The sequence below is a fragment of the Pseudarthrobacter sp. alpha12b genome (assembly GCF_054130495.1).
In genome coordinates, this window is record NZ_CP196746.1 from 114,933 (window position 1) to 170,946 (window position 56,014).

Annotated in this window: 54 protein-coding genes and 2 pseudogenes (2 of these 56 only partly in view); 32 read left to right on the forward strand and 24 right to left on the reverse strand. The window is 66.2% G+C overall.

Annotated features, from left to right (window positions below):
* Window positions 1-133: the end of a hypothetical protein gene (locus tag ACTAQI_RS00490; protein WP_457948783.1), read on the forward strand. 518 nt of this gene lie to the left of the window's left edge; the window shows 133 of its 651 coding nt (coding positions 519-651); the start codon falls outside the window, past its left edge; it ends in the stop codon at window positions 131-133.
* A gap of 11 nt (window positions 134-144) precedes the next feature.
* On the opposite strand, the gene ACTAQI_RS00495 is transcribed toward ACTAQI_RS00490, so the two are convergent.
* The 4 genes and pseudogenes from ACTAQI_RS00495 to ACTAQI_RS00510 all read right to left on the reverse strand — a co-directional run bounded on the left by ACTAQI_RS00495 (window position 145) and on the right by ACTAQI_RS00510 (window position 2,216).
* Window positions 145-372: a hypothetical protein gene (locus tag ACTAQI_RS00495; RefSeq protein WP_457950956.1), complete on the reverse strand. Its 228-nt coding sequence runs from the start codon at window positions 370-372 to the stop codon at window positions 145-147.
* A complete protein-coding gene (locus ACTAQI_RS00500) occupies window positions 330-536 on the reverse strand; it encodes a hypothetical protein (protein ID WP_457951133.1) in 207 nt (68 codons plus the stop codon). Before ACTAQI_RS00500 ends, ACTAQI_RS00495 begins: the two co-directional genes overlap by 43 nt.
* A gap of 296 nt (window positions 537-832) precedes the next feature.
* On the reverse strand, window positions 833-1,351 hold the full coding sequence (locus tag ACTAQI_RS00505; RefSeq protein ID WP_457948784.1) for a GNAT family N-acetyltransferase: 519 nt from the start codon (window positions 1,349-1,351) through the stop codon (window positions 833-835).
* Window positions 1,348-2,216, reverse strand: a pseudogene (locus ACTAQI_RS00510) (ribokinase). The gene ACTAQI_RS00505 and the pseudogene ACTAQI_RS00510 overlap by 4 nt, the downstream one beginning before the upstream one ends.
* A 162-nt stretch (window positions 2,217-2,378) precedes the next feature.
* On the opposite strand from ACTAQI_RS00510, the pseudogene ACTAQI_RS00515 reads away from it, so the two are divergent.
* Window positions 2,379-2,827, forward strand: a pseudogene (locus ACTAQI_RS00515) (MFS transporter); the annotation flags it as partial.
* Between the two features lie 434 nt (window positions 2,828-3,261).
* Here ACTAQI_RS00515 and ACTAQI_RS00520 read toward each other — a convergent pair.
* Window positions 3,262-4,329, reverse strand: a complete 1,068-nt coding sequence (locus tag ACTAQI_RS00520; protein ID WP_457948786.1) for a LacI family DNA-binding transcriptional regulator — start codon at window positions 4,327-4,329, stop codon at window positions 3,262-3,264.
* A gap of 220 nt (window positions 4,330-4,549) precedes the next feature.
* On the opposite strand from ACTAQI_RS00520, the gene ACTAQI_RS00525 reads away from it, so the two are divergent.
* The 15 genes from ACTAQI_RS00525 to ACTAQI_RS00595 all read left to right on the forward strand — a co-directional run bounded on the left by ACTAQI_RS00525 (window position 4,550) and on the right by ACTAQI_RS00595 (window position 18,459).
* Entirely contained in the window at window positions 4,550-5,032 is a 483-nt protein-coding gene (locus ACTAQI_RS00525) for a hypothetical protein (RefSeq protein ID WP_457948787.1), read from the forward strand.
* A 51-nt stretch (window positions 5,033-5,083) separates the two neighbouring features.
* A complete protein-coding gene (locus tag ACTAQI_RS00530) occupies window positions 5,084-6,244 on the forward strand; it encodes a substrate-binding domain-containing protein (RefSeq protein ID WP_366367964.1) in 1,161 nt (386 codons plus the stop codon).
* Between the two features lie 54 nt (window positions 6,245-6,298).
* Window positions 6,299-7,807 carry a sugar ABC transporter ATP-binding protein gene (locus tag ACTAQI_RS00535; protein ID WP_457948788.1) on the forward strand — a complete coding sequence of 503 codons (1,509 nt, stop codon included), beginning with the start codon at window positions 6,299-6,301 and terminating at the stop codon, window positions 7,805-7,807.
* A 2-nt stretch (window positions 7,808-7,809) separates the two neighbouring features.
* Complete coding sequence (locus ACTAQI_RS00540; RefSeq protein ID WP_457948790.1) at window positions 7,810-8,796, forward strand: ABC transporter permease; 987 nt, start codon at window positions 7,810-7,812, stop codon at window positions 8,794-8,796.
* Between the two features lie 5 nt (window positions 8,797-8,801).
* A complete protein-coding gene (locus tag ACTAQI_RS00545) occupies window positions 8,802-9,956 on the forward strand; it encodes a Gfo/Idh/MocA family protein (RefSeq protein ID WP_457948792.1) in 1,155 nt (384 codons plus the stop codon).
* Entirely contained in the window at window positions 9,953-10,774 is an 822-nt protein-coding gene (locus tag ACTAQI_RS00550; protein WP_457948794.1) for a sugar phosphate isomerase/epimerase family protein, read from the forward strand. The genes ACTAQI_RS00545 and ACTAQI_RS00550 overlap by 4 nt, the downstream gene beginning before the upstream one ends.
* A gap of 64 nt (window positions 10,775-10,838) precedes the next feature.
* A complete protein-coding gene (locus tag ACTAQI_RS00555) occupies window positions 10,839-12,011 on the forward strand; it encodes a levoglucosan dehydrogenase (RefSeq protein WP_141943033.1) in 1,173 nt (390 codons plus the stop codon).
* A gap of 65 nt (window positions 12,012-12,076) precedes the next feature.
* Window positions 12,077-12,397: a putative quinol monooxygenase gene (locus ACTAQI_RS00560; RefSeq protein WP_457948795.1), complete on the forward strand. Its 321-nt coding sequence runs from the start codon at window positions 12,077-12,079 to the stop codon at window positions 12,395-12,397.
* Between the two features lie 94 nt (window positions 12,398-12,491).
* Complete coding sequence (locus ACTAQI_RS00565; RefSeq protein ID WP_457948796.1) at window positions 12,492-13,346, forward strand: SAM-dependent methyltransferase; 855 nt, start codon at window positions 12,492-12,494, stop codon at window positions 13,344-13,346.
* A 33-nt stretch (window positions 13,347-13,379) separates the two neighbouring features.
* Entirely contained in the window at window positions 13,380-14,117 is a 738-nt protein-coding gene (locus tag ACTAQI_RS00570; RefSeq protein WP_457948797.1) for a mycothiol-dependent nitroreductase Rv2466c family protein, read from the forward strand.
* A gap of 21 nt (window positions 14,118-14,138) precedes the next feature.
* On the forward strand, window positions 14,139-14,639 hold the full coding sequence (locus ACTAQI_RS00575) for an SRPBCC family protein (RefSeq protein ID WP_457948798.1): 501 nt from the start codon (window positions 14,139-14,141) through the stop codon (window positions 14,637-14,639).
* 128 nt (window positions 14,640-14,767) lie between these two features.
* Window positions 14,768-16,465, forward strand: a complete 1,698-nt coding sequence (locus tag ACTAQI_RS00580) for a carbon-nitrogen hydrolase family protein (RefSeq protein ID WP_457948800.1) — start codon at window positions 14,768-14,770, stop codon at window positions 16,463-16,465.
* Window positions 16,462-17,412 carry an alpha/beta fold hydrolase gene (locus tag ACTAQI_RS00585; RefSeq protein WP_457948801.1) on the forward strand — a complete coding sequence of 317 codons (951 nt, stop codon included), beginning with the start codon at window positions 16,462-16,464 and terminating at the stop codon, window positions 17,410-17,412. The genes ACTAQI_RS00580 and ACTAQI_RS00585 overlap by 4 nt, the downstream gene beginning before the upstream one ends.
* 8 nt (window positions 17,413-17,420) lie before the next feature.
* Window positions 17,421-17,891 (forward strand): SRPBCC family protein, encoded by a 471-nt coding sequence (locus ACTAQI_RS00590; protein WP_457948803.1) that lies wholly within the window; start codon window positions 17,421-17,423, stop codon window positions 17,889-17,891.
* A gap of 88 nt (window positions 17,892-17,979) precedes the next feature.
* Window positions 17,980-18,459: a nucleoside deaminase gene (locus ACTAQI_RS00595; protein WP_457948804.1), complete on the forward strand. Its 480-nt coding sequence runs from the start codon at window positions 17,980-17,982 to the stop codon at window positions 18,457-18,459.
* Window positions 18,460-18,480: 21 nt separating this feature from the next.
* Here the strand turns inward: ACTAQI_RS00595 and ACTAQI_RS00600 are convergent, their stop codons facing one another.
* The 8 genes from ACTAQI_RS00600 to ACTAQI_RS00635 form a co-directional block, all read right to left on the reverse strand.
* A complete protein-coding gene (locus tag ACTAQI_RS00600; RefSeq protein ID WP_457948806.1) occupies window positions 18,481-19,437 on the reverse strand; it encodes a hypothetical protein in 957 nt (318 codons plus the stop codon).
* Window positions 19,434-20,183 (reverse strand): cytochrome b N-terminal domain-containing protein, encoded by a 750-nt coding sequence (locus ACTAQI_RS00605; RefSeq protein WP_457948807.1) that lies wholly within the window; start codon window positions 20,181-20,183, stop codon window positions 19,434-19,436. The genes ACTAQI_RS00600 and ACTAQI_RS00605 overlap by 4 nt, the downstream gene beginning before the upstream one ends.
* Window positions 20,180-20,347 (reverse strand): hypothetical protein, encoded by a 168-nt coding sequence (locus ACTAQI_RS00610; protein ID WP_457948808.1) that lies wholly within the window; start codon window positions 20,345-20,347, stop codon window positions 20,180-20,182. Before ACTAQI_RS00610 ends, ACTAQI_RS00605 begins: the two co-directional genes overlap by 4 nt.
* Before the next feature lie 341 nt (window positions 20,348-20,688).
* Entirely contained in the window at window positions 20,689-20,991 is a 303-nt protein-coding gene (locus ACTAQI_RS00615; protein WP_457948810.1) for a YciI-like protein, read from the reverse strand.
* Between the two features lie 59 nt (window positions 20,992-21,050).
* Entirely contained in the window at window positions 21,051-21,824 is a 774-nt protein-coding gene (locus ACTAQI_RS00620; RefSeq protein ID WP_457948812.1) for a DeoR/GlpR family DNA-binding transcription regulator, read from the reverse strand.
* 136 nt (window positions 21,825-21,960) lie between these two features.
* Window positions 21,961-22,965, reverse strand: coding sequence for a 4-hydroxythreonine-4-phosphate dehydrogenase PdxA (pdxA, locus tag ACTAQI_RS00625; RefSeq protein WP_457948814.1), 1,005 nt, complete (start codon window positions 22,963-22,965; stop codon window positions 21,961-21,963).
* Window positions 22,965-24,167, reverse strand: a complete 1,203-nt coding sequence (locus ACTAQI_RS00630; RefSeq protein ID WP_457948815.1) for a four-carbon acid sugar kinase family protein — start codon at window positions 24,165-24,167, stop codon at window positions 22,965-22,967. The genes pdxA and ACTAQI_RS00630 overlap by 1 nt, the downstream gene beginning before the upstream one ends.
* A complete protein-coding gene (locus ACTAQI_RS00635; protein WP_457948817.1) occupies window positions 24,164-25,153 on the reverse strand; it encodes a 2-keto-3-deoxygluconate permease in 990 nt (329 codons plus the stop codon). The genes ACTAQI_RS00630 and ACTAQI_RS00635 overlap by 4 nt, the downstream gene beginning before the upstream one ends.
* Before the next feature lie 695 nt (window positions 25,154-25,848).
* Between ACTAQI_RS00635 and ACTAQI_RS00640 the strand changes: the two genes are divergently transcribed.
* On the forward strand, window positions 25,849-26,691 hold the full coding sequence (locus ACTAQI_RS00640; protein WP_457948818.1) for an esterase/lipase family protein: 843 nt from the start codon (window positions 25,849-25,851) through the stop codon (window positions 26,689-26,691).
* Window positions 26,692-26,790: 99 nt separating this feature from the next.
* On the opposite strand, the gene ACTAQI_RS00645 is transcribed toward ACTAQI_RS00640, so the two are convergent.
* Window positions 26,791-28,011 carry an MFS transporter gene (locus ACTAQI_RS00645; protein WP_457948820.1) on the reverse strand — a complete coding sequence of 407 codons (1,221 nt, stop codon included), beginning with the start codon at window positions 28,009-28,011 and terminating at the stop codon, window positions 26,791-26,793.
* 221 nt (window positions 28,012-28,232) lie between these two features.
* Here ACTAQI_RS00645 and ACTAQI_RS00650 point away from each other — a divergent pair, with 221 nt between their 5' ends.
* The 3 genes from ACTAQI_RS00650 (at window position 28,233) to ACTAQI_RS00660 (ending at window position 31,948) form a co-directional block, all read left to right on the forward strand.
* Window positions 28,233-29,516: a S8 family serine peptidase gene (locus ACTAQI_RS00650; protein ID WP_457948821.1), complete on the forward strand. Its 1,284-nt coding sequence runs from the start codon at window positions 28,233-28,235 to the stop codon at window positions 29,514-29,516.
* A gap of 73 nt (window positions 29,517-29,589) precedes the next feature.
* A complete protein-coding gene (locus ACTAQI_RS00655; RefSeq protein WP_457948823.1) occupies window positions 29,590-30,591 on the forward strand; it encodes a hypothetical protein in 1,002 nt (333 codons plus the stop codon).
* 97 nt (window positions 30,592-30,688) lie between these two features.
* Window positions 30,689-31,948: a S8 family serine peptidase gene (locus ACTAQI_RS00660; protein ID WP_457948825.1), complete on the forward strand. Its 1,260-nt coding sequence runs from the start codon at window positions 30,689-30,691 to the stop codon at window positions 31,946-31,948.
* A 12-nt stretch (window positions 31,949-31,960) separates the two neighbouring features.
* Here ACTAQI_RS00660 and ACTAQI_RS00665 read toward each other — a convergent pair whose 3' ends face one another.
* Complete coding sequence (locus tag ACTAQI_RS00665; protein WP_457948827.1) at window positions 31,961-34,198, reverse strand: PKD domain-containing protein; 2,238 nt, start codon at window positions 34,196-34,198, stop codon at window positions 31,961-31,963.
* Window positions 34,199-34,369: 171 nt separating this feature from the next.
* Complete coding sequence (locus tag ACTAQI_RS00670; RefSeq protein ID WP_457948828.1) at window positions 34,370-35,959, reverse strand: alkaline phosphatase D family protein; 1,590 nt, start codon at window positions 35,957-35,959, stop codon at window positions 34,370-34,372.
* Between the two features lie 190 nt (window positions 35,960-36,149).
* On the opposite strand from ACTAQI_RS00670, the gene ACTAQI_RS00675 reads away from it, so the two are divergent.
* Window positions 36,150-36,929 (forward strand): SDR family oxidoreductase, encoded by a 780-nt coding sequence (locus ACTAQI_RS00675; protein ID WP_457948830.1) that lies wholly within the window; start codon window positions 36,150-36,152, stop codon window positions 36,927-36,929.
* Between the two features lie 16 nt (window positions 36,930-36,945).
* On the opposite strand, the gene ACTAQI_RS00680 is transcribed toward ACTAQI_RS00675, so the two are convergent.
* Both ACTAQI_RS00680 and ACTAQI_RS00685 read right to left on the reverse strand, forming a co-directional pair.
* Window positions 36,946-38,937, reverse strand: a complete 1,992-nt coding sequence (locus ACTAQI_RS00680) for a S8 family serine peptidase (protein ID WP_457948832.1) — start codon at window positions 38,935-38,937, stop codon at window positions 36,946-36,948.
* 332 nt (window positions 38,938-39,269) lie between these two features.
* Complete coding sequence (locus ACTAQI_RS00685; RefSeq protein WP_457948833.1) at window positions 39,270-40,562, reverse strand: GAF domain-containing protein; 1,293 nt, start codon at window positions 40,560-40,562, stop codon at window positions 39,270-39,272.
* A 165-nt stretch (window positions 40,563-40,727) separates the two neighbouring features.
* Here ACTAQI_RS00685 and ACTAQI_RS00690 point away from each other — a divergent pair, with 165 nt between their 5' ends.
* The gene (locus ACTAQI_RS00690) at window positions 40,728-42,527 is read left to right on the forward strand and encodes an NAD(P)-binding domain-containing protein (RefSeq protein ID WP_457948835.1); all 1,800 of its coding nucleotides are present in this window, start codon (window positions 40,728-40,730) and stop codon (window positions 42,525-42,527) included.
* Between the two features lie 17 nt (window positions 42,528-42,544).
* Here the strand turns inward: ACTAQI_RS00690 and ACTAQI_RS00695 are convergent, their stop codons facing one another.
* Window positions 42,545-43,129, reverse strand: coding sequence for a TetR/AcrR family transcriptional regulator (locus ACTAQI_RS00695; RefSeq protein ID WP_457948837.1), 585 nt, complete (start codon window positions 43,127-43,129; stop codon window positions 42,545-42,547).
* Between the two features lie 72 nt (window positions 43,130-43,201).
* Here ACTAQI_RS00695 and ACTAQI_RS00700 point away from each other — a divergent pair, with 72 nt between their 5' ends.
* Complete coding sequence (locus tag ACTAQI_RS00700) at window positions 43,202-44,140, forward strand: hypothetical protein (RefSeq protein WP_457948838.1); 939 nt, start codon at window positions 43,202-43,204, stop codon at window positions 44,138-44,140.
* 99 nt (window positions 44,141-44,239) lie between these two features.
* Complete coding sequence (locus tag ACTAQI_RS00705; protein WP_457948839.1) at window positions 44,240-45,295, forward strand: 2,3-butanediol dehydrogenase; 1,056 nt, start codon at window positions 44,240-44,242, stop codon at window positions 45,293-45,295.
* A 56-nt stretch (window positions 45,296-45,351) separates the two neighbouring features.
* Here ACTAQI_RS00705 and ACTAQI_RS00710 read toward each other — a convergent pair whose 3' ends face one another.
* The 3 genes from ACTAQI_RS00710 to ACTAQI_RS00720 form a co-directional block, all read right to left on the reverse strand.
* Window positions 45,352-45,639 carry a hypothetical protein gene (locus tag ACTAQI_RS00710; RefSeq protein WP_457948840.1) on the reverse strand — a complete coding sequence of 96 codons (288 nt, stop codon included), beginning with the start codon at window positions 45,637-45,639 and terminating at the stop codon, window positions 45,352-45,354.
* Window positions 45,640-45,647: 8 nt separating this feature from the next.
* Window positions 45,648-46,769: a C2 family cysteine protease gene (locus ACTAQI_RS00715; protein WP_457948841.1), complete on the reverse strand. Its 1,122-nt coding sequence runs from the start codon at window positions 46,767-46,769 to the stop codon at window positions 45,648-45,650.
* Between the two features lie 84 nt (window positions 46,770-46,853).
* Window positions 46,854-47,393 (reverse strand): hypothetical protein, encoded by a 540-nt coding sequence (locus ACTAQI_RS00720; protein ID WP_457948843.1) that lies wholly within the window; start codon window positions 47,391-47,393, stop codon window positions 46,854-46,856.
* 269 nt (window positions 47,394-47,662) lie between these two features.
* Here ACTAQI_RS00720 and ACTAQI_RS00725 point away from each other — a divergent pair, with 269 nt between their 5' ends.
* From ACTAQI_RS00725 to ACTAQI_RS00750, 6 genes are all read left to right on the forward strand, one after another.
* Window positions 47,663-47,905, forward strand: coding sequence for a hypothetical protein (locus ACTAQI_RS00725; RefSeq protein ID WP_457948844.1), 243 nt, complete (start codon window positions 47,663-47,665; stop codon window positions 47,903-47,905).
* A gap of 13 nt (window positions 47,906-47,918) precedes the next feature.
* Window positions 47,919-48,314, forward strand: a complete 396-nt coding sequence (locus tag ACTAQI_RS00730; RefSeq protein ID WP_457948845.1) for a hypothetical protein — start codon at window positions 47,919-47,921, stop codon at window positions 48,312-48,314.
* Window positions 48,314-48,994 carry a CPBP family intramembrane glutamic endopeptidase gene (locus tag ACTAQI_RS00735; protein WP_457948846.1) on the forward strand — a complete coding sequence of 227 codons (681 nt, stop codon included), beginning with the start codon at window positions 48,314-48,316 and terminating at the stop codon, window positions 48,992-48,994. Before ACTAQI_RS00730 ends, ACTAQI_RS00735 begins: the two co-directional genes overlap by 1 nt.
* Complete coding sequence (locus ACTAQI_RS00740) at window positions 48,991-49,632, forward strand: class I SAM-dependent methyltransferase (RefSeq protein ID WP_457948847.1); 642 nt, start codon at window positions 48,991-48,993, stop codon at window positions 49,630-49,632. Before ACTAQI_RS00735 ends, ACTAQI_RS00740 begins: the two co-directional genes overlap by 4 nt.
* A gap of 70 nt (window positions 49,633-49,702) precedes the next feature.
* Complete coding sequence (mgtA, locus tag ACTAQI_RS00745; protein ID WP_457948848.1) at window positions 49,703-52,417, forward strand: magnesium-translocating P-type ATPase; 2,715 nt, start codon at window positions 49,703-49,705, stop codon at window positions 52,415-52,417.
* 128 nt (window positions 52,418-52,545) lie between these two features.
* The gene (locus ACTAQI_RS00750) at window positions 52,546-54,222 is read left to right on the forward strand and encodes a GAF domain-containing sensor histidine kinase (RefSeq protein ID WP_457948849.1); all 1,677 of its coding nucleotides are present in this window, start codon (window positions 52,546-52,548) and stop codon (window positions 54,220-54,222) included.
* On the opposite strand, the gene ACTAQI_RS00755 is transcribed toward ACTAQI_RS00750, so the two are convergent.
* Together ACTAQI_RS00755 and ACTAQI_RS00760 are read right to left on the reverse strand one after the other, a co-directional pair.
* Window positions 54,219-54,896: a response regulator gene (locus ACTAQI_RS00755; RefSeq protein ID WP_457948850.1), complete on the reverse strand. Its 678-nt coding sequence runs from the start codon at window positions 54,894-54,896 to the stop codon at window positions 54,219-54,221. The two genes, ACTAQI_RS00750 and ACTAQI_RS00755, sit on opposite strands and share 4 nt — an antisense overlap.
* 155 nt (window positions 54,897-55,051) lie before the next feature.
* The gene (locus ACTAQI_RS00760) at window positions 55,052-55,363 is read right to left on the reverse strand and encodes a hypothetical protein (RefSeq protein ID WP_457948851.1); all 312 of its coding nucleotides are present in this window, start codon (window positions 55,361-55,363) and stop codon (window positions 55,052-55,054) included.
* Window positions 55,364-55,662: 299 nt separating this feature from the next.
* On the opposite strand from ACTAQI_RS00760, the gene ACTAQI_RS00765 reads away from it, so the two are divergent.
* On the forward strand, window positions 55,663-56,014 hold the beginning of the coding sequence (locus tag ACTAQI_RS00765; protein WP_457948853.1) for a hypothetical protein. The gene runs 353 nt beyond the window's last position; 352 of the gene's 705 nt are visible here — the first part of the coding sequence; the start codon lies at window positions 55,663-55,665; its stop codon lies off the right edge, out of view.

Genomic DNA, 56,014 nt, shown 5'->3' on the forward strand with positions numbered 1-56,014 from the left:
ATGTCGTAACCAGCTAAATGACGCAATTAGGTCTGCCGTCGGAATTCGTGCCATTGACTGGAACCCGCTGACGGCTGACGAGTTGCTGGAACAGGCCAGTCCGAAAGGAAAAATAGACACCGTCTCGCATTAGCGCGCGGATCATCAGTTGACGTCAGTCACCTCGACCTGTAGCCCCGCGTCCCGGAATTTCTGAACCTTCTCCTCATCGGCGCCGTCGTCCGTTACCAGGGTCCACGGCAATGCCAACCGCGCCCAGGCGTGGAAGGGCCGGAGCCCGAGCTTGGACGAGTCCGCTAGGACGTAGACCTCCCGGCCGCGCCGGGCCATCAGCTCTTTGAGCCGGGTTTGGGCGTGGTCGGCTTCGCAGATGCCGTCCTCGGCGGTGACGGCGTCGGCGCCAGGAACACGCGTTCGGAGCTCATCTGCTCCAGCGCCGCCTCGGCCGGCGGCCCGACAAAACTCTGTGAAACGCTGCGCAGCCGGCCGCCCAGGCAGTCCACCTCGATGCCTTCGGAATCGGCCAGTTCCTGCATGGTGTTGATGCCCTGGCGTGGTCACGGAGAGCTTTTCGCGCCCGCGCAGTTCCCACGGTGGAGCCGGCGTCGAGCACGATGTTCTCGCCGGGCCGGATCACGGTGGCCGCCCAGGGGGCGATGGCGTGCTTCTGATCGAACATCCCACCAGGGTGTGGTGCCGCACCGGTTCCTCCGGTGCCCAGCAGGGCCACGGCACTGCGCTAGGTGCGGACCAGCCGCCCTGGCCGTCCAAGAGCGTAAGTCGCAGCGGATGGTGGAGGAGGTGGACTATCGGAAGGCAGGTATCGCCAGGCTCAGCGATCGACCTCCAGCCGGAACACCCACAGCAGCACGTCCTCGCCGGGCACGTACCAGTCCCGCTCCGGCGTCCGCCGGAAGCCCAACGACTTGTAAAGGCTGTGGGCGCGTTCCATGAATGTGGCGCTGGTGATGCTGATCGCCTCGATGCCGGGCAGGTGCGGGGCATGCGCCACAATCTCCTGCACCACGGCCCGGCCCACGCCGGCGCCCTGGTAGGCCGGGTCCACGACTAGCATCCGGAACTCCAGTTCGCCGTCCTGCACGATCTCGCTGTACGGCTGGCCGGCGAATGTCAGGGTCACCGCCGCGACCACCTTTCCGGCAGCCTCCGCCACCCAGACCTGCGCATGCTCGGCGCGGTGCTCCACGTCCTCGAGCACGCTCATGTAAGGATGGTCGGCGGCGAAGTGCCCGGCCCGCAGGTAGGCGTCGCGTGTGATGCGGCGGACCTCGGGAAAGTCCGCAGGCACTGCCCGCCGGAAGGTGACAGTCAGCGGCAGAGTGACAGTCATGAGGAGGCGCGCGATTCAGTGGCGACGCGCTCCACGTAGTGGCCCAGCTGTGCCAAATTCGGCCGCGAGGATGGGTCGCCCACCCCGTCGGCGCCCACTGCGTTGGCTGCGGCCAGGGCGGGGGTGTAGTCCAGGCCGCTGCGCAGCGCCAGGACCAGGGCGGCGCAGAACGCGTCGCCGGCGCCCACCGTGTTGGCCACCGCAACGGGCACGGAGGGCGCCTCGGCCACCTTCCGGCCGTGCTCGAACATCGCCGAGCCCTCGCTGCCGTACGTCACCGCCACGAGTTTGGCGGATGCCAAGGCAGGGATCAGGGCGTACTCGCTCTCGTTGACGATCACGAGGTCGCAGCGCTCCAGCAGCTCCGCCGGCAGGTCCATGGCCGGCGCCGCGTTCAGCACAAAGAACCCCCGCGCCTTCCGGGCGGCCTCCTCCACCACGGGCAGCCCGATCTCCAGCTGGCATAGCACCGCCTCCTCCGGGCCGAACTCCACCCCGTCCAGCGACAGGTGCGAGTTCGCTCCCGGGCACACCACAATCTGGTTCTCGCCCTCGCGGTCCACCACGATCAGCGCAGTCCCGGTCGACTCCGGCAGGACGGCCACATCAGACGTGTCCACGCCGGCAGCGGCCAGAGCTTCCAGCATCCGCTGCCCGGAGGCGTCCTTGCCGACAGCGCCCACCATGCGGGCACTGCACCCAAGCGTGCTGCAGCCGCGGCCTGGTTGGCGCCCTTTCCGCCTGGCCGCTCGGACAGCACCGCGCCGCCGATGGTCTCGCCCGCCGTCGGCAGTCGCTCGGTGGTGGCGATCAGGTCCAGGCCGATGCTGCCGACCACGGTGACAGCAGGAAGTGCATTGCTAATGGGAAGTCCGTCTCGCGGGGCTGGCAAAGCGGCCGGATGGAGAAAAAAGTTTAAACACATGGTTGTACTCGCGCATCGTACGTGGTCGGACAACAATCCGACCGTTACCCCGGGAAACGGTCCTCACTCCAAAACCTGCTCCAACAAAGGAGTTTGATGTGAACACCAACCCCTGCAGCAGCCGCGCCGCCCGCGGACGCAACTGCCGCCGTCGTACTCCCGGACGACGCCGCCAAACTCTCCGGCCGCCGCGCCGCCCCGCTGATCTTCTCGCTGCTGCTGGGCGTACTGTCCCCCAGCTCAACGCCAGCATGGTCACCCCGGCGCTGCCGCAGATCGCCGCCAGCTTCGGCAAGGGCGCCGCCGCCGCCCCCGTCCAGTCCCCGTTCTTCCTGGCCGGCGCGATCGCCGGGCCCGTGATCGGCCGGTGGAGCGACTTCATCGGCCGCCGCGCCGCGCTGCTGCTGGTCTTGGGCATCATGGGCGCCGGCACCGTCCTCTGCATCACCGCGCCCACGCTGGAACTGCTGGTCACCGGCCGGTTCCTGCAGGGCGTCTCCAGCGCCGTCTTCGCGCTCTCCTACACCGTCCTAACCTCGAGGGTCTGGCCGTGGCCGGCGAGGACCTCCTCGAACGGGCGGATGCGTTCGATGCCGATGTGGGGGAGCGTGTCTGAGACGAAGCGTCCGACGCCGCGCCGCGCCCTGATCAGCCCGTCCTCCTCGAGGAGCATGAGGGCTTCGCGGACCACGGTACGGCTGACTTTCATGTCGGCGCCGAGCTCGGTTTCGGTGGGGATCATGGAGCCGGGGGTGAGGAGGCCGTTGCGGATGGCCTAGGCGAGGAAAGAGTATACCGCCACGCGCAGCGGCGAGCCGGGCTGGGCGGCCACCGGCTGGGACAGGAACCGGGCGGCGTCCTGGTGCACGTTTAGCCTCGCTCTTTTCGTGGGTTGGTCCGGGGATTCCAGCCTTGAACACGTTGCACCTGTTTGTTGGACAACCGGCAGCGGGAGGCCTTCTCGCCGTCGCCCTTCCGGCGGTTTCTATTTCCGGGAGGTGGCCCGGCGGGTGCTGTCGCGGACAACAAGGGTGGGCGCGATGGGGGTGCGGTCCACGTCCCGGCCCTCCATTGCGCCAAGGAGCACCTCCATGCTCATGAGCGCCAAGGCGGTGAAGTCCTGGCGTACAGTAGTCAGGGGAGGCAGGAAGTAGTCTGAGCCTTCAATGTCGTCGAAACCGACCACACTCACATCCTCCGGCACCCGGATCCCGTTTTCGGCGAAGGCGCGTATCAGCCCGAGCGCGGTGTGGTCGCTGGCGGCGAAGATTGCCTGGGGTACCTTTTGGTCCCTGACGAGCTGGAGTGCGGTCTTGTAAGCCCACCCGGGGCTCCAGTCGCCTTCGAGGCACAGCCCTGGTGCCAGCCCGGCGTCGCGCAGCGCGGCCTCCCACCCGCGTTTGCGTACCCGGCCGTCGAACCACTCCATGGAGCCGGCGAAGTGGGCGATGTCGGTGTGGCCCAGGTCTATCAGGTGCTGGGTGGCCAGCCGTGCGCCCAGTTCCTGGTTTTCCGAATAGGTGAAGACGTTTGGGGTCGATGATGCTCCCGCCGCAATCATCTCCACGGGGATGCGGCAGGAAGCGTTCCATACGGCTGCTGCCATGTCCACCACCGGGGCGATGACGATGATTCCGCCAACGCCGGTGTCGTCCAGGGTGTCGAGGGCGGTCTGGACCGACTCCTCGTAGGGCCGTTCGACGCTAATGACGGTAGTGGCGTACCCCTTCTTGCGCGCAATGTTTTCGAGGGCCATGAGCGTCCCCACCGGGCCGAACCGCGGAGAGCCGTCCGACAGTATGCCGATGGACGTGGACCGGCTGGTGACCAGCGCCGTGGCTGCCCGGTTCCTGCGGTACCCGATGTCCTTGATCACCTGAAGAACCCGCTGCCGCGTTGCCGCACTCACGTCCGGCGCGTCATTGAGTACCCGCGAGACCGTGCCAAAGGAGACGCCTGCGATGCTGGCCACGTCGTTGATGGTGGGCTTCCGGCGCAGTGGTGCATCGGGCAGCCCCTCGGTCGCCTCGCGGGGAACAGCTCTGCCTGCCACACTCTCTCCTGTCTTGCACATCGCGAACGGAACCCCCTTGATCCCGTTTGGTTCCGTGCGTTTTGATCTTACGTCCGCCGGGATTTCCCCGTGCCCGAAACAGCTCTCAATGTGATGCTTGACACTCTTCTCCGTAAACGTTTACGATGGTCTCCGTAAACGTTTACGGTTTTCTCGTAATCGTTTACGGAGAAGATATTTCGATGAAGAAAGGCGCGGGATGACCAGCCGCATCGTGGACGAACTCGCGCTCGAACCGAACTCCGGGCTCCGGGATATCGACCAGAACCAGTGGGCGAATCTCGAAGCACTCCTGAGGGACACAGCGCCCGGCGATCTTGCACTCGCTGTCCGCACCTTTGTCCCTGCCGGCTCCTCGGCGGTCATCGGAATCTTTGATGAAAATCGTCTCTGGGCAAGCCTGGCGGTCTCCGTCGACAACTCGGGCAAACCCGCGTCAGTCTCCACCCTTCGAGGCCCGGCCGCGGAAGCGGGCGGCGACATGGCGAAGGCGGCCAACGAGGCAGTGAAGTGGGTTCAAGCCCACCACGGTCCGTGTTCCTTGGGCTTCTTCGTCTACAAAGTACATGCAGAGGCGCTGCTGAGAGCTTCAGACAAAGCCACTGCCATCCGCACAGCCTCGGCCTCCGGCGGGCTCGTCCTGTCCCCGGTCCCGCCGGCCCTGGCCATTGCCCTCGCCTGAATCCCAGGCATCCACCCCCACCCTCACCCTCACCCCAAGCACTGGAGAACAATGATGATCCGCAGGCTTCCGTTTGTGGCCCTTGCCGCAGTCCTGTCCCTTTCCGTCGCGTCCTGCAGCAGTTCGACCACCGGCACGTCCAATGCGCCCGACGCCGGTGTGTCCAGCAAGGCCCAGCAGGCCCTTGACCAGATCAAGGGACAGGTCCTGAGCAAGGGGCCCAACGGCGAGACGCCCTCCCCGGCGTCCGCGGCAGACCTCACTCCTGACGAGATTCAAAAGGTCAAGGCACTCAACGCCAAGGCAGCCATTGTGATGCATTACGGCGGCAACGACTGGGCCACCGCCCAGATCAACGGACTAAAATCCGAGTTCGAAAAGCTCGGTGTCAAGGTCATTGCCACCACTGATGCGAACTTCAAGCCGGACAAGCAGGTCTCGGACATCGAGACGGTCATGTCGCAGAACCCGAACATTATTGTCTCCATCCCCACGGATCCCGTAGCTACGGCCTCCGCCTACAAGAAAGCCGCGGCCGCCGGCACCAAGCTCGTCTTCATGGACAACATCCCCCAGGGACTGACGGCCGGCCAAGACTATGTCTCTGTGGTTTCCGCTGACAACTACGGCAATGGCGTCGTCTCCGCCCACCAAATGGCCAAAGCCCTCGGCGGCAAGGGGAAGATCGGGGTCGTCTTCCACCAGGCCGATTTCTTTGTGACCAAGCAGCGCTACCAGGGATTCAAGGAAACGATTACGAAGGAATACCCGGATATCAAGATCGTCGAGGAAAAGGGGATTGCCGGGCCGGACTTCGCCGGTGATGCCCAGGCTGCTGCGAACGCAATGCTCAGCAAGTACGCGGACCTGTCCGGGATCTGGGCGGTCTGGGACGTTCCTGCAGAAGGCGTCATGGCCGCAGCCAGGGCCGCGGGCCGGCCGGACCTGAAGATCGCCACGGAGGACCTCGGCAAGAACGTCGCGATTGCCCTGGCCAAAGACGAACTCGTCGTCGGCCTTGGAGCGCAGGTTCCGTTCGACCAGGGCGTCACGGAAGCACGGCTGGCCGCGGGGGCGCTCATCGGCAAGAAAGCGCCCGCTTATGTGGCTCTGAGTGCGCTTCCGGTTGACCACTCCAACGTCCTGGATGCCTGGAAGCAGGTCTACCACGAGGACGCCCCGAAGGACATCCAGGACTCCTACAAGAAGTAGCCAAAAACCGGCGGTGCGGGGGTCCCGTCCCCGCACCGCGCCGAAAGGGCAACGATGAATACCACAGACAATGTCGTCGAAATGCGCTCGATTTCCAAGAGCTTCAACGGCGTTCCCGTATTGAAGGATGTCAGTTTCGACGTCCGCAAGGGTGAAGTCCATGCGCTCGCAGGAGGAAACGGCGCAGGGAAGTCCACGCTCATGAAGATCCTCCAGGGCGTCTACCAGGCGGACGCCGGCGAGATCCTGATCGGAGGCAAGCCCACCGCCATCAACTCGATCCAGGACGCGAAGGCCGCCGGCATCGGCATGGTCTTCCAAGAGTTCAGCCTGGTACCGAGCCTGACCGTTGCGCAGAACATTTTCCTCGCCGCCGAACCGCTCGGCACCGGCGGGCTCATCGACGACCGTGCCTCGGTGCGCCGGGCCAGGGAAGTCTTCAGTGAGATGGAGGTCGACGTCGACCCGCGCGCCGGAGTCGCACGGCTCGGCACTGCTTACTGGCAGCTGACCGAGATCGCCAAGGCACTCGCGCAGAATGCCCAGGTGCTCATCATGGATGAGCCCACAGCCAGCCTTGCCCGGCATGAGTCCGAAGCGCTCTTCGAACTCATTGACCGCCTCAAACAGCGTGGCATCTCCATCATCTACATTTCCCACCGCATGGATGAGGTGTACCGGCTCGCGGACCGGATCACCATCCTCCGCGACGGCCACCATCTCCTCACCGCACCACTGACGGACGTCACTCCCGAACAGATCGTGGAAGGCATCGTCGGCAAGAAGATCGAGGGGCAGCTTTCCTATCGTGCGCGTGATCATGTGGCCTACGACGGGGCGCCGCTTCTGGAGGTCCGTGGGCTTAACGCGGGGCAGCGGGTGAGGGATGTTTCGTTCACGGTCCGGCCTGGCGAAATCCTCGGCCTGGCAGGGCTGATGGGCAGCGGACGAACCGAACTCGCCCGTGCTCTCTTTGGCATTGACAGGTTGGACAGCGGTGAAGTCTTCCTGCGGGGCAAAAAGGCCAACCTTAGCTCGCCGCAACAGGCTATCAACGCAGGAGTTGCCCTCATCCCGGAGGACCGCAGGGCCCAAGGCCTCGTCTTGGAGCACTCCGTCCAGGACAACCTGCTGCTTCCCCTCCTCGGCCAGATCCAGCGTGGACCCTTTCTGGACGGCGGAAAGGGTAAGGAATTGTCCGCATCACTGATCAAGAGGTTCGCAGTGAAGGTGGCCCACCCCCACCGCCCGGTGCGGCTGCTCTCGGGAGGAAACCAGCAGAAAGTGGTCATCGCCAAGTGGCTGGGCACCGATCCGGACATCCTGATCCTTGACGAGCCAACGGCGGGCGTCGACATCGGCACCAAAAGCGAAATTCTCGACATGATCCGGGAGCTTGCCAGTGCCGGCAAGGCCGTCATCGTCATCTCTTCCGAGTACCCCGAACTACTCGCGGTCAGCGACCGCGTCCTCGTCCTCAAGGACGGCTCCATCATCCGTGACATCCCCCGCAGCGAGATCGCTGACGAGGAATATCTCCAACTTGCAGTCCAGGGAGTCTGAAAGTGAGCAAAGTAAACACCATGGCGGCCCGGGACACCGCGGCCCCCCGAAATTTCGGCACCATCCTCAAGGAACTCGACTGGCGGCGCTACGTCATCTACATCGGCTTCGTCGTTGTTTTCCTCTTCTTCGCCGTTCTGCTCCGCGACCAGGGCTTCCTGTCGCCCAACAACCTGCTGAACATCTTCCGGCAGACAGCCACAATCACCGTCATCGCCGTGGGCATGACCTACGTGATCGCGTGTGCAGAGATTGACTTGAGCGTCGGATCCGTGGCCGGCCTCTCCAGCGTGTGCACTGCGATGGCGCTCTCCCAGTGGGGCCTGGTCCCCGGCATCCTCGCCGGCCTCGCCGTCGGGCTCGTGGTCGGATCGGTCAACGGTGCCCTGGTCAGCCTCCTTGGCATCCCATCCTTCCTGGTGACGCTCGGCATGCTGGGAATAGCCGTCGGCGTTGCCCAGTGGATCACGGCGTCGGCTCCCCAGCCCATCCTGAACGACACGTTCAACACGCTGTTCGGATCCGGCAACTTCGGTCCTGTTCCGGGCCTGGTGGTCTGGAGTGCCATCTTCGTGGCGATCGGCGCCGTCGTGCTGAACCGCACCAGGTTTGGCCGCCAGGTCCTGGCCACAGGTGGCAACCGCAACGCCGCTGAGTTCACCGGCATCAATACCAAGCGCATCAAGTTCCAGGTGCTCCTCATCTCGGGCATGGTGGCAAGCGTCGCCGGCATGCTCTACGCCGGCCGGCTGCAGTCCGGACGGTTCCAGTGGGGATCGGGAGACGAACTCTCCGCCATCGCCGCCGTCATCCTGGGTGGAACCAGCCTCTTCGGCGGGTTCGGCTCCATCATCGGCACCCTCTTCGGCGCCCTGTTGATCGGCCTGATCAACAACGGGCTGATCCTCGCAGGGCTCGACAGCAGCCAGCAGCAGGTGGTCCGCGGCGCGATCATCATCCTGGCCGTCGCCCTCGCCCGAAAGAAGTAGCGACTGTGACCTTCCAACTTCGCGCAGGAATTATCGGAACAGGATTCATGGGTTCTGTCCACGCCCATGCGGTGCGCGCGGCAGGCGCTGAAGTCATCGCAGTCGCCGGCAGCAGCAAGGCGTCTGCCGAAGCCGCAGCCCCCGCGCTCGGCGCCCGCACCGCAGCCGAGTCCCCTGAAGCACTGATCACACGGGCAGATGTGGATGTCATCCACATCTGCACCCCGAATGCCACCCACGCCGACCTCGCCCGCAAAGCCATTGCGGCAGGAAAAGCAGTCATCTGCGAAAAGCCACTGGCGACGAGCGTTGAGGACGCCCGGGAATTGACAGCCCTCGCGGACCAAGCGGGAGTCGTTACCGGAGTGCCCTTCGTCTACCGGTTCTATCCGGCCGTCCGCGAAGCCCGCGACCGTATCCTCCGCGGCGACGCCGGCCGGCTGTGGCTCCTGCACGGTTCCTACCTGCAGGATTGGCTCGCCGGCGCGGGAGCCACGAACTGGCGGGTCGATTCAACGATCGGAGGAGCCTCCAGGGCGTTCGGTGACATCGGCGTGCACTGGTGTGACCTGATGGAGTTCACCACTGGACACAAAATCACCAGGCTTGTGGCGGAGACCAGCAGGGCCTACGACCAACGCGAAACCGGCGGCCGGGTGTCCTCCGTTGCCACCGAGGACGGGGCCACGCTCCTGTTCGAGACGGACAAGGGTGCCACAGGTTCCCTGGTGGTAAGCCAAGTCAGCCCAGGCCGCAAAAACCGCCTGTGGTTCTCCTTCGACGGAACCGAAGCGTCATTCAGCTTCAACCAGGAACGGCCGGACACCCTTCACGTGGGCGGCACCGGGTCCAGCTCCGAAATCGCCGTTGGCCCGCAAACGCTGACGACTCCGGGCGGCCGGCGGTACGCCAAACTCCCACCGGGGCACCCCCAGGGATACCAGGACAGCTTTAACTCATTCGTCGCCGACGTATACGCAGCTATCCAGGGGCAGACACCTGAAGGCCTGCCCACGTTCCGGGACGGATTACGGGCAGCCCTCATTACCGACGCGGTCGTTACCTCCGCTGCACAACGGTCATGGGTTGATGTTCCCAGCACTGAGGCCCCACGCGAATTACTCAAGTCTTCCTCCACCGTTGAAAGGCAGAAGCAATGAAACTCGGTTACTGTTCCATCACCTGGGGCGGCGTCGTCGGCCACCCGCAAGGTGTGACCAGCGTGAAGGACCTTTTCTATCTGACCCACGGGTCTATGCGGCAAGCAGTCCAGGACATCGCATCCGTCGGCTACGAGGGCGTTGAAATGTTTGACGGCAACCTCGCGGACTATGCAGACAAGCCCGAAGAACTCAAGGAAATCCTCGCTACCGCCGGAGTCGAACTGACAAGCGTCTACACCGGCGCGAACTTCATCTACGCCGACATACTCCCGGACGAAATGCACCGCATTCACCGCGCCGCCGAACTGGCCGCAAGCTTCGGAGCGGAACGGCTCGTGGTGGGTGGCGGGGCACGGCGCGCCGCCGGAACCACTGACCAGGACTACCAACGGCTCGGTGAGGCGCTGGACAGCGTCACGGACATCGCGGAAGGCTTCGGGTTGTCGGCAAGCTACCATCCGCACCTGAGCACCATCGTCGAAAGCCCGGGGGAACTGGACAGGCTCATGCCGCTCACCCGGATCGGTTTTTGCCCGGACACCGCCCACCTTGCGGCCGGCGGTGCCGACCCGGCCGCGGTCATCCGGAAGTACGCCGGCAGGATCCAGCACGTCCACCTGAAGGACTTCCAGAAGGACCCCTTCAATTTCCTGCCACTGGGACAGGGCGAGCTCGACTTCCCGGACATCATCGCCGCCATCCGGGAAAGCGGCTATGACAGCTGGCTCATGGTGGAACTCGACAACTACGACGGTGACCCCCGGGAAGCCGCAGCCCTCAGCAAGAAGTACCTGGAAAAGCTCCTCTCTCACTAATTTTCAACCGCAGGGACTGCCACCAACGGCAACTGCCCTGCCTTCCGGAAGGAACAAGATTCATATGCAGAACCTCAACGTCGGCCTCATCGGAGGCGGCTTCATGGGCAAGGCCCACTCACTGGCTTACGCCGCCATGCCTATGTTTTTCTGGCCCGCACCAGCACTCCCAGTCCGCAAAGTCATCGCCGAAGCCAACCCGGATCTCGCCGCCGAGGCGGCCCGCCGCTTCGGGTTCGAGAACTCCACCGCGGACTGGCGCAGCATCATCGACGATCCGGATATCCACGTTGTAGACATCGCCACGCCCAACCATCTCCACGCCGAAATCGCCATCGCCGCCGCCGAAGCAGGCAAGCACATCATCTGCGAAAAGCCTCTTGCGCGTACCGGCGAAGAATCCAAGGCCATGTACGACGCGGTTAAAGACAAGAACCTCGTCCACATGGTGGCGTTCAATTACCGGCGGACCCCTGCCGTGGCACTGGCAAAGAAATACATCGAGGAAGGGGCAATCGGACAAATCCTCAACTTCCGTGGCACCTACCTGCAGGACTGGAGCGCCGACCCCAACTCGCCGCTGTCATGGCGTTTCCAGAAATCCATCGCAGGTTCCGGCGCCCTCGGAGACATCGCGACGCACGTCATTGACATGGCCCGCTATCTTGTCGGCGAGTTCAGCGCCGTCAACGCCCTCATGTCCACCTGGATCCCCGAGCGGCCGCTCCAAACCGGAGGTGCCGACGCGCTCGGCACGGTACGGGGCGGAGAAGGCCCCCGGGGCCAGGTTGACGTGGACGACGAAGTCATGACCATGATCCGCTTTGCCAACGGTGCCGTGGGTTCCGTGGAAGCAACACGCAACGCCCACGGAAGGAACAACTTCATCACCTTCGAAATCCACGGAACCGAAGGAAGCATTGTGTTCAACTACGAGCGGCGCGACGAACTGCAGGTCTGCTTCGCTTCGGACCCCGGTGACCGCCGGGGATTCCGAACCGTTTACACCGGGCCCGCGCACCCCTACGGAGAAGCACTCTGGCCCATCCCTGCCCTCGGCATCGGATACGGCGAAACAAAGATCATCGAGGCGTACGACTTCTTCAAGGCCATCGCAGAAGGCGGCAGCGTAAGCCCGAATTTTGCCGACGGCTACCAGGTGGCTCTCATCGACGACGCAATCGTCGAGTCGGCTGCAAAGGAATCCTGGGTCGAGGTTCCGCAAATCAACGCATGACCCAACGGGAGGGGCGGCGATCAATCCGCCCCTCCCGCAGGCCCAGGAGCACCCGAGGACGAAAAATGCCACACACAACAGTCAACCAAGAAGAAGCGCAAGTCTGGTTAATGCCCGTGTTCATCGCAAAGGCTGGGCACGAAGCAACGCTTTATGAAGCACTCATCGGACTGCAATCCCTAAGCCGAAAAGACACCGGATGCCTGGAATACACCGTCTTCTCTGACGATCAAAGGCCAGGTACGTTCGTCCTCATTGAGGGATGGGCCCGCCACGAGGACCTCAAGGCCCACAACGAAGAAGTCCATGTGAAGGAATTCGTGAACGTGGTGCAGTCAATGCTGGCCGCACCCTTCTCCGTAACTCCCATTACTCCTCTCGTCTGATGCCTGCCAGGGTGGGGGAGGCCGACGGCGGGAGGCGAGTCCCGCCGTCGTCCTACCCTTCCTTGGCGCTGGAGCGCCGTTGTAGGGTCAGGGCGTGATCGTCCCCGATATCTCCCAGAACGCCGCGGCGGTGGCGGATCACTACGATGAGCTCGATCCCATTTACCGCCGGGTGTGGGGCGAGCATGTCCATCACGGGCTGTGGGCGACGGGCCGCGAGACACCCGCCGAGGCTGTCGAGACGCTGGTGGACACTGTTGGCGACAGGCTGGGCCTCCTGCCCGGCCAGGCGTGCGTCGACATCGGCTGCGGCTATGGCGCCACCGCAAGGCGCCTCGCGATGACGCGCGGGGTTCGCGTCACCGGCGTCACGCTGTCCGCTGAGCAGGCGCGCTACGCCGCCGAACATCCCGTGCCGGGCGTGGACGTCCAGGTCCGCGACTGGCTCGACAACGGGCTGGCCGACGCCTCGGCCGACGCCGCCTGGGCCATCGAGTCGAGCGAGCACATGGTGGACAAGCCCAGGTTCTTCGCCGAGGCGCACCGCGTGCTGGCGCCCGGCGGCCGCTTCGTCATCTGCGCGTGGCTCGCCGAGACCGATGCCAGCAACTGGAAGATTCGCCTCCTGCTCGAGTCGATCTGCCGCGAAGGGCGCCTGCCCTCGATGGGCGCGCTCGAAGAATATGAGGCCATGGCGGAGGCGGCGGGCTTTGTGGTCACCGGCTATGAGGATGTCAGCCGCCGGGTCGCCCGCACGTGGACGATCTGCGCTGGCCGGCTCGTGAAAACGTTACTTACCGACCGCGGGGCACGCCGCCTCGCTCTTGGTGCACATAATCGCGGCGCCATTCTGAGCATTCCCCGCCTGATCCTGGCCTACCGCACCGGTGCCATGCGCTACGGGATCTTCACGCTGGCGAAGGCCGGGGATAACGGGAAAGGCGATTAGACGCAGGTCACACACCGGTGTAAGGGTGGATGCGTGAATGCGGACATCAACTTCTATTTCGACCCGGTCTGCCCTTTTGCCTGGATGACCAGCAAGTGGGTGCGGCAGGTGCAGGCGCAGCGCGAGTACACCGTGGACTGGCGGTTCATTTCGTTGCGCCTGATCAACGCCAACGTTGACTACGACGCGCAGTTTCCGCCCGAGTACGAGGCTGGGCACACCGCCGGGCTCCGGCTTCTGCGCGTGGCGGCCCGGGCCCGTGCGGAGCATGGCCGCGAGTCGATCGCCAGGCTGTACGAGGCGTTCGGGACCCACATCTTCGAGGCCGCCCCGGACACGGACAGGCAGCGCACCGAGGGCGAGGTGCGTGAGCGTCGGGGGACCCGTGAGTTTGTGGAACCGATCCTCGCCCAGGCCGGCTTGCCCAAGGCGCTTGCGGAAGCTCTCGACGACGACTCCTGGGACGGCGAGATCCGGCAGGAGACGGATGAGGCGCTGGCGCTCACGGGTAAGGACGTGGGCACGCCCATTATCCACTTTGAGCCGCCCGCCGGCGTGGCCTTCTTCGGGCCGGTCATCAGCCGGCTGCCGGACGAACAGTCTGCAGCCGAGCTGTGGGACCATGTGGTGGGGCTGGCACGGTTCCCTGGTTTCGCGGAGCTCAAGCGAAGCCTGCGTGAGCAGCCGCAGCTTCCCGCCTTCGGGGTCAGCCCCGGTGCAGTCGGTCCGCAGGAGGACTGGCACGGCGGCAGCCGGCGGCAGAAGAAGTGACCGTCTGTAAAGGATGGACGAATGAATCAGAGCAGCATCCGCGAACACCAGGATTCGGTCACAGTCAACGCGTCCGCCGAGACACTCTACGACCTGGTCTCCGACATCACCCGCACCGGTGAGTGGAGCCCGGTTTGCACGTCGTGCTGGTGGGACGACGAGGACAGTGCCGGCCAGCTCGGCGCCTGGTTCACCGGGCGCAACGAGCTCCCGCGCCGGACCTGGGAGACCCGCTCGCAGGTAGTGGCTGCCGAACGCGGCCGGGAGTTCGCCTGGGTGGTGGGTGGCAGGTTTGTCCGCTGGGGCTTCACCCTCACCCCTGCAGATGCCGGAACCATCCTGAGCGAGTCCTGGGAATTCCTGCCCGAGGGAATAGCCATGTTCAAGGAAAAGTACGGTGCTGACGCTGACGCCCAGATCGCCGAGCGCACCCAGCAGGCCCTCGACGGCATCCCGAAAACTCTCGCAGCAATCAAGCGGATCGCGGAGTCCGTAGACGCCAAAGGGGATGTGCGCGCCTAGACGAGGAGTCGCCGTCGTCCCGCAAGCCCCGGCGTCAGCCTTCTCTCCTCCGGGACCTTCTGCCCTGCCCGGAATATGGTGCACCTGCATAGACTGCCGGGTACCCAACACGGAAGCGGCGGTGACTGATGGTACCTGTGCGCGCCTTCGACGCCATCGCGTCGAGAGTGGCCTCCCATCGAACCAGCGCGCGCGCTGAGGAGGCCGGTGCTGAGCTCCAGGGGGACGAAATCATTCCGCAACCAACGACAGTCTGGAACCGCGGGATCACCATCGATGCGACCCCATCCGACATCTGGCCATGGCTTCTGCAGATGGGATACGGGCGGGCCGGGTTCTATGTACCGGAGTGGGTCGACCGCCTGTTCTGGCGGGTCCCAGCGGTAAACAGCAGCGTGGTCCTGCCTCAATTCCAACGCGTTGCCGCGGGCGACGTCATAGCCGACGGGCCTGGCTTCATGGCGTACTGGCGCGTGAAGATCGTCGATCCCGAGCAGGCGCTGGTCTACTGGACGCGTCGACACCCGTGGAGGGGCGTGCCTGTGGACCCTACTGACGCCGCTGCGCTGCAGAAAAGGGAAGATGCCCTCGAAGCCGGCGGCACTTATGCCGAGTGCTCCTGGGGTTTTTACCTAAGCCCGGAAGGACCTCACCGCACCCGCCTGCTCATCAGAACCAGGGCGGTCAGCTCACCTGCCTGGTTGCGCCGGATGCCCTACGGGCTGGCGGACGCGTACCTGAGCCGCGCCGAACTGAAAAACATAAAACGGCGCGCCGAACAGACTGCAGAAGCCGCCAGCTTTACCCCTGCGCCTGGACAGGACGACGCTTTCATGAACACGGAACAGCAGTCTCCCGGCAGCTCCAGGACACTCCGGGTTGCAGCCATCCAGACACCTGCCGCCGAGAGCGTCCGGGCCGGGCTGGAGCATGCTGCCCCCTGGGTGGAGCGGGCAGCAGCTCAAGGCGCCCAACTCGTCCTGCTGCCTGAATTGATGGCGACGCGTTATGTCTTCAATTCCGGAATGTGGGATTCGGCCGAGCCGGCCCAGGGCCAGACCGTCCAATGGCTCCGCACCAATGCCCGCCGCTTCGGAATCTGGTTGGGCACAAGCTACCTGGAGGCCTCGGGTGAGGACTTCTTCAATACGTTCGTGCTCGCCAGTCCGGACGGAGGGGAGGCCGGCCGTGTCCGCAAACAAACCCCTGCGATGTATGAGCCGTGCTTCTTCCGTGGCGAACCGGGCCCCCATGTCATCAGCACTGACCTGGGCAGGATTGGAGTGGGAGTCTGCAATGACAACCACCGCTCATACCTGCCGTCCTTGCTCCAGCATGGCGGCGCGGATCTGGTGCTGATGCCGCACTGCTGGCCCTTGCCGGTCCGAGCCAAGGGAGTGGTGAGCGATCAAAACCTTCGCCGCTGGCACCAGATCCAGACTGGTCTGGCGCCTCTGTACGCAAGACTGCTGGGGGTTCCGGTGGTCTTCGTCAACAAAGTCGGTCCCTACGCCTCACCGGCACCTGTCCACTGGCTGCCCGCCGCCACCGGCATGGCCTTCCCGGGCCATGCGACCATAGCGGACTCAGACGGCAGCATCGTGGCACAGGCCTCCAATGAGGAAGGGGTCATTTCTGCGACAGTTACGTTGGACCCCAGCCGCAAGCGGACTGCAAAGCCGCGCACCTTCGGCCGGTTTATCTACCCCGCCGGTCCGGCCGGTGCCCTCACCCTCCTTCCCGCATGGCTGTTCGGGCGGGTGTACGCGCACAGTAAAGAGCGACGCCGGCGGGCGCGCACGATCTCAGCTGGGAGCCACTCATGACACCCCTGACCACCCGCTCCCTCATCGCAGCGGCGACCGCCGCCGTCGTGGGCTCCGCCGCATGGGCCGCCCGGGGATACCGGCGGGACGCCACGGTTGCCCAGAACCGCTTGTCGGCGGTTCAACGCCACTACGCCAGCACCCCCTTCGGGACCGTGGAGTACGCCGAGTCCGGTGCCGGCGACCCGATCCCCGTCAGCCACGGGATCTTCCACGGCTGCGGCGGCGGCCTGCTCTCCGTCCGCTCGATCCTGCACGGCCGCCGGATCATCGCGCCATCACGCTTCGGCTATCTCGGCTCCGAACTTCCTGCCGGCGCGGCTCCACGGGACCAGGCCGACGCCTTCGCCGCACTGCTTGACCACCTCAATCTCTCCCAGGTCGACATCATCGGCATCTCCGCCGGTACCACCGCTGCGCTTGAGTTCGCCCTGCACTATCCGGACCGGACAAAACACCTGATCGTTCTGTCCGGCAATTTCCCCGGTGACCCGACGGCGGCCGCCCCACCGGCGTGGGCGAAGCTGCTCTACCGGGACCTTCCGCTGTGGCTGATGAAGAAGGGCGCGCCGGTACAGTTCGCCCGCCTGATGGGGGTTCCCGCGGGATTCCCGAGGACGCCCGAGCAGGCGCAGGAGATGGACGAGATGATGGAGAGCATCTTCCCGATCGGCCCGCGAACAGCAGGTGCCGTTTTCGACGCCTACGTTTCGAACCCCGCCGTCAACGACCTGCCCATCGACAAGATCACCGTCCCGACGATCATCGTTCATGCCAAGGACGACCCGATGTGCGCGTTCGCCCCTGCCGAAGATGCAGCCCAACGCATCCCCGGATGCGTCCTGGTGGCACAGGAGTCCGGCGGCCACCTGGGCCTCGGGCAGGCTGCTTTCACCCGTGCCGCGCTCGACCACTTCCTCGAAGTGCCGGGCGGACCAAGGAACTGACGGACGAGGTGACGAAGTGCCAGGTGATCACGTTCGACTTGTCCGTGGTGATCAATCGTCCGCCCTCTGCAGTCTTCGCACTGCTCGCCGACGTCCAGGACTTCGAACCGATTCCGCACGATGCGGCCGTCCGGATGTTCAAGGACCCGGCTGGGCCGACCACGGTGGGGACCCGCTGGCATGAGTGGGTCCGGCTGGCACCCGGCTGCTGGTTCCACACGGAGAGCGTAGTGTCCGGGCAGGACTATCCCCACCGGCTCGGTATCGACTTCACCAGCCGATGGCTGACGGGGCACCTCACCTACGACATCGAGGCTGCGGGGGACGGCAGCACCCTGCATTACCGCGAAATCCTCCGGCCACGCCGGGTGCCACGGTGGCTGCTCCCCTTCATCGGGCGCACCATGAGGCCCCACCTGCTGCAACGCCTTGCGGACATCAAGCAGATCCTCGAGAGCACTCCCGCTAATGAGGACTAGGGGGTGTCTTGACCCTCGGGCCGCTCCGGTGCGTCCGGGAGTGGTTCAGCAGCGGACGGGTACAGAAGCCGCATGCAACAATGGCGCCATGACCCACGAGCAGCCTCCATCTGCCGCGCCGGAACTGGACAGCGCCGACATCCCCGCATTCGAAGCCGCCTATCAGGCCGCACAAAAGAGCCTGGCCGAGGGCGGCATCCCCATCGGGGCTGCGCTCGCCCGGGAGGGCGTGGTTATTGCCAGCGGGCACAACGAACGGGTCCAGAACGCGGATCCGATAGCGCACGGGGAGATGTCCGCGCTCAGCACCGCCGGCCGGCAGAGGAGCTACCGGGACACCACGCTCTACACCACCCTGGCCCCGTGTGCCATGTGCGCGGGAACCATCATCCAGTTCAAGATCCCGCGCGTGGTGGTGGGGGAGGCGAGGACGTTCGACGGCGAACTGGACCTGCTGCGGTCACGCGGCGTGGAGGTGGTGGTCCTGGACGATCAGCGCTGCGTGGACATGATGCGCACCTTCCAGGCAGACAAGCCGGACCTGTGGGCGGAGGATATCGCAGAGTAGCGTCGGCCACTGCCGGGGAACTCAGCGGTTCCGGTAGTAGTCCTTCCAGATGAGGCGATGAACTGGCAGCTTCCGCGGTATCGACCTCAGGCCGGGAATGAACGGCAGCAGCGTTAGCAGCGCGGTCAGCACGAGCATCGTCACCACTGCCAAGGCGTCGACGCTTGGGGAGGATTTGAACGGTTCCACCTGGTACAGGAGCGAGAAGAGCCACAGCCAGGACTGTCCCGGGGTGTCGCCGGTCTCGTTCATGACTCCCCACTGGTCCCCGGAGAGGTGCTGGCTTGCCGCAAGATCCGGGAAGTAACCGCCATCCCCGAGGAACAGAAGGCTGCGGGTGTAGTCCATGTTGTAGAAGTTCCCGCCGCCCTGGAGCACACCGTCCAGGGTCCCTTGCCGCGCCATGTCTGCCACAGCGCCGGTGAGCGCGGGGACCGGGCCGTAGGAGCCGTCCGCTACCTTGGCGGGGTCGTTATCGGGGGCCGCGGTAAGGGCATCGGAATAGGCGGATGCCCAGTCCGAGCGTTGCTGGTCCGTGGCGGCTCTCCAGCCAGCCAGAGCGGCCGGTGGCGATGGGAGCGACTCCAGCGGGCCAATTACGAAGTCCTGGGCGGTATCAACAGGAAGCCGGACGCCCGAGAGACTCTGGAGGTCCACCGGGCCAAGCTTCTGCGACGCGTCCGGGGTGGAGGTGTACGGCGGCCCGTAAACTGCGGTGTTGGACGTTCCGGCCAGTTCCTTTGCCGCCGTCGCGACGAAGTCCGCCGGGGCGGTAGTCGCCCACGATTTGAGGCTGACGCTGGGCTCATCAGGGGCGCCGAAGATTGCCGACACCCCGACCACCAGGAGTCCCACCACTACAACGCCAATGGTGAGTTCCTTGAGGAGGTCGTATTCGCGGACACGGCCGGCCCACGGCCTGCTGGCGACGTCGTCCATCTTCCGCCATGAGGTGGTGCTGCTGCTCTTGCCCGTCATCGCGCTGCGTCCCTGGGTCCGGTGGACTCCCGAGGGGACGTGGACCCGCGAGGGGTGGTGGGGCTGGACTCCATGCTGTTGTCGCTCAACTGGGCGTCGCCCTCCGCGGCCTCCAGTGGTGGCACGACGCCGTGGACCCGGACCAGCAGGACGTGCAGGACCACCACGGCGCCCACTGCCAGGGGCAGCAAGGTGATGTGCCACACGAAGATCTGTCCGACGTTGGCCACGTTGAACCAGGCGCCTACCCCCACGGAGTTCAGTGCGTCCTTGGCTTCGAAGGCAATCCACTGGGAATCGAAGTTCGTTTGGAGAAGATACCCGGTGAAGGCCGCCACAATGGAAACGACGAACGACAGCATGCCGGTGATCCAGGTCATGACGCGGCCACCGCGCCAGGCCGCCATCCAGAACTTCAGCCAGAGGTGCACCACCATGAAGATGAAGAACAGTTCTACGCTCCATAAGTGGCTGCTGTTGACGAAGCGGCCCAGTGAGGAAACGTGATACCACTGGGGCCCGTTCAGTCCCAACACCACCCCGGAAATGATGATCCACACCAGCGCCGCGACAGCCCCCATGCCGAAGACGTAGGCCCAGGACATGACATAGCTTGGCTGGTCCTCGGGCAGGAGCTTGTCCGGGGGAAGCTTGCCCAGTAACCATTTGCGGGCCTTGCCGGTCCACGTGTGGGCGTCGCTGTCCTGCCCCGGCAACCCGTGCGCCGGCTTGGTCTGGGCGCTCATTTCCGCCCCTTCCCGCCGGGGAACGGGAGGACGAGGGCCAGAATGAACAGAATGACCATCACCACGATCACAATGAGGTTTCCCGACTGGATGGTGAAGCCGTCCCACCCAAAATAGGTTCCGGCGCCCACTGTTGCGGCGCCGATGACGAGCCACGTGGCCATGGAATCCTCCATCCTGTGTAGGTCCCTCTGACGGAGTCCGTCACGGCCACAAATCCGTAGCTAGAGTCATTCGTCCCTGCAACTGCAACTGCAACTGCAACTGCAACTGCGGCTGCAACTGCGGCTGCTCGCATCACCGCCGTCGCGCATTAGAGCCCCAGCCGGAAGACCCTACAGCAAGACGTCGTCGCCGGGAGCGGGCAAAACCACCGTGGCACGGCTCCTGGCCGAGATGTACCGAGGCCTACGGGCTGGCCCCGGAGGACGGCCGGATGGACTTCGGCCCCGAGGCGCCCAGCATGAGTACAGGCTGGAGCGACGGCTGTCAGGGGCAGGCGCCCTCAGGGGTGAACGGGTGTGGCGGCTTCTTTTCCGAGCACCGTGGTCCAAGGGCTGGCGTTCCATGAGGTCACGACGCCATGGAGGACGTAGGGGTCTGCGGCTGCGAAAGCTTTGGCTGCCTCGAGTGGGTTCTCGCCGGTGAAGATCAGCAACCCTTTGAAGGGTCCTTCGCCGATTGCCCCGCCCAGCAGAAGCTCACCCCGTTCGACTGCCTCCCACCCCGCCCGGAGGTGGTCTGCGCGGTATTGTTCGCGGCTTTCGAGGTAGTTGTCTGCGTAGGCGTATTCAAGCACGGCGTGCATGGGCGTTTCCTTTTCCACTCGGGTTTCGATCGTTGTAGGAGCAGCGTACCCACCGGGACTCAGCCGGAAACCGGTGCCACCTCAACCTGGACCCCGGCGTCCCGGAACTTCTGCACCTGGGCGGGGTCGGCGCCGTCGTCCGTCACCAGGGTCCACGGCAAAGCCAGCCGGGCCCACGCATGGAACGGCCGCAGGCCCAGCTTGGAGGAGTCGGCCAGCACGTAAACGTCCCGGCCGCGCCGGGCCATGAGTTCCTTTAGCCGGGTCTGGGCGTGGTCGGCTTCGCAGATGCCGTCCTCGGCGGTGACGGCGTCGGCGCCCAGGAACACCCGGTCGAAGCTCATCCGTTCCAGCGCCGCCTCGGCCAGCGGTCCCACAAAACTCTGCGACAGGCTCCGCAGCCGGCCGCCCAGGCAGTCCACCTCGATGCCCTCGGACTCGGCCAGTTCCTGCATGGTGTTGATACCCGGCGTGGTGACCGACAGCTTCTCGAACCCGCGCAGCTCGTGGGCCAGGGCACCCACGGTGGAGCCGGCGTCGAGCAGGATGTTCTCCCCGGGCCGGATCACGGACGCCGCCCAGCGGGCGATCGCATGCTTCTGCTCGAACGCCTCGCCGGTGCGCTGCCGCAGCGACGCTTCCGGGTGCGCGCCCAGCGCCATGGCCCCGCCGTAGGTGCGGGCCAGCCGGCCCTGACCGTTCAGCAGCGCCAGGTCCCGGCGGATGGTGGAGGCGGTCACTTCGAACCGGGCGGAGAGTTCCTCCACGGAGGCCAGGCCGGTGGTCACCGCAAGGTGGTAGATCTCCTCGCGCCGCGCGTTTGCGCTCAGCATTCCCGGTCTCCTTCCCGTGGGCATAGCGGTGGCAGTGGTACCCATGCTAGTTCCGGCCCCGGCAAGTCCCGCCGCCGGAAGTCAGCACAACGGCCGGTCAGCAATCCTACGCTGACCGGCCGTTTCTTCCGTGCGGCTACAGAGCCTCTTCGCGTGCCGGCGCCAGGTCCACTGCCTGCCGCAGCGCCTCTAGCAGCGACTCGTGGTCGGCGATGTTCTTGCCTGCGATGTCGAAGGCCGTGCCGTGGTCCACGGACGTCCGCACCACGGGCAGGCCCACGGTGATGTTCACGCCGTTCTCCAGGCCCAGGACCTTGACGGGGCCGTGGCCCTGGTCGTGGTACTGGGCCACCACCAGGTCGAAGTCGCCGCGGCCGGCCAGGAAGAACAGGGTGTCCGCCGGGAGCGGGCCGAACGCGTTGATGCCGTCCGCCTGGGCCTTCTCGATGCCCGGCTGGATCTTCTCCGCTTCCTCGCCATAGCCGAACAGCCCGTTCTCGCCGGCATGCGGGTTGATGGCGCACACCGCGATCCGCGGGTTCTCGATCCCGGAGGCGCGCAGCAGTTCATAGCCGCGCTTGATGGTCCGGTACACCAGGTCGCCGTTGATCTTGGCGATCGCATCGATCAGGCCGATGTGGGTGGTCACGTGGATGACACGCATCTTGGGCGCGGTCAGCATCATGGACACTTCCTCGGTGCCGGTCAGCTCGGCCAGGAGCTCCGTGTGGCCGGGGAACTTGTGGCCGGCGGCGTGCAGTGCTGCCTTGTTCAGCGGCCCGGTGCAGATGGCGTCCACCTGCCGGTCCATGGCCAGCTGGACGGCCTTCTCGATGAAGAGGTAGGAACCGTGCCCGGCAGCGGCGGACAGCTCGCCCCACGCCAGGTCCTCCGGGATGCAGTCGATGTCCAGCACGTCGATGGTGCCCTCCTCGAACAGGGCCTCGGACGGCTCCGACACCTTGCGCAGGGTCAGCGGGCTGGCGACGACGTCCGCGGCGAGCTGCAGCCGGCGAAGATCGCCGATGACCAGCATCCGCGCCTTTGACCGGAGCTCCGCGTCAGCAAGGGCCTTGACGATGATTTCCGGGCCAATGCCGGCCGCATCGCCCATGGTGATGGCAACAATCGGGCGTCCCATTATTTGATACTCATTTCAGTCGTGGTGCCAGTAAGAAATCGTGTGGTCCGGGCCAGCGTGCCGGCGTCCCCGAACGCGCCGGCCTTGGTGACCAGCAGGGGGAGTGGCTCCGGCAGCAGGCTGATGACGACGCCGGGTTCAATCTCCCCGAGGACGGTGAAGCTGCCGGCGCCGAGGGCTTTCAGGACAGCCGTTGCCGTTTCGCCGCCGGTGAGGACCAGGGCGTCGCAGTGCCCGATGCCGGCGGCGGTGGCGCGGGCCAAAGCCTCAGCCACCACAAGGGCCTGGGACTTGTCCACGGCGCCCATCGGGTCCGGCGTCAGCACGACGTCCGTCAGGGCCATCGCCTGGGCAACCAGGTCCGGAACGGCGGTGCCGTCCAGGGTGGCATGGTCCAGGGTGATGTGTTCGGCGCCGGCCGCCACCAGCGCATCGGTCTGCCGCCGCGCGAGCCCCGAGTAGCTGCCGATCACCGTGAGGGTCCGGCTGACACGCCGTGGCTGCGCATTCCGCGCAGCCGCCCCCTTTTCGCGGGGTGCGATGTGCCCTGCCAGGCCGCCGGAACCGACCAGGAGCACCGGAAATTCCAGCAGGTCCGCAGCGGCCGCGACGGCCTTGAGGTCGGCGTCGGAAGCAGCGTCCAGTACGACGGCGTCAATCCCGCGGTCCTGCACGTCCCTCAGGTGCCGCGCCAGTTCCTCCGGCGTGCGTCCGCTGGTGCCGGCCACTTCGGCGGTGAGGCCGCCGGCGGCAAGCGCCGCCGCGACGTCGCCGTCGAAGTTTCCTGCCGTGTGGGGGACACCGTTGACGTGGACGACGCCGCCCTGGGTGGTCCGTCCCGTGCCGGGGAACGCCGGAGCCACCACCGCCAGGCCCTTGCCGCGGCCCTGCGTCAGCCGCGCCAAGGTTGCCGCAACTTCCACGCCCACGTTGCCTCGCAGCAGCGAATCAATCTTCTTGAAGACCCGCCGGTGCTGACGCAGAGACTGGTCTACCGTCGTCGTGACCGCCCTGGCTGCTTCCGCCGGCGCCAGGTAACGGCTCTCCGTGTTGATCGAAAGGATCCGGGCTTCAGGCCACGTGCTGTCGACGTCGAGGACGACGGAGCTGCTGTGCGTGGGCCCGTAGGCTGCGGCCGCATCCGCCGCTCCCGTCAGGTCGTCGGCGATGATCGCCCAGCGCATGGCTGCGGTGGTGTTCATACTGCTCGGGACACCTCAGGAGTTTGCACAGGCTGCTTTGCTTTCAGGCGCTTAGCGTACCAAGCGACCATGAGGGGGCAGCCGATGGCGGTGACCACCACGGAGGCGGCCACCAGCACGGTGGCGGGTCCGGCTGCGGGAGCGTAGGCCGGGTTGGCCGCAGCCACCAGCATGGGAACGGTGGCTGCGTTGCCGGCGGTGGTGGCTGCCGCAAGGCCGGCAATGCCGGAGCCTCCGGTCAGCTTGTCCGCGAAGAAGAGCACGGCGCCGCCGGCGATCAGCACGAACAGGCCGAGCGCCACTCCGAGCAGGCCTGCGTTGACTACCTGTCCCAGGTTCAGGCCGAAGCCAAGCGCGAGGGCGAAGAACGGGATGAGGACGGGGGCCGCGGAGGAGAGGAACTTACGCATGGCCGGGTCCAGGGCGCCGAGGATGGCGCCGAGGAGCAGGGGGATGATGGCGCCCACCAGGGCCTGCCACGGGAAGGCGGACAGGCCGGCGACGCCGAGGGTAACCATGGTCAGGAAGGGGCCGGATTCCAGGGTCATGACGGAGTAGGCGGCCACGTCCTTGGGCTTGCCGTACTGGCCCATGAGGGCCATGTACATGCCGCCGTTGGTGTCATTGAGGGCCGCCAGGATGGCCAGGACCGACAGGCCGGACAGGATTCCGCCGTCGATGGGAAGTTCGCCCAGGAACCGGCCGGCCACGACGCCGATGATGATGGCGAACAGGACCTTGCTGCCGAAGAGGACGCCGCCCTTCTTCAGGATGTACGGGGTGGCCTTGATATCGATGCTCGCGCCCATGCAGACGTAGAACACCGCGAGGATGGTGGTGCCGCCGGTGAAGAGCGCGCCGGTGAAGGAGCCGAAGAATTTGGCCGAATCCGGTGCGAAGGTGCCCAGGACGGCGCCGATGAGCAGGGGGATCAGCATCATGCCGCCAGGGACTTTTTCCATGGTGGCCTTGATGGGGACAGACATGTAGCAACCTCATTGTTGTTGGGGGAGAGGGGCCGAGCACTTGGCTCGAAGCATGATGTAGATCATATGCGCCACTGCGTGTTTAGCGCAACACGATCTGCACGGAACGCGCAGGCGTTGTAATGTCGGGGCCTGGTTCTACATTGATCCCGTGCCAACTCTTCTGATCCGCAGTTCTTCCCCGGCCGCGCAGTTCCCGCCGGCCGTGTCCGCTACGACCTGAACGCTGACCACCTCCTGCTGCACACCTTCCAGGAGGCGCAAGCCTTCGAGGAACTTCGCTCGACGGGACAACTCCTCCCGGACCCCCGGCTGGCCGAACCGTTGCTTGCAACCTTCGGCCGGTGGGACGCCGTGCAGGCGATCACGCACGCCCTCTACGCCGAGGATGTCATCGAGGCTGTGCTGCTGGATCCGCTGTAGGCAGTTGCACGTTCGTGCAAACACGTGTGGTCGGCATGGGCGCCGCGCGGCCACCTTCAAATTGCTACTCACCAGTAACAATACGTGTGCCGTGGGTCACAGTCGCCGCGAAGGCTGGTGCTGGTGAGCGCGGATTTTGGCCGCACGTTCGTGCACTTCCGCTGCGCAGAAGCAGCAACGCTGCCAGCATGGAAAACCCCGGCCGGGGCTGATGGGGCACCAAATACCATCAGTGCCGGCCGCCCCGCAGACAGACGAACAAAGAGGTTTCCATGTCATTCCTTACCCGGGCCCTGTCCATTGCGGCAGCCGCCGTCCTTGCCTCATCCCTGGTGGCGGCCCCCGCCCAAGCCGTCGACATTTCCCCGCCGGGAGCCAACGACTGGTCCTGCAAGCCGTCGGCCGAGCACCCCTACCCTGTGGTCCTGGTTCCTGGAACGTTCGAGAGCATGGAGAAGAACTGGTCCACGCTGTCGCCGAATCTCAAGAGCCAGGGGTACTGCGTCTTCGCCCTCAACTACGGCGAAACGAACGGCGTGTACGCCACGGCGCCGGTCAAAGATTCAGCCAAGCAGCTCGCCCCGTTCGTGGACGCGGTCCGCTCCGCCACCGGCGCCAGGCAGGTGGACCTGGTGGGCCACAGCCAGGGCGGCATGATGCCCCGGTACTACATGGGTTTCCTGGGCGGGGCCAAGTACGTCCATCAGCTCATCGGCATCGCGCCGTCCAACCACGGTACTGAGGGCGTGATCCTTCCGCCGCCGGACCTGGTGCCCACGCCTGACTACACCGCCGCCGGCTGTGCCGCCTGCGCGGACCAGCAGGCAGGATCCCCCTTCATGCAGGAGCTCAACTCCATTGGCGATACAGTCGCAGGTCCGGCCTACACCGTCATCTCCACGATCCACGATGAGGTGGTCATCCCGTACAACAGCCAGTTCCTGAACGGCGCCGCGCGGCAGGTCACCAACATCACCATCCAGGACAAGTGCCCGGCCGACGCCTTCGAACACGACCAGGCGCCGAACGACCCCGTGGTGCACCAGTTGGTGGCCAACGCCCTGGCCCAGGCGTCCGGTCCGGCAGATCCTGCCTACCAGCCCGCCTGCCTCTAGCAGCGACCGCGGAAACACAAAGCAGTACGACGGCGGGCGGCTGGCCTTGAAAGCCAGCCTCCCGCCGTCGTGGTTGTCTGATGCCCCGGGCAACTGGCCTTAGTTGCTGTGCTCCTGCACCGGCTGCGTTGCTGCAATGGCGTGCGGTACGGTCACGAGCGCCACCACGGCGAGGGCGCCGGCGGCGGCGAACGCGTAGAAGCCCCACGGGTAGGCGATGCCGGCGGCAACCAGGCTGCCGGTCACGGCGGGTCCTGCGATCGCGCCCACGCGGCCCACGCCGGCGGCGAAACCCAGGGCGGTGGCCCGCAGGTGGGCCGGGAACAGTTGGCTGACCCAGGCGTAAACGAGCACCTGGGAGCTGAAGACAAACACTCCCGTGACGAAGACGAGGGCGTTGAGCAGGATGGCGTTGTCAACCTTGACGCTGAGGAGGGCAAGGCAGACGGCGGACAGGCCGAACCAGAGCAGCACGATCGGCTTGGTTCCGTGCCGGTCGGCCAGGATGCCGGCGATGATGAGGCCTGCAACGGCGCCAAGGTTCAGCACGAGGAGCAGGGAAATGCCTGCGCTGACGGGATATCCGGCAGATGCCATGAGCTGCGGGAGCCAAGTGTTCAGGCCGTAGACCAGCAGGAGCCCCATGAAGGAAGCGGCAGCGATGGCCGCGGCCACCAAGGGGTACGGCTTCTTCCTCAGGTCGCGGAAACCGGTCTGCTCCTGCTTCCTGGCGTTCCGTTCCGCGGGCAGGGCTTCCGGAAGTTTGAACCAGAGGAAGGGCACGAGGGCCAGGCCTGCGAGGCCTCCCACCACGAACATGGTGCGCCAGTCCGGGATGACCATCAGTGCCAGGAAGGCCGTGGCCACCGCTCCGGCGTGGTAGCCGGTCATGGTCCGGGTGGTCGACTTGCCGGCGGATCCGGCCGGTGCGTAATCGTTCATGTAGGCCAGGGCGGCCGGCAGGCAGGCGCCCAGTCCGAGGCCGGCAAGCAGCCGGAAGGCGCTGAACACGGCTACGTTGGGGGCCCATACGACCGCAATGGTGAAGATGGAAAACCACAGAACGCAGGCAACCAGCAGCTTGCGGTGCCCGAAGCGATCCGACAACGGGGCAATGAAGAGTGCGCCGAGACCCACGCCCACCAGGGAGATTGTGGCGGCCAGGGTTGCACCGACCGCATCGAAGCCAAGTTCGCCGGTCTTGATGAGCGTGGGAATGACGGTGCCAAGCACCACCAGGTCAAAGCCGTCAAGGACCATGGCCAGCCAGCAAAGCCAGACCGGCCAGCGGGACGCGCGGGTGGAAGGAGAAGATGTCATGTAATCCTCATTGATCAGGGAAGTAGGGAGGAGCACGCCGCTCTGCGAGCCCTGTCACCAGGGGGAGTGATCCACGGCATGCTTTCTGATGGGAGGCTACCGTTAAGTTCATTAAACGTACAAATGTTCGACTCGCGAACATTGGGCGGCGAAACTCTTCTTACCAGAGTTGCTTGTGGCAAGGCCTGTTCAGGTGTGGCCTGTGGGGCGCAAGATAAGCCATGAAAAAGATGCTTACCGCAGCCCTGGCTGCGATGGTCCTGGTCCTCAGCGCCGTAACGGCGGCTGCCACGGGGAACGCAGCCGCGCCGTCCTCGCCGTCCTCGCCGTCCTCGCCAGTACCGGGACAAATCCTGGTCAAATTCCGGGACAACAGCGCCGCTGCACGGGTCCTTGGCCAGCATGGGCTCACCGACGGCCCGGCGGTAGGCAGCACCGGCGCCCACCTCATCACAGTGCCGGCGGGCAGTGAACTGCAGCTCGTGGCTGCGCTGGGCCGCAGTTCCGCTGTTGAGTACGCCGAACCGGACGAATTGGTTACCGCCGCCACGGCCGACCCGTACTTCGACCGCCAGTACGCCCTGCAGAACACGGGCCAATCCTTCACGAACACCGACGGAACGGTAACCGTCGCCGCGGGCACCACGGACGCCGATGTGGACGCCGTCGAGGCGTGGAATGTCACCAACGGAACCGGCGTCCGGGTGGCCATCATCGATTCCGGGGTTGCCATCAACCACGAGGACATCTCATCCAAGGTGGTGGACCGGGCAAACTTCAGCGACACCCAGATCCTCGCCCCGGAGGATTACGACCAGTACGGCCACGGCACCCACGTGGCCGGCATCGTGGCGGCCACGGCGGACAACTCCCTGGGCGTGGCAGGTGTGTGCCCGGGCTGCTCCATCCTGGACGCCAAAGTCCTCAACAGCAGCGGGTCCGGCTCTTCCTCGGGCATTGCCAAGGGCATCGACTGGGCCGTCGGCAAGGGTGCCAAGGTCATCAACATGAGCCTCGGCCAGCGGGTGTCGTCACGGACCCTCGAAGCTGCCGTGAACAACGCCTGGAACCAGGGAGTGGTGATCGTAGCCGCGGCCGGCAACGCCGGTACCCAGGCCCAGGTCTACCCGGGCGCCTATCCGAACGTCATCGCAGTAGCAGCAACCGACAACAATGACGCCAAGGCATCCTTCTCCACGTACGGCAAGTGGGTGGACGTCGCTGCCCCGGGGGTCCGGGTCTACTCGACCCTCCCGAACTACACGTCCGTCCTTGGCACCCAGAACAAGCTTTCGCCCGGCTACGACATCCTCAGCGGCACGTCAATGGCCGCACCCATTGCCGCCGCCACTGCCGCGCTTGTGTGGAGCACCCCATCGGGCACGTCAAACGCATCCGTCCGCGCCAAAGTGGAATCTTCGGCTGACCCCATCCCCGGCACGGGTTCCTACTGGGCCCATGGGCGGGTGAACGCCTGCAAAGCAGTGGGCGCAACGGGTTGTTGAGCGTGGCAGGCGCGGGCAGGCCCCGCCGTCGTCCTCCCGCCGTCCGGTCCTGATTTTCGAAGGAGGTAACGGGATGCAGCCAGCGCTCCCTCGTTCCAGACGCTTTCGGCTCGCAGCAGCAACGGCCGTGGGCCTGCTGGTGCTCTGTGCCACGGGCTGCACCGGCACCCCGTCTCCACCGGGCAGCGCGTCACCGGCGCCGGATATCCACATCGCTGCTGTGGGCGACATGAACCCCCCTGGGAATACTGACCCCGACAGCCCATCCGGAAGGAACGGTGCGGCAATCGCCAAGCTGGTCAGGAACAACGATATTGACGCGTTCCTGGGACTCGGGGACTTCCAGTACAGCACCGCATACTGCGAGGACTACGTGAACTTCTGGAAACCGCTGTGGGGCGGCACCCTGCCCAAGATGTACTGGGTATCCGGCCCGAACCACGACTGGCAACCCGGCCGCAACGAAGACCTGGACGACTTCATGAACGGCCAATGCCCTGGATCCGCGGACAAGGCAGCGATCAACGAAGAACGCGGGTTCATCGCGAACGGCCAGCCGTACTCCAGGGATTTCGGGAAGTGGCACTTCGCGTTCCTGCCATCCGCGCTGTGGCGGCACGACACAGCGGACGCCAAGGCCGCGACCGGCTGGCTGGACAAGGATCTTTCTGCTGCGGAGGCGGCGGGCCAGCACCTGGCAGTCGTCTACCACGAGCCGTACTTCACGTCGGAGACGAGCGAGCACCGGCGGACGGCCGCCCAGAAGCCGTGGATTGACGTGATGTGGAAACACCGCGTCCGGCTGACCCTCTCAGGTTCGCAGCACAACTACGAGCGGTCCTGCCCCGTCAACAAGGCAGACAAGTGCGTCGATGAGGGTATGATCGCGTTCCAGGTTTCCACGGGAGGCATAGACCTGCGTCCTTTCACCAGCAGTCCGCAGTACATCGCGAAGCGGTTCAGCGACACCCACGGGTTCCTCCGGCTGACGCTTCATGCCGACGGTTCATTCGACTGGAACTTCGTGGCCACCACGGGGTCAGGGGAGGATTCGGGAACCCGCTCCGCGCCGTGACCACACCTGGTGATCCTGCCCGCGAGGCGCGGCGGAGGCCATCTTTGGGGCTTTTACCCCTAGCCGGACTGCGCGGCGCAGGGCAAAAATAGCCGGCATGAGAAAACTCTTCGCCGCCGGTCTCACGGCAGCCGTCATGGTGCTTGGCCCTGTCCCGCTGGCCCTTCCCGCCACCGCCGCGCACGGTGCGCCCGCCGCGCCGGGGCACATCATCGTCAAGTTCCGCGACGCCGGTGCTGCCGCCAACGTGCTCCACCGGCACGGCCTCGCTGGTGGGTCCAGCATCGGCGGCACGGGCGCCCGGTTGGTCAGCGTTGCCGCGGGTGGCGAAACGCAGCTCATCGACGCACTAAGCCGGGATCCCGCCGTCGAATACGCCGAACCGGACCAGCCGGTGGGTGCCGCCACCTCGGACCAGTATTTCCCCCGGCAGTACGCCCTGCAGAATGACGGCCAGTCGTTCACCAACACCAGCGGCGACATCACCGTGGCCGCGGGCACGCCGGACGCGGACGTGGACGCTGTCGAGGCGTGGAACACCACCACCGGCGGCGGCATCAAGGTCGCGGTGCTGGACTCCGGCGTCGCCAGCGACAACCCTGACATCGCGCCCAAAGTCGTGGCCCGCGCCAACTTCAGCAGCTCGGCCACCAAGGCTGGCGACCCCGTCGCGGAGGACTATTACGGCCACGGCACCCACGTGGCCGGCAACGTTGCCGCCACCGTTAACAACACCATCGGCGTGGCCGGTGTCTGCCCGGGCTGCACCATCCTGGCGGGCAAGGTCCTCAACGACAGCGGAGTCGGGTCCAGCTCCAGCTTGGCAAGCGGCATCGATTGGGCCGTCAGCAGTGGGGCCAAGGTGATCAACATGAGCCTGGGCGTGCGGGCATCGCGGACCCTGGAAACCGCCGTCAACAACGCCTGGAACAAGGGCGTGGTGCTGGTGGCCGCTGCGGGCAACGGCGGCAACCAGACCAAGATTTATCCGGGCGCCTACACCCAGGTGATCGCGGTCGGCGCCACCGACAACAACGATGCCAAGGCATCGTTTTCCACCTACGGCGCCAGCTGGGTGGACATCGCCGCGCCCGGCGTGAACGTCTACTCAACGTTCCCCAACCACCCGTTCGTCCTGGCCACCCAGAACAACCGCTCACAGGGCTACGACGTGGGCAACGGCAGCTCGATGTCCTCGGCCATCGTGGCCGGAGCGGCGGCGCTCGCCTGGAGCTCGCATCCCGGCGCAACGAACACTTCAATCCGCGCCGACGTGGAAACCACCGCCGACAATGTTGCCGGCACCGGCACCTATTGGGCCTACGGCCGGGTGAACGCCAGCAGCGCCGTCAAGTAGCCAGATTGCCCGTCAGCCGGCTGGTTTCAGGGCGGCTTGCCAGGCGGCAACTGCCCGCGCCCCGCTCAGGGTCCAGGTGGCCGTTCCGGCGGCGCCCGCTGTTGTCTGCACCTTGTCGGCGAGTTCAGCAATCTGGCCCCCGGCCGCCTGCCACCGCTGCGTCCAGCCGCCGGGCGCCGACGACACCACTGGGGCTGCGCAGTCACAGCCAACGCCGCCAATCAGCATGGCGCCGTTGCTGGCGGTGGTGACGCCCGGGGCGGTGATGCTGGTGGCGTTGTACGTGCCATCCACGGCTGTGGCCACCGGCGCATCCAGGGGCGTTGTGTTGTTCACGCCCCGGTAGCCGGTTATGCCGCCGCCCCATTTCACGGCGGTGCTGAGGGTCCAGGCATAGCCGGCAGGATCCGCGGCACCCACCACGTGGTAGTACACGAAGACTTTGGCGCCGGAGGTGGCGGAGCTGTTGATGCCCAGGCCGTTGACCAGCGGCGTCCAGCCCGCGGGTGCCGATGCCACGGTGGGGTTCAGGTCCGCGGTGATGGAGGCGACCAGGACATCGCCGGCGGCGGTGCCGGCAGGCGCGTTCAGGGTGACGGTGGAAGCGGCTGTTCCCGAGTAGGTGGTTGCGGAGCCGGCGACGGTCACTCCTGTGGCCGGCGGCGGTGCCGTGGCCGGATTGACAGTGATGGCTGTGCTGGCTGAGCTGGATCCGGCGCTGTTGGAGGCGGTGAGCTTGGCGGTGTAGGTGCCGGCTGCCCCGTAGCTGTGGGCGGGGTTCTGCGCAGTGGAGGTACCGCCGTCGCCGAAGTCCCAGGCCCAGGATGTAGGCGTGCCGGTGGAGGTGTCAGTGAAGGCGACATTCAGCGGCGCCGTTCCCGCCGTGGGGCTCGCCGTGAAGGATGCCGCCGGTGCCGTGGCAGCCGGCCCCAGGGGACGGTCCGAGTACCAGTACCGTTTTGCCACGTTGTCGCTGGCCATGACCACGATGCCGGTGGAGCTGTCCACGCCCTGCTTGGTGGTGGTCACGTCATTCATGTTCGAGGTCGAGGCGTTCTGGATGATTGGGGTCCCGCGTCCGGCACCGAACACCGGGTTATCCATGGCTGACGTCTTTTCGTAGATGCTGCCGGCAGTACCGGAGTACGGGCAGCCGTTGACGGACGTGGGCGGTGCGGTCTGGAAAGCGTGGACCAGGTTGTTCTGGGTATCCAGCACAATCTGCGGTCTGCTGACACAATCGCCGGTGGTGGAAATAGTGGACTGGGTGAAGGATCCCGTGCCGGGTTTGAAGACGAGCAGCAGAAGCTGCGGCAGCGTGGGGTCAGAGGATGTGTCGTTGAGGCTGGTCTTTACTGCGGCGAAAACCCGTCCGCTGGGATCGGCCTGCAGTGATTTCAGGTTCAGGTGGTCGTCTGCCTGGCTGTTGCCCCGGATGGCAGGCTGGAGGTTCCAGGATGATGACGCGGTGGCGGAGGTCCCGTCGGTGCGGGAGGCCCACCAGACGGAACCGGTGAGCTGGTCGCTCCACATCACCCCAATCTTGTTCTTGCTGTAGGACACCACGGCGGAGATGTCATCGGGGGCGGGGTGCGGGTTGGAAACCGGGACGACGAACGGCGCGGCCCAGCTGGTGCCGCCCGGTGCGGAGTTGTTGACGTAGACGGTGTTGGTAAAGCCGCTGGTGCTGTTGCCGGCCACCTGCGTCCACGTGGCCCAGATGGCGCCGGTGCTGTCCTCGTCGATGGTCATCGACTCACTGCTGTTGTTCGTGATGACGGTCGGAAATCCGGCGTCCAGGGTGTACTGGCCGCCCGAGTAGCTGTACCGGAAGAGGTACGCGGCCTGTCCCGCGACGGACGGCTTCGGATTGGCATCTGTGGAGACGGTCACCACGTGGGACGCGATATAGAGATGGCTGCCGTCCCACATGGTGTCTGCCAGGGTGCTGCCGCGGCTGTCATTGACCACGCCCGTGTTCACCCAGGTGGCGGTGGGACGGTCCAGCCGGTAGATGCCCCACCCGCTGCCGCTTGTCCACATGTCCGCCCACCAGGAGCCGTCATTCCACCACAGCTTGCTCTGCGGTTTGTCCGAGGTGGGCGGGTTGGCAACGCCCGAGTAGGCGATGCTTTGGGTGCCGTAGACGGGATCGGCCCAGGCCGGGGGAGACGCGACGAGGGCCAGGGCCGCTATCAAGGCCAGGACTACTGCCTGCCGTAACCAACCTGGGTGTACAACGATCTTCATGGCCGGCTCCTGGACGCTGATGCCGCAGTGGCAGCAGATGCTCTTGTTGCTGAGGTCCTAACCGCCGGCCCAGTCTCGACGCAAACCCCAGAGGCTCCAAGAATATGCCTGCGTAACTCGGTGAACAAGAGCATCTGCCGCACCACCCGTGAGCCGGTCCCCGGCGCCAGGTCAGCTGCGCGTCTGCAGCCCCGGGACGCCGTCTCGGATCTCGAAGGAGGCCTTCGTGGAAACCGGTGCACCCGGCGTCGTGACGTGGTCCAGCACCCTGAAGTCAGCCTTGATTGCCTCCCTGGTGATGCGGGTGTTCACGTACCCGCGGTTGTCGTTGTAGAACTTCAGGTGCGGGTTCCATGCCATGGTGGCGTCCGTGGTGGAGCCGGTGCCGTCGCCGGTGGAGGTGATGGAGGTGCACACCAGCTCCGAGCCCACCACGGGGGAGGCGGGGTCCTTGTAGTCCACCTTCACGTCGTTGGCCCAGTGCCGGTGCACGTCACCGGTGAGGACGACGGCGTTGCGCACGTTCGCGTCGATCCATCCCTGGGTGATGCGGCGGCGGGAGGCCGCGTACCCGTCCCAGCCGTCCATGGAAACGTCGTCGATCTCCGGCGCCTTGTTCCGGTCACGTTCGGCGAAGAAGACCTGCTGGCCCAGGATGTCCCACCGCTGGGTGGAGTTCCGGAACCCGTCCAGCAGCCACTTCTCCTGTTCGGCGCCGGTGATGGTCCGGTTCTCGGCCAGCCGTTCGGTGACGTTCTTCTTCCAGCCGTCGCCGGCGAGCTGGTCGTCGCGGTACTGCCGCGTGTCCATCATGTGGAAGTTGGCCAGCTGGCCCCACTGGATGCGCCGGTAGATCTTCATGTCCGGACCGGCGGGCAGCGACGACGGGCGCAGCGGCATGTTCTCGTAGTACGCCTGGAACGCGGCGGCGCGGCGCTGCCGGAAGTGCTCCACGCTGTCGTTCAGCTGGCCGGCGTCGCTGTTCTCCGGGACGTCGTCCGCCCAGTTGTTGTCCACCTCGTGGTCATCCCAGACCACCGCCCAGGGTGCCACCGCGTGTGCTGCTTGCAGGTCGGCGTCGGCCTTGTACTGCGCGTGCCGCTGCCGGTAGGTCTCCAGCGTGACGGTCTCGGGGCCTTCGTGGTCGCGCGGGTTGCCGCCGCCGATCACGTAACTGTCCTTCTTGTACTCGTAGAGGTAGTCGCCAAGGTGGAGCACCAGGTCCGGGTGGTCCTCCGCCAGGCGCCGGTACGCGGTGAAGTAGCCGTGCTCGTACTGCGCGCAGCTGGCGAACGCCATGGCCAGCGCGGCCGGCGTCTCGTGCAGCGCAGGGCTGGTGAGGGTGCGGCCCACCGGGCTGACGTACTTGCCGGTGCGGAACCGGTAGAAGTATTCGCGGCCCGCTTTCAGGCCCCGCAGCTCCACGTGCACCGAGTGCGCGGTTTCGATCCGGGCATGCTCGACGCCGCGGGCTACTACGGTGCGCATGTTGGCGTCTTCAGCCACTTCCCACTGCACGGCCACCGGACGCGACGGCATGCCGCCCAGGCCGTCCTCCGCCACCGGGTTCACAGCCAGCCGGGTCCAGAGGACGAAGCCGTCCGGCCAGGGCTCGCCCGACGCGATGCCGAGCATGAAGGGATCGGTGCGGAGACCGGAGTCGTCCGCGGTGGAAACGGCGACGGCGGCACTCGGCAGTGCGGCGACCAGACCGGCCCCGAGGCCGGCGGAAATAAGGGATCTGCGGGAGATGTTGTCCATGGCTCCCACGCTATTTCCAGCCGTTGTACAGGTTTTGAGGAGGATATGAATGGCTGGTTAACGGCGTGACAAGGGTTGTCGATCAACCGTGATCTGCGCCGGGTGGGGAAGGGGCCTTCCGACTCTGGCGGGGCTGGTGGCTGCCGGGCATTGTTGGTGGCGACCCGTCCGGCCAGGGAAAGAAGTCACCATGCCCCGCACCTCCGTCATTACCGGCTCAGCCTCCGGCATCGGCAAGGCAACCAAGGAACTGCTCGAACAGCGCGGCGAACGAGTCATCGGGGTGGACATCCATGACGCTGAGGTGGTGGCCGACCTTTCCACCGGGGAGGGGCGCGCTGCCCTGGCGGATGCGGTGCGGAAGGTCAGCGGCGGCAGGATCGACGCGATCCACGCCGTGGCCGGCCTCGACTTCCCAACGCCGGCCACCGCTGCCGTGAACTTCTTCGGTGCCGTGGCCACGCTTGAAGGCCTCCGGCCCCTGCTGAAGGGCTCGGACGCACCGCGTGCCGTGGTGGTTTCCTCCATGGCGGCCCTCTTTGCCACGGACGACGAGCTGGTGGCGCTGCTAAGAACTGGTGACGAGCCCGGAGCCATAGCCCGCGCCGAGGTCCTGGCCAGGGAACCCGCCACCGGCGGGCTTATCTACTGTTCCAGCAAGCTCGCACTGTCCCGGTGGGTCCGCCGCCACGCCGCTGCGGACGCGTGGGCCGGCGCCGGGATCCCGCTGAACGCCGTGGCGCCCGGCGTCATTGCCACCCCCATGACAGCTGAGCTGATCGCCACGGAGGAAGCGCGCGCGGCACTGCTCAACCAGGTCCCCATGCCGCTGAACGGCATTGCCGAGGCCGTCGTCGTTGCCCGCCTGCTGGCCTGGCTCAACAGCGTCGAAAACACTCACCTGTGCGGGCAGATTGTCTACGTGGACGGCGGCAGCGACGTTGTCCTGCGCGGGGACTCCATCTGGTGACTGCTGGGCACGCCCCCTAGCTGATGGCTGTCATGACGTTCCAGCCCGGGCCAACGTTGATGCGCCAGCCGAAGAGGCCGTTGCCCTGGCCGGGGTAGGTCCAGAGGGTGCCGTCGGAGTCGCGGGCCACGAGGTCAGGTTTGCCGTCTCCGGTGAGGTCTCCTGCTGCGCTGATGGCGGTCATGACGTTCCAGCCCGGGCCCACGTTGATGCGCCAGCCGAACAGGCCGTTGCCCTGGCCGGGGTAGGTCCAGAGGGTGCCGTCCGTGTCGCGGGCGATGAGGTCAGGTTTGCCGTCTCCGGTGAGGTCTCCTGCTGCGCTGATGGAGGTCATGACGTTCCAGCCGTCGCCGACCTTGATGCGCCAGCCGAACAAGCCGTTCCCGAGGCCCGGGTAGGTCCAGAGGGTGCCGTTGGTGTCACGGGCGATGAGGTCAGGTTTGCCGTCTCCGGTGAGGTCCCCCGCTGCGCTGATGGAGGTCATGACGTTCCAGCCGTCACCCACTTTGATGCGCCAGCCGAACAGGCCGTTCCCGAGGCCCGGGTAGGTCCAGAGGGTGCCGTTGGTGTCACGCGCAACGAGGTCCGGCTGGCCGTCTCCGGTGAGGTCACCTGCCGCGCTGACGGCGGTCATGACGTTCCAGCCGTCACCGACCTTGATGCGCCAGCCGAACAGGCCATTGCCCTGGCCCGGGTAGGTCCACAGGCTCCCGTTGCCGTCCTGTGCCAGGAGATCGGCCTTGCCGTCACTGGTGAAGTCCCTCGCGACCGGCGCCTGCGCCGGAGCCGGTCCCGTGAAGAGCAGGCGGTTGGGGCTGCCCGCCGACACGTTGGTGACGACGCCCTGGGTGGCGGCGGAGGTCAGCTCCGCTGTCACCGCCGCGGGCGTTGCCTGCGGGTTCCGCGACAGGGCAAGCGCGGCAGCACCCGCAGCATGCGGCGACGCCATGGAGGTGCCGCTCAAGGTGGCTACCGACGTGGCGGAGGTGTCCCAGTCGGATTGGATCCCCACCCCCGGGGCGTACAGGTCGACGCAGCTTCCGTAGTTCGAAAACCCTGCCTGCCGGTCCGAGGAATCGCTGGCGGCGACGGTCAGTGCCTCGGGTACCCGTGCAGGAGAGGTGGTGCAGGCGTCCACAGCGGAGTTTCCGGCAGCCACCACGGCTGTGACGCCGTCATTGATGATTCCCCGGATGGCATCATCCAGCGTGGTGCTGGTGGGGCCGCCAATGCTGAGGTTGGCCACTGCCGGCGTGCCGGCGGCGTGCTGGGATGCGATCCAGTCAAGTCCCGCGATGACGTCGGAGTCATATCCAGAACCGTCGCAGCCGAGGGCCCGCACCGGGACCACTGTGGCGGCCTTGGCCACCCCATACGTCTTCCCGGCGATGATTCCGGCAACGTGGGTGCCGTGGCCGTTGCAGTCGCTGCTGCCCTTGCCGTCGGCGATGGCAGTCCAGCCCGCGGCCACCCGGCCGCCAAAGTCCGTGTTCTCCGCCAGGACCCCGGTGTCGATGACATAGGCACTGACACCGGCTCCGGTGGACTGGGGCGTGAACGTGCCGGAGAGCGGAAGCGCGCGCTGGTCGATCCTGTCCAGGCCCCAGGGCGGCGACTGCTGGGTGTCGGAAACAGAAACGGGCGAATCCGGCTCAATCAGGGAAATCCGTGGCGAATGTGCCAAGGCAGCCGCCTGTGCCTTGGTGGCTGTGATGGCAGCTCCCTGGACCGCCGCGGAGAACGTCCGTCCGACATGCAGTCCCTGGGACCGAAGCGACCCTGCCTCCTTGGCCACGTCCGCGCCCTTGGTGAACCTGACCAGGTAGCGGCCCTCGTCGCCGCTCAGCGGGCCGGCGGCCTGCCCGCCAGCGCTCACCGCGGGCGAGGGCTGCGGATCAACGGCCACGGTGGAGGTAAAGGCGGTGGCCGGCGGCGCCGCGAGCATGACGGCAGCCACGGCTGCCAGCACCGCACCGGCGGAGCCCCGGAATCGCGTGGGAAATGACATGGTGGCCTCCTAGTGACCGATGCGTCCTGCGGTGAACAAGCCTCGAGCGGTTCCGGGCGCGGCAAAGGAGGCACCAGCTGTTGCGGGCCGGCAACGGGTACAACGGCCGGCAGTAAATTCGGTAGCCCCAGACAATCCCTTATGCTCCCCAGCTTTCGGCGGAAACGACAAACCATTCCCTGGTGCACACTGTCCGTCTTTGCCCGGCAGCCCCGGCTGAGCCCGGAGCACATTCTCAAATACAGGCCTTGGCGTGGGCAGGCGGACGCTGTGCCCCGATTATTTTACAACCCGGCGATCCATCGAGCACCGGGTTGCAATGCCGGGCAGGCTCAACCTGCGGGGCAGGAAGCCCGGAAGGCCACGTACCGCGGATCGCCGCGGCCCACCAGCCGGCCCAGCGCCTCCACGGCGGAGGAGTCGGCGGCGCCCATGTCCGTTGCCAGCCACCGGACCAGCAGGCCCGCGTTCCCGCTGGCCCGCACGGCCGCTCCAACAGCCATATCCAACTGGCCGCGGAGCAACTCCACGGCAAGGGCAAGCGACCGGCTCAACAGGGGAGCCCGGTACGCCTCGAGCGCTTCCGCAACCAGGCCCTCACGCAGCAGCCGCAGCACCCGCCCCGAATCGGAGGCGCCGGCCAGGCCTGCGGCGAGCCGGTACGGGTTCGATTCCACGGACCCGCCCAGCATCGATCGGACCCGGAACATCTCCGTGCGGATGGACTGCGGCGTCCCCGCGTCGCCGTGCAGCTCATACGCCAGCTCCTCGGCGCTCCACCCCTGGGACCGGGAATCCAGCAGTGCCAGGATCTCCGCCCGGCGCAGCGTCAGCGGCGTCCGGCTGCCATCGGCAAACACCGCTGCAGGCTTGTCGCCAAGCAGTTCCAGCGACTCCACGCCAGCACCTGACCGATCATCTTGGTGCGCACGACGCCGGGTCGCACCTCCGGGAGACGGCCCGCCCAAGGAGGTCCCGGCGTCGGACGTTCCCAGCAAAGCCTCCGCCACCCGCACGGCGCACCGCACCATCCGCAGGGTGTCCGCGCTGATGGTATCCAGCGGGCCGGAAACATCCAGCACGCCCAGCACCCGCCCAGTTGCCGGGTCCGTGATGGGCGCCGCCGTGCAGGCCCACTCGTGGTGCGTCCGGACCAGGTGTTCGGCGGAAAACAGCTGCACGGGCCCGCCAGTGACCAGGGCCTCGCTGATGGCGTTGGTGCCGATTCCCGCCTCGGACCAGTCTGCTCCCTCGGAGAACTCCAACGTATCGGCCCGCCGGAGCACGGCCGGGCTGCCAACGCGCCACAGGATCTCGCCGCTCGCATCGGTGAGCACCAGCAGGTGCCGGCCGGCCCGCGAATCGTCGGCCAGGAGGTCGCGGAGCGCGGGCATCACCTGCTGCAGCCGGTGTTCCTGCCGCAGCTCCAGCACCTCGGACACCTCGTGCAGGTGCCGCGGGCTGTGCTGGTCCGGGCTGATGCCCAGGGCCATTGACCGGTGCCACGAATCAACCAGGCTGGTGGGGATCTCGGGCCGCGGCACACCGGAGATGACCAGCTCGTGTGCGCGCCGCAGCGTCCGTGCGTACCGCGCCGGGTCCGAAAACCTCTGGCCGTAGTCCACCGTTTCCTCCTCGCAGCCGGCTCCCTTGCCGGATCCGTGTAACGCCGCTGTTACCCCCGCCGGGTTCCACTAGTGATGCAGCTCACGTCCGCCCCAGCATATCGCAGGGCCTGCGGCGGGTCGGAGCCCCTGGAGCAGCACATGGAACAGCACAAAGGAGTGAAGATGACCCAAACACCCACCGCTGCCGCACAGGCCTGGCTCGCCGGCCTCGACGGTGCGCTGCAGCGGCGCGACGTGGACGCCGCGCTGGAGCTCTTCGAGGACGAAAGCTACTGGCGGGACTTCGTGGCGTTCACCTGGAACCTCAAAACCCTGGAAGGCAAGGAGGACATCCGCCGCATGCTGGAGGCCACGCTGGACCGCGTGCGGCCGGCCAACTGGGCGCTCGCGGAGGACGCCACCGGGGACGCGGAGCCTGACGGAACCGTGGAAGCCTGGATCACGTTCGAGACCGGCGCCGCCCGCGGCTACGGCCACCTCCGGCTCCGCAACGGCAAATGCTGGACCCTGCTCACCACCATGCAGGAGCTCAAGGGCTTCGAGGAGAAGAAGGGCCCGCGCCGCGAACAGGGCGTTGCCCACGAGATCGTCCGCGGCCGGCGTTCCTGGAAAGAACTCAAGGAGGAGCAGGAAGCCAAGCTCGGCTATGAGGAGCAGCCCTACTGCGTGATCATCGGCGGCGGCCAGGGCGGGATCGGCCTGGCCGCTCGGCTGAAGCGGCTGGGCGTGCCCACCCTCATCATCGAGAAGAACCAGACCCCGGGCGACTCCTGGCGCAACCGCTACAAGTCCCTGCACCTGCACGACCCCGTTTGGTACGACCACCTGCCCTACCTGAAGTTCCCGGACGACTGGCCTGTCTTCGCAGCCAAGGACAAGATCGGCGACTGGCTGGAGCACTACACCCGGATCATGGAGCTGAACTACTGGTCCGGCACCGAGTGCGTTGGCGCGCAGTACGACGACGGCACGCAGGAATGGGCGGTCAGCGTCCTTCGCAACGGCGAACCGGTGACGCTCCGGCCCAAGCAGCTTGTCTTCGCCTTGGGGGTCTCCGGTTACCCGAACATCCCCACGTTCGACGGCGCCGAGTCCTTCCTGGGGGAGCAGCGGCACTCCTCGCAGCACCCCGGCGGCGGGGACTGGACCGGCAGGAAGGCCGTGGTGATCGGCTCCAACAACTCCGCGCACGATATCTGCGCGGACCTCTGGGAGCACGGCGCCGACGTCACCATGGTCCAGCGCTCCTCCACGCACATCGCCCGCAGCGAGTCGCTGATGGACCTGGCGCTGGGGGATCTGTACTCGGAGCGGGCGCTCGCGGCCGGGGTGACCACGGAGAAGGCGGACCTGCTGTTCGCCTCGCTGCCGATGCGCATTCTGCCGGACGCGCAGGTGCCGGTGTACCAGCAGATGGCGTCCCGGGATGCGGAGTTCTATTCGCAGCTGGAGGCTGCCGGGTTCGACCTTGACTTCGGCGTGGACGGGTCCGGGCTGTTCGTGAAGTACCTGCGGCGCGGCTCCGGCTACTACATCGACGTCGGCGCCTCCCAGCTGATCATCGACGGCCGGGTGAAGCTGAAGTCCGGGCAGGTTGCCAAGATCACCGGCAACGCCGTGGTGATGGACGACGGGACGGAGCTGGAGGCCGACCTGATTGTCTACGCCACCGGCTACGGGTCCATGAACGGGTGGCTGGCGGACCTGGTCTCGCCCGAGATCGCGGACCGCGTGGGCAAGTGCTGGGGTTATGGCTCAGACACGCCAAAAGACCCTGGCCCATGGGAGGGGGAGCTGCGCAATATGTGGAAACCAACCAATGTCCCCAACCTCTGGATCCACGGCGGCAACCTGCACCAGAGCCGGCACTACTCGGCCTACCTGGCGCTGCAGCTGAAGGCCCGGATGGAGGGCCTGGAGACGCCCGTCTACGAACTGCAGCCCAGCCACCACATCCGGTAACCCGGTGGGCGAGCCTGCTACGGCTGGTCCGGCAGGCGCGCGATCCCAGTGCTCGCCGCGCGGACAGCATCATCAATCCAGGGCGGGATCGCGTCGCCGATCATCGGGCGGACCAATCCGATGGGCGCTTCCCGGCAGGCGAGCGCAACCAGGGCGAGCCCATGCGGGGTCACCCGCCCATACCGGGCCAGGGTCAGGCGCTTCAGGATGTCAGCGACGGGCGCATTGAGGTCTGCCAAGTCAGGCAGCATTTCTGCCGGCGGATTCTCCATGAGGTCCTTGTACCGGTACACGGTCATCATCCGGGCGTCCAGCGGGTGGTCCCGGCAGAAGCGCGGGATCAGCAGCGCCGTTTCAACGATGGCCTGGACCGGGTCCCTTATCTCGACCAGCTGGAGCTCATGGTGGAAGCGCTTGATTGACCGGAGCCAGGCCGAGACGAAGAGTGCGTCACGGGACCGGAACCGGTGGTAGATCGAACCGGAGGGCGCGCCCAGCCTGGCCGTCACATGAGCCACGGTGGCCGAACGCCAATGCTCATGGACGGCCAGCAGGGCGGCATCGAGGATTTCTTCACGGGAATAGGAGACGGGTCTAGGCATTGCCCTCATGCTATGCCATTCTGGAGACCATCATCTAGAGAACGATCTCCATAACGCTTGGGGGAGCAGACAATGACGATTAGAAGACGCTGGCAGGTCGCAGCCTTCTGGATGCTGGCAGTGGCAGTGACGCCCTACCTCCTGATCAAGGTCGCCTGGCTGGCCGGCTCGGACTTTGGCATGAAACCGGGATCGGGCCTGGGCTATATGGACACCACCCGCTTCTTCACCGGCAACATCATCACCACCGCCATGGACGTCGTGGCCGTGGTCCTCGGGCTGGCGCTGATTCAACCTTGGGGGCGGCGCGTCCCCGCCTGGATGGTCTTCATCGTCGCGGGCGCCGCAACAGGGCTGCTGGCCCCGATCCTCCTGGGGCTCCCGCTGGGCAGCCTTCTGCAGTTGGCCGTTGAAGGCGTGCTCACCTCCGGCGGCGAGGGAAACCTTGAGGGCTGGACGTTTGCGATCATCTACGGCGGGTTTGGCCTAATGGCCCTCGCGCTGGCGGTTCTTCTGGTGCTGTATGCCGAGGACCGGTGGGGCACGCTTCTTGCCGCCGGAATACGCCCTCCCCGTCACGGCTGGGTGACGGTCATTGCCGGGATCGGCATGCTCTTTTTTGCCGCAGCGATGCTTTGTTGGGGCATTTTCGGGCCGGGAGCAACTGGGCCGCTCGGCATGGACTCGATCGCCCAACGCACGGTCCTCGTCGTCACCGGCGTCGCCGCCCTGGCAGGTTTTCTGGCGCCACCCCTCCTTGGGGGATCGGCATCGCGGGCCCGCGTCGGGGCACTCATCACGTGGGTCGGCTGCGCCACCGCCGCGCTGCAGGGGCCCGCAGGTCTCCTGCTGGCGCACGACGGCGCCGTGAGGCTGCTGGGCGTGGTGGTGGCCGCCGTCGGTACCACTGCCGCGGTGCTTTATGGAGTCAGCGTGCTGGCCGGCACCCGGCGCGCCGCGACCACCACTGCCCACAAGGCGCAGTCCAAGGTCCCTACCGGGCCGGCATAACCGGTGGGACGATGTGCGCCTGCGGCCCGGCCCGGCCCGGTCCGGCGCAGGGGCTGCGGGCTTCGAAGACCATCATGTTCACCGAACGAAAGGACCATCATGAAGGCAGCACGTTTCCACGCCCGCAAGGACATCCGGATCGAGGACATCCCGGAGCCGGAACTCCGCGCCGGGGCGGTGAAGATCGACGTCGCGTGGTGCGGCATCTGCGGCACCGATCTCCACGAGTACCTGGAAGGGCCCATCTTCGTCCCCGCGCCCGGGCATCCGCACCCCCTTACCCACGAGGAGCCACCGGTGACCCTGGGGCACGAATTCTCCGGGACTGTCTCTGAAGTCGGCGAAGGAGTGACGGGTCTCGCGGTGGGGGACAACGTCGTCGTCGAACCCTATTTTGTGGACGGCGACTGCGACATGTGCCAGGCGGGCAGCTACCACATGTGCCGGCAACTGGGCTTTATTGGGCTGGCAGGCGGCGGTGGAGGGCTGAGCGAGAAAATCGTGGTGGACGCGCGGTGGGTGCATCCCGTCGGGGACATTCCGCTGGATGAGGCGGCGCTGATCGAGCCGCTGTCCGTGGCGCACCACGCCGTCGCCCGCAGCGGCGCAAAAGCCGGCGACGTTGCCCTGGTAGGCGGCTCCGGGCCGATCGGGCTGCTCACCGCCGCGGTCCTGAAGGGCATGGGCGTGACCACGATCATCAGCGAACTCACCAAGGCGCGCAAGGAAAAGGCCACCTCCAGCGGGGTGGCGGACCATGTGCTGGATCCCAGCAAGGAGGACGTCCCGTCCCGGGTGCGGGAACTCACCGGGGGCACCGGTGCTGATGTCGCGTTCGAATGCGCGGGCGTGAACGCGGTGCTGGACACCATGCTCGACGCCGTCCGGCCCGGGGCCGTGGTGGTCAACGTGTCCATCTGGGGCGCGCCCGCCACCGTTGACATGCAGAAGCTGGTCCTCAAGGAGATCGACCTGCGCGGCACCATCGCCTACGTCCGCGACCACCCCGCCGTCATCAGGATGGTCCAGGAGGGCAAGGTGGACCTCAAGCCGTTCATCACCGGCCGGATCGCGCTGGAGGACCTGGTGGAGCAGGGCTTCGACACCCTCATCAACCACAAGGACACGGCAGTGAAGGTGCTGGTGCATCCGTAGGCGTACGGGGGCTGCGGACTGAACTGGCGTCGCCAGCCCGCAGCCTTCCCGCTGCCTCAGTTGGCCGGGCCGTCCTCGCTGGCCGGGCCCTCCGCGTAGGCCAGGTCCGCCGACGCCTCGTGGTGGCCGTCGGCAGGCCGGATGGCGTCGAACCGCAGGGTCCCGGCTCCGGGCAGCCCCACCGACTGGCCCTCGCGGAAGGCCTGCTTGACTTCCTGCCCGGAGGTGCGGATCCAAACCTGGATGGCGGGGGCGCCGCCGGAAACGCCGATCTTGACGATTCCTACCAGGACGCCGCTGAAGCCGGGCTGCATGCCCTGTCTGACTGTTAAACGCTGTTCCACGGCCATCCTCACTTCACGTCCACGGAGTACACCGAGTCGAAGTTCTCCTTGTACTGGTCTTCAGTCAATTCCAGGGTGCCCGACTTGGGATCGCTGTCGCCCTCCATGCGACCGCCGGCCGGCCCCCACGGATTGGCCAGGACCACCACCTTTTCACCGTCGCCGTTGGTTTTCACACCAGTGACAATGTAGGCATGGTTGGGGACCACATCGGTACGGTTGACCTCGGCAGGCTCCCAAAACCAGTCGAAGTCGTCGTCCTTGACGCCTTCGCTGCCCACGGAAACGGCTTGGCCGCTGTTGAGTTTGTCCTCGATGGCCTGGAGGTCCAGTTCTCCATCCCTGTTTGATGACTTTCCTGTCATGAGCCCCATGGCGTCGTCGCTGAAACCACCGTCGATGTCCTCGTAGGAGCCGCCCCGCTGTTCAGCCGCTGCGCGTTCGTAGATAGACAGCCAGTTTGGCGCGCCGTCGCCGCCCCGGACGCCACCCTCGGTGGATTTTGCCTCAACGGTTACTTCAACGGGTTTACCGTCCTGGTACAGGGTCACCACCCAATGCGTGGGCGGATCGCCCACGGGCCGCAGGTGCTCGGCCAGGAACTCATCAACCTTGCCTTCGCGCTCGAGCATCTGGGCAACTGAACCTATCCCGGCCAGGAGCCAGCAGTCGCCAATTTGTCCTTGCCTGATGTCGGCGGGATTCCCGGCGTCAGGGTCCTTGCGGACGTCACCCGGCACAGGCACGTCGGGAAGGTGCGGGTCCAGCGGTCCGGGATCTCCCGGCGGGTTTGAGTCCGGACTCCCGGACCGATCGGGTCCGCCCTTCCCGCCGCGGGCGGAGCCGTCGGCACTGGCGCCGGCACTGCCGCTGGCTTGGGCCTGCTGGTCCGCATTGAGGGCCAGTTGCCGTGCCTGGCTCCGCAGTTCAGCGGCGACGCGGTTCAAGGCGGGCCGGTGTTCCCTGTCCCAGGCGGCCCGAAACCGCGTGGCGTCGCGCCCGTCCCACGGCGCGCGGGCCAGCAGCTGCCCCAGTTCCCCATACAGCGCGGTCATCCTGTCTGACTGCTGCGACATTGATTTAGCGAGCGCCCGCAACTGGTCAATGTCCGCCCCGTAGAATCCAGGCATCTGTCCGTCCCCCTTGTTTCGACGCTAAGCCAGCGTCATCCTATGCGCGCTCGAAGTACTGGTGCGATGGGCAGAACTTCCCCTTCAGGCCCCGGGAAGTTCTGCCGGATCACAGGTAGCGGAGTCTACGGGGGCACTGATGCGCAGGTACGCGGGGCTCTTGGACTCCACGCTCAGGGTGGCTCCGGCAGGGTCCGTGCTGCGGGCCACCGTCCAGCCGCCGGGAACGGCGTCCGTCCCGCCGAAAGGGGGGAAGCCATAGCGCGCCAGGATTGGGTCTGCAGCCGAGAAGATGTCAGCGAACCGGTGTGACGGCTCCACCACATCCGCGCTGCTTTTCATCGTCTGCGGGTAGAACATGCACCTGCCGTCAGCCAGCCTGGCTAATGTTGCCGGCTGCTCCACGGTCCAGCTGATGCCGGGGAGCTTTTGTTCCAGGGCGGCGATCAACTCCACGCGCAGCCCCTCATACTTGGTGAAGCTTTCTCCCAACGGGGCCGGGGATTCCGTGACCGGCGGGGCGCTGCTGGTCTTCGTGGCAGGACGATCGGGGCCGGCACATGCCGCCACAATGAGAGCCCCCAGGACCAGGACAACCGCCAGCAGAGGCCGCTGTGGTTCCATCCGATGCGTCATTTTCCCCCAATTCCATTGCCGGCCCGCAGACAGGCCCCACTGAATGCTTCCACACGTGCACGGTATCCGGCGATGGGCACAACAACCCAAGGCACCGATTGCCCGGACTTTAGTCCCTGTCCTGGAGTAACCCCCGAGGCGTAGCGTGAATGCGGGTCCCACGGCCGCGGGACCCGCATCCAAGGGGGCACCATGACCAGGCCCAGGCTTTCGGCACTCAGCGTTCTCGGGCTCAGCGGCCTGATGGTCCTCACCGGTTGTTTCGGACCTCCCAGCCCGTCCCCGACCACCAGTTCCGCGGCCCCGAGTCCCAGCGCGAGCAGCGCCAGCCCCAGCACGACGGCGAGCCCGACCACGACGCCGGCCCCCACCATGACGGCGACCCCGACGACGCCCGGCAGCACCTCAGCCGCGCCCACCACCCCAGCTGCCGCACCGCCGTCGTCCGCCCCGGCAAGCCCGCCGCCCACACAGGAACCCACCCCCACGGGTCTGCCTGAACAAACCGCCCCGTTGACCATCTACTACGTGGCGGTGGGTGACAACGGTGTGTCGGGGCCGAAGATCGGCTGCGGCGACAGCCTGGTGGCCACCACCACGGCACCGGTCCGCTTCACGGACCAGGTGGGCCCCAGCGTCGGGACCCTGCTGGCCAACAAGAGCCGCGATGTGGGCCTCTCCGGGCTCATCAACGTCCTGTACCAGTCGACCCTGACCTACCTCGGCGGCGAACTGGACGGCAGCACCATCAGCATCTGGCTCTCCGGACAGTTCATGCTGGGCGGTGTCTGCGACGTCCCGCGCGCCAAGGCGCAGCTGGAGTACACGGCCATGGCCGCCTCCGGGGCCACGAGCGCGCAGGTGTTCGTCAACGGCCGGCCGATCGACGAAGTCCTGAGCCTTAAGTAGTGGGTCCGATCAGCCGTCCTTCCGCACGGAGCCAGTTGCTGGCCGCAGTCCTGCCGGCGGCAGTGCCGGCCGTGATGCTGCCCGTCTTCCGCCAGGCGGTCGGGCGGTTCGGGGAGCGGCGCGGCTACCAGGCGGGGTTCGCCGCTTACTGGACACTGTGCTGGGGAACGGCCCTTGCAGTGGCCGGCCTGCCCCGGTTGGTGGAGCTCTGGCGGACGCCGGACGGTCCGGCAACGCAACGGCGCGGGTTATTCTGGGGCATTTTGCTCCTTCCGCCCGCGGGTGCCATCACCACCGAATTGATCCCCAACGCCCGGAAAGTAGGCACGACGGCGGTGTTCGCCGCCATCGGCATTGGCGTCACTAACGCGCTGGCTGAGGAAGCGCTCTGGCGGGGCGTGCCAATGGTTGTCTTTCCTCGACGGAAAGTCCTTGGCTGGCTCTGGCCGGCCCTCGGTTTTACGGCATGGCACCTGGTTCCGCTGTCCATTCGGCCCCATCCGCGGGGCCGCTGGCCGGTGCTGTTGGGTGCCGGGCTGATCGGCCTGGGGTACGGATGGGCCGCCCAAAGGAGCGGGTCGCTCCTGGCCGTGTCCATTGCGCACGCCGCCACCGATTCCTGTGGTGTCCGGGCCGCGCGGAACATCTGGTTGCCTGCGGGCGGGGAGGTATCCGGTTGAACAGCCTGCAGCACCCGATCTTCGCCCGTGCTTTTGCCCGCGCCGTGGGCAGTATGGACCGTGGCGGGGCCCTTGAACACCGCCGTCGCATCCTGGCCGGGCTGAAAGGATCGGTGATCGAAATTGGAGCGGGAACGGGATCCTCTTTTCCGCTCTATCCACCGGCCGTCACCCACGTCCTGGCCCTTGAGCCCGATGACTACCTGAGGAGCGTGGCGCAGCAGGCGGCAGGTTCCGCCAGTGTTCCGGTGTCTGTTATTGATGCAGCCGCGGAGCAAATCCCCGCCGAAACCGGCAGCGCCGACGCCGTGGTGGCAAGCCTTGTCCTCTGCAGCGTCAAGGACCAGGGCACCGTCCTTGCGGAGATCCGCCGTGTCCTGCGCCCTGGCGGAACGCTGGCCTACTACGAGCACGTCCGGTCCGCCCATGCGGTCCTGGCCAGGGCTGAAGACGTGCTGACCCCGGTCTGGGGACGGTTCATGGGCGGCTGCCACCTCAACCGGGACACCCTTGCCGCCATCACCGCGGCGGGATTCAGAGTGGAGGCCAACGAGCGGTTTGGCTTCCCGGCGCAGCGCCTGAACCCTTCCCTCGCCCACATCCTGGGCACGGCCACCAGTCCCGGGCCGCCTGATTGAACCGGCCCTGCCGTCGTACCCTTGCCTTAGGTTAAAGCCACGGTGCCAACGCGTTTCGAACGGATCCGGCATGACAGACGTGAACGTCCGGGAGCGCAGCTCCCTCCAGCTGGCCATCACCGACGCCGCGAGCCTGACGGCGGATCAAACGCTGTCGCGCCTGGGTTCCGGGCCGGGCGGCCTCACCGGGGAGGAAGCGGCCGCCCGACTCCAGCAGCTGGGCCCCAACGCGGTCCGCACGCACCGCGCCAACGCCTGGGCCGTACTGGGCCGGCAGTTTGCCAGCCCCATCCTCATCCTCCTGATCGTCACCGCCGGGTTGTCTCTCTTCCTGGGCGACGCCACCAACTCCATCGTCATTGGCCTGATCCTGCTGGCCAGCGTGGGCCTCGGCTTCACCAACGAGTACCGTGCGGAGCGGGCGTCCGAAGCCCTGCATGACCGTGTCACCCACCGCGCCGTGGTGATCCGCGGCGGGACCCCCGGGGACGTGGACGTTACCGCCCTGGTGCCGGGCGACGTCGTCCATCTCTCCCTGGGCGCCATCATCCCCGCGGACATCCGGCTCATCACCACCAACAACCTTCTCTGCGATGAAAGCATCCTCACGGGGGAGTCCCAGCCTGCCGCCAAGGAGACAGCTCCGGTGGCCGCCGGCTCAGCCCTCGGCGACCTCGCCTCCTGCGCCTTCATGGGCACGGTGATCCAGTCAGGGGGCTGCACCGGGGTGGTGGTGGCGACCGGCGGGCGGGCGGAATTCGGCCGCATCGCGCTGGGACTGGGGGAGAGGCAGCCGCAGACCGAGTTCCAGCTGGGACTCAAGCGCTTCTCTTTCCTGCTGCTGCAGGTGGCCATCGTGCTGACCACCCTGATTTTCGTGGCCAACCTGCTGCTGCAGCGCCCACTGCTGGAATCGCTGCTGTTCTCCTTGGCAATCGCCGTAGGCATCACCCCGCAGTTGCTCCCCGCCGTCGTGAGCACATCCCTGGCCACCGGCACCCGGCAGCTGGCCAAGCGAAAGGTGCTGGTCAAACGGCTGGTGTGCATCGAGGACCTGGGGGACATGGACATCCTGGTCACGGACAAGACGGGCACCTTGACGGAGGGGCGGATCAGTTTCACCCGCGCGATTCCGGTAACACCGGGCACATCCGACGGCGACCTGCTCACCCTGGGTCTGCTGGCAACGGAAACTGACTACGCGGAAGCAAGAACCTCCGCAGCCGGGCAAAACCCGCTGGACGCCGCCCTCTGGGAAAGCCCCCCCGCCACCGCCTTCGAACCGGCCCGCTATGAACGGCTCGACCTGATCGGCTTCGACCACCAGCGCCGCCGTACCACCTCGCTGGTCCGTGAAGCCGGCGGACCGGCCCGGCTGGTCACCAAAGGTGCCCCGGAGGACATCCTTGCCCTGTGCGGACCTACCCCGCCGGCCGTTCAGGCGGTGTTGGACGAACAGTTCGACGCCGGCTCCCGGGTGGTTGCGGTGGCCACCCGCCCTGCCGCGGACTTGGACAGGCTGACACCTGCGGACGAGCGCAACCTCACCCTGGCCGGTTTCCTGGTGTTCCTGGACCGTCCCAAGGCCAACGCCCGGCAGTCCCTGGACCTCCTTGAGGCACTGGGGATCTCGGTGAAGATCGCCACCGGCGACAACGCCAAGGTGGCGGAGAAAGTTTGTGCGGACCTGGACGTGATCTCCGGCGGCACCCTCACCGGCGCCCAGGTTGAGGCCATGTCCGACGCCGACCTCGCCTCCGCCGTGCGGACGGCCACCATCTTCGCGCGCGTCTCGCCCGAACAAAAGGCGCGCATCATCAGCCTGCTGCGCCTCAGCGGCGGATCCGTGGGCTTCATGGGCGACGGCGTCAACGACGCCCTGGCACTGCACAAGGCGGACATCGGCATCTCCGTCGATACCGCAACGGACGTTGCCAAGGACGCCGCCGACGTCGTCCTCCTGGACAAGGACCTGGGCGTGCTGGCGGAGGGCGTGATGGAGGGCCGGCGGATATTCGCCAACACCATCAAATACGTACTGATGGGCACGTCCAGCAACTTCGGCAACATGTTCAGTGCCGCCGCGGCCTCCGTGGTGCTGAGTTTCCTGCCCATGCTGCCGGGCCAGATCCTGCTGAACAACCTGCTGTACGACTCCGGGCAGCTGGCCATCCCGGGCGACCGTGTGGACAAGGAGCAACTGCGGGCGCCGTCGCACTGGGACATCGCTTTCATCCGGCGGTTCATGCTTCTCTTCGGCCCCATCAGTTCCCTGTTCGACTTCGCCACGTTCGCCCTGATGTTGTTCGTGTTCACCGCGGTGCCGGGGGAGTTCCGCGCAGGCTGGTTCATCGAATCAATCGCCACCCAGACGCTGATCATCTTCGCTATCCGCACCCGGCGTGTTCCCTTCCTGCGCAGCCGGCCCTCGGCAGGCCTGATCGCGGCCTCCCTGGGAGTGGTGGCCCTGGGGGTGTTCCTGCCGCTTTCGCCGCTGGCCGCGCTGCTCGGGTTCGACCCGCTGCCGGTCCCGTTCTTCCTTGCCCTGCTGGGCATGGTGGTGGTGTACCTGGTGCTGGTGGAGCTGGCCAAGCAGTGGTTCTTCGCCCGCGACGCCCAGCAGCTGCCCGCCCCGCCGCCCCCCGTCCGGCGCCGGCACGCCACGCACCACATCGCCCGCAGGGCCTTCAGGTTCAGCATCCCGGTCAAGGTGCCCGTGGCCGCGGTGCGGCCGGCCCGAAGGCGGCGGGCACGGCAGGGGCGGCCGGAGGCAGCCGGACCGTAATCATTAAGCCACTCGCCCACACTGGTTGTTAGCATGGAAGTGAGAGACACTGGGGGCTGTCACATGTCAGATCCAGGGCGATGAAGCCCGCCGTGGGTGATGCTGCTTTATGACTGAGGTGTTTTCTTATGTGGCGTGAACCTATCAGGCGGCGGACCCGGGAACTTCTTCGCGAATTCGTGGACCGGGCGGACGAACTGGTTCGCACCCAGGAACATGTGGAAGGCCTGCTCGGCGCCGTCGTTTCCCTTGCTGAAGACCTGAGCCTGGAAGCGGTGCTGGACCGGGTGGTGCAGTCGGCGTGCGAGCTCGTCGGCGCGCGGTACGGGGCTTTGGGCGTGATCGGGTATGACCAGCAGCTTAGCCATTTCATCACGGTGGGCATCGATGAAGAAGGTGCCCGGCTCATCGGTGATCTTCCCACCGGGCATGGTGTGCTGGGGCATTTGATCCGGGAACCCAAACCTGTGCGTCTCCACGACCTGGGCGAGCATCCCATAGCGGTTGGCTTCCCGCCCAACCATCCCCCCATGAGGACGTTCCTGGGGGTCCCGGTCCGTGTCCGGGACGAAGTCTTCGGGCACCTGTACCTGACTGAAAAGATCGATGGCCACGACTTCACGGCCGAGGACGAAGATTTGGCGGTTGCGCTCGCCTCTGCCGCCGGCGTGGCCATCCAGAATGCGCGGTTGTTCGAGGACAGCAACAGCCGCCAGCGGTGGCTGGAAGCGGGCATGGACGTCAGCGACCGGCTGAAGGCCTATCCAAGGTCCGATACCGAGAACCTGGACATGATTGCGGACCGGGCGCTGCACGCCTCAGCCTCGGCGTTGTCCGTTATCGCGTCGGTCGCCGGGGACGGGAGCCTGCGGTGCCGGACTTCCCTGGGCGTCCAATCGATACCGGCGGGGCAGGAGCTGCCGGTCAGTGATGCTGTGGCCCAGGTCCTTGCAACGGGGGAGTCCAGGACCTTCACGGACCCGCGCGAGGTGTTCGATGCCGCGTCTACCGAAAAGATCGGTCCCATCCTGGTGGCTGCATTGGGCAACAACAGTGACGGACACAGGGACAGCCTGTTGATCCTTGCCAGGCCCTCCAGCGGAACACCGTATACGGATGTAGATGTTGAACAGAGCGCGGTGTTCGCCTCCCGGATCGGCCTGACGCTGGACCTGCTGCGGGCCAACCAGCTACGGGAGGAACACGCGCTGTTCATCGACCGGGAACGGATTGCCAGGGACCTGCACGACCTGGTGATCCAGCGGCTGTTCGCGGCAGGCCTGAGCATCCAGGGCCTGCGCCGCTACACCGGGGATCCTCTTGCCCACGAGCGGCGGATCGCCGGCATCACCACGGAACTGGACGACTGTATCCATCAGCTCCGCGACACCATCTACGCCCTCCAGGCGCGGGAGCAGGACCGGGAGCTTCTCAGCGGCCGCGTGCTGCGCGCCGTCCAGGAAGCTGCAAACGCCGCCGGATTCCTCCCGAGGATTCAGCTCTCGGGCCCCGTCGATGACGTGGTGGACGACGAGGTGGCCGAACAGCTGTTGCCCGTGCTCTCTGAAAGCGTCAGCAACGCAGTGCGGCACTCGGGCTCGGAGGAAATCTATGTCCTCCTCTCCGCGCAGGAGGGCGAGGTGGTACTCACCGTCCGGGACCATGGCTGCGGCTTTACAAATCCTGCCCGGATCAGCGGGCTGAACAACATGAAGAGCCGGGCCTCCCGCCTTGGAGGTGCCTGCATTATCGACAGCACCCTGGGCCAGGGCACCACCGTGACCTGGACCGCGCCCCTACCTTAGTTCAGGAGATCCCACGCGCGGGGGATGGGAACTGGAATCAGCTGGCCCCGCCGCCGGAAGCCCAGCTTCTGCAGCACGGAGGATACGCAGACAGCCACCTCCTCTTCAGGGAGTCTCATGTCCTGCCCGATCTGAAGGTTGGTCAGGCCCCGGGCCATGCGCGCAAGCACGTCCCGCTCCCTCCCTGTGAGGCTGTTCAGCCAGGCGGCGGAGGCGGCTGCGTAGAGGCTTTCAGCCACCCTTTCCCTGACGCCAGGCTGGAACAGCGAACTGCCGGCGGCGGCGCTGCGTATGCCGTTCACCAGCTCGTTGATACCCCCCACCTGCTTAAGTACGTACCCCGACGCGCCGGCCAGGACGGCTGCCCGCACAGCCTGGTGTTCGTCCCAACTGCTCAGGATCAGGCATTTCACGTCCGGGACGGCGGAGCGCAATTGACGGCAGACCTCGATGCCCGTCCCGTCCGGCAATCTGTCGTCCAATACAGCAAGATCTGGTTTCAGGCTGGAGATAAGGCGGGTGGCTTCTGCGGCCGACCCACTTTCACCTGCGATTTCGAACCCCTCATCTTCGAGCAGGTCCCTCAGCCCCTGGCGGACCAGCTTGTGGTCGTTGAGGATGAAGATCCGGACGGGCCGCGGCGGGGACGGAACCCCTGTTACTCGTGTTTCCATGACGACGCTCTCATCGACTCCATGCCCTCCCCGGCTGCCTGTTCAATGCAGCCGCCCCGGTTCGGAAGGAACCTCAGTACATCATCCTGCGCCCCACCAGCCGCCGTCAGGGTCAAAGGTCCGGACCCCGTTGTTACCAACCGGGATGACCGTTGTTACCAACCGGGATGAGGAGTTCCAGAGGGCATTGCCATCCCGCGGGTGAGGTTGCAGAGGGAACACGTGGTGTGATCAAGTCCCTTGACCCAGTGGTGGGACTCCTCCAGCCGGTACTCAAATCGGTATCCCAGCTTCTGCAGCCGGTTGAGCGCCCGGCTCGCCATCTCCCAGGAGCTCCATCTGCCGATCACCGCGCCGGTGTCCTTCAAAATCACATTGCACCCGCCATTGCCAAGGCTGGCGGGACCTCGCTGGCCCACCATGGGGCCGCTGCCATACACTGCGTTGAACTCGTCCTGGCTCGCCATGTTTCCTCGTTTCCCAGCATCCAACCAGGCCGCTTTCGGCTGCGGATGGGATAGAAAGCGTCCAGCGACTGGAATGCCGTTCCGGCCTCGAAAGCTGAGGACCCGGATGGCGCCCTTACAAGGATGCCAAGCGGCCCGGCCCGGCTACAGGGCTGAAGGTCCCGTCATCAGCAAATGACGCTCATTGGCGCTTCGGGTGGAAGGCGGGGGCTTTGTGCCCTGTTTCGCGTTCAGCACCGGCCCTAGCCTGAGTTAAGCAGCGCGGTCCCAGACCGGCTGCCCCATCCGGGAGGCACAGGGTGAAATCAGCAAGCGCAAGCATCGTCGCAGGCATCGTCCTCATTGTGCTGGGCGGCCTGTTGCTGTTGGACCGGTTTGGCGTCATGGACAGCGCCGCCATTGTTGCTCCGCTGATCTTCGCGGCCGTTGGCGTCCTGTTCCTGTCCCTGTTCGTCAGGCGCCGTGAGAACTGGTGGGCGGCCATCCCGGGGTCCGTGTTCCTGGGCCTGGCAGCGGTCATCACCACCACCCAGCTCACGGGCGGCGCCTGGGGTGCAGCCTTCCTGTTCCTTTTCATGGGCGCGGGGTTCGCCTCCGTGTACGTGCGAGAGCGCAGCAACTGGTGGGCACTCATCCCGTCCGGAGTCATGT

Coding starts and splice junctions, on each gene's coding strand:
- ACTAQI_RS00635 (WP_457948817.1), bottom strand. CDS start 25,153: ATGTCTGTCCCCATCAAGGCCACCATGGAAAAAGTCCCTGGCGGCATG.
- ACTAQI_RS00645 (WP_457948820.1), bottom strand. CDS start 28,011: ATGACATCTTCTCCTTCCACCCGCGCGTCCCGCTGGCCGGTCTGGCTT.
- ACTAQI_RS00680 (WP_457948832.1), bottom strand. CDS start 38,937: ATGTCATTTCCCACGCGATTCCGGGGCTCCGCCGGTGCGGTGCTGGCA.
- ACTAQI_RS00580 (WP_457948800.1), top strand. CDS start 14,768: ATGGTACCTGTGCGCGCCTTCGACGCCATCGCGTCGAGAGTGGCCTCC.
- ACTAQI_RS00755 (WP_457948850.1), bottom strand. CDS start 54,896: ATGGAAACACGAGTAACAGGGGTTCCGTCCCCGCCGCGGCCCGTCCGG.
- ACTAQI_RS00660 (WP_457948825.1), top strand. CDS start 30,689: ATGAGAAAACTCTTCGCCGCCGGTCTCACGGCAGCCGTCATGGTGCTT.
- ACTAQI_RS00675 (WP_457948830.1), top strand. CDS start 36,150: ATGCCCCGCACCTCCGTCATTACCGGCTCAGCCTCCGGCATCGGCAAG.
- mgtA (WP_457948848.1), top strand. CDS start 49,703: ATGACAGACGTGAACGTCCGGGAGCGCAGCTCCCTCCAGCTGGCCATC.
- ACTAQI_RS00525 (WP_457948787.1), top strand. CDS start 4,550: ATGACCAGCCGCATCGTGGACGAACTCGCGCTCGAACCGAACTCCGGG.
- ACTAQI_RS00750 (WP_457948849.1), top strand. CDS start 52,546: ATGTGGCGTGAACCTATCAGGCGGCGGACCCGGGAACTTCTTCGCGAA.
- ACTAQI_RS00530 (WP_366367964.1), top strand. CDS start 5,084: ATGATGATCCGCAGGCTTCCGTTTGTGGCCCTTGCCGCAGTCCTGTCC.
- ACTAQI_RS00715 (WP_457948841.1), bottom strand. CDS start 46,769: ATGCCTGGATTCTACGGGGCGGACATTGACCAGTTGCGGGCGCTCGCT.
- ACTAQI_RS00600 (WP_457948806.1), bottom strand. CDS start 19,437: ATGACGGGCAAGAGCAGCAGCACCACCTCATGGCGGAAGATGGACGAC.
- ACTAQI_RS00665 (WP_457948827.1), bottom strand. CDS start 34,198: ATGAAGATCGTTGTACACCCAGGTTGGTTACGGCAGGCAGTAGTCCTG.
- ACTAQI_RS00560 (WP_457948795.1), top strand. CDS start 12,077: ATGCCACACACAACAGTCAACCAAGAAGAAGCGCAAGTCTGGTTAATG.
- ACTAQI_RS00555 (WP_141943033.1), top strand. CDS start 10,839: ATGCAGAACCTCAACGTCGGCCTCATCGGAGGCGGCTTCATGGGCAAG.
- ACTAQI_RS00640 (WP_457948818.1), top strand. CDS start 25,849: ATGTCATTCCTTACCCGGGCCCTGTCCATTGCGGCAGCCGCCGTCCTT.
- ACTAQI_RS00610 (WP_457948808.1), bottom strand. CDS start 20,347: ATGGCCACGTGGCTCGTCATCGGCGCCGCAACAGTGGGCGCCGGAACC.
- ACTAQI_RS00630 (WP_457948815.1), bottom strand. CDS start 24,167: ATGAACACCACCGCAGCCATGCGCTGGGCGATCATCGCCGACGACCTG.
- ACTAQI_RS00605 (WP_457948807.1), bottom strand. CDS start 20,183: ATGAGCGCCCAGACCAAGCCGGCGCACGGGTTGCCGGGGCAGGACAGC.
- ACTAQI_RS00650 (WP_457948821.1), top strand. CDS start 28,233: ATGAAAAAGATGCTTACCGCAGCCCTGGCTGCGATGGTCCTGGTCCTC.
- ACTAQI_RS00620 (WP_457948812.1), bottom strand. CDS start 21,824: ATGCTGAGCGCAAACGCGCGGCGCGAGGAGATCTACCACCTTGCGGTG.
- ACTAQI_RS00705 (WP_457948839.1), top strand. CDS start 44,240: ATGAAGGCAGCACGTTTCCACGCCCGCAAGGACATCCGGATCGAGGAC.
- ACTAQI_RS00505 (WP_457948784.1), bottom strand. CDS start 1,351: ATGACTGTCACTCTGCCGCTGACTGTCACCTTCCGGCGGGCAGTGCCT.
- ACTAQI_RS00550 (WP_457948794.1), top strand. CDS start 9,953: ATGAAACTCGGTTACTGTTCCATCACCTGGGGCGGCGTCGTCGGCCAC.
- ACTAQI_RS00690 (WP_457948835.1), top strand. CDS start 40,728: ATGACCCAAACACCCACCGCTGCCGCACAGGCCTGGCTCGCCGGCCTC.
- ACTAQI_RS00575 (WP_457948798.1), top strand. CDS start 14,139: ATGAATCAGAGCAGCATCCGCGAACACCAGGATTCGGTCACAGTCAAC.
- ACTAQI_RS00670 (WP_457948828.1), bottom strand. CDS start 35,959: ATGGACAACATCTCCCGCAGATCCCTTATTTCCGCCGGCCTCGGGGCC.
- ACTAQI_RS00655 (WP_457948823.1), top strand. CDS start 29,590: ATGCAGCCAGCGCTCCCTCGTTCCAGACGCTTTCGGCTCGCAGCAGCA.
- ACTAQI_RS00700 (WP_457948838.1), top strand. CDS start 43,202: ATGACGATTAGAAGACGCTGGCAGGTCGCAGCCTTCTGGATGCTGGCA.
- ACTAQI_RS00535 (WP_457948788.1), top strand. CDS start 6,299: ATGAATACCACAGACAATGTCGTCGAAATGCGCTCGATTTCCAAGAGC.
- ACTAQI_RS00760 (WP_457948851.1), bottom strand. CDS start 55,363: ATGGCGAGCCAGGACGAGTTCAACGCAGTGTATGGCAGCGGCCCCATG.
- ACTAQI_RS00695 (WP_457948837.1), bottom strand. CDS start 43,129: ATGCCTAGACCCGTCTCCTATTCCCGTGAAGAAATCCTCGATGCCGCC.
- ACTAQI_RS00595 (WP_457948804.1), top strand. CDS start 17,980: ATGACCCACGAGCAGCCTCCATCTGCCGCGCCGGAACTGGACAGCGCC.
- ACTAQI_RS00500 (WP_457951133.1), bottom strand. CDS start 536: ATGCAGGAACTGGCCGATTCCGAAGGCATCGAGGTGGACTGCCTGGGC.
- ACTAQI_RS00585 (WP_457948801.1), top strand. CDS start 16,462: ATGACACCCCTGACCACCCGCTCCCTCATCGCAGCGGCGACCGCCGCC.
- pdxA (WP_457948814.1), bottom strand. CDS start 22,965: ATGGGACGCCCGATTGTTGCCATCACCATGGGCGATGCGGCCGGCATT.
- ACTAQI_RS00720 (WP_457948843.1), bottom strand. CDS start 47,393: ATGGAACCACAGCGGCCTCTGCTGGCGGTTGTCCTGGTCCTGGGGGCT.
- ACTAQI_RS00615 (WP_457948810.1), bottom strand. CDS start 20,991: ATGCACGCCGTGCTTGAATACGCCTACGCAGACAACTACCTCGAAAGC.